Below are 57671 nucleotides of genomic sequence, written 5' to 3'. Positions count from 1 at the left end.
TTCGGCCCTTTGTGGGTCGGCGCCCTCTCCGATATTTTCGCCGCCAGCTATGGCGACGTGACGGGGCTCAGACTCGCCCTGACGACGCTTGGCGGGTCGAGCCTTCTCGCGGCCATCGCTTTTTTCTGGACGGCGCGCAAGCTGCCCGCCGACTGGGCGAAAGCCACTGGGGAGTCCGTTTCATGACGAGGAGAGCCGGGAAGCTCGATCATGGCGAAATCATACAAGGCCGCCAAGGTGAAATGGGGCTAGACGAGGCGCTTGTCAGCGGAGGAGCGCCATGAGCGAGTTTCTTTCAAGCGATATCGGCGCCGTCAGCCTCATCGCCGTTCCGGCCGCGCTCGCCGCGCTTGTCGCGCTTGGGGTGACGGCGAAGGGCCTGCGCGGCTCCGGCGGCGCGGCGTTCATGGCGTTGTTGCTGGCGCTGGTCATCGTGCTCGCGCTCGGCGCCGGGGCGGTGCTGGGGGTGAAGGAATATGCGCTCAGCGAAATGATCCCGAAATGCGAAGCCGAACAGCAGGCCGCTCATCAGCGCGGCGAGGCGCTGCTTCTCGATTGCGAATCGGAAGGGTTGATCGTCGCCTTTCCGGTTTTCAGCGCCGTCATCGCGCTTGGTCTTGTCTTCATCGGCGCCGCGTTTATTCGTTTAACGCGAAGAAGCTGAAAGCGGTTTCGCCTTCTACGCGAGGCCCGCGCAAATTCAGAATCATAACCGCAATTCCTTTGTGTCGTCCGTCACAGAGCGAGAGCCCGTGCGCACGCTAGTCTTCGGTCATCGGCATTCACGAAAGCGTGCGCCCCGCTTCGGCCCCAATTCGGCCACGCCAGGCGCGCTTTTTCGGAAAAAGATTGTGAAATCGGAGACATTTTCCGAGGCGAAGACAGGGGAGACTGAAAATGACCACAGCAATCAGAGGCGCGGGGGCGCGCTACGATGTCAGGCCGGCGCGAGCGAATGGGAGCCTTTACGGCGGTCCGCTCGGCGCGCTTGCCTGCATGGTCAAGGATTGCGCGCAAGGCGCCGGCGCGGGGTTTTTGTCCCTGACCGGCGCAACGTCCATCGCCAGCGGCCAGCCCATGACGGCGACCGGCGATTTCGGGCTTCTCGGCGCGGTGTTTCCGTCGCTGGCCTCGAGCGGGCTCACCGGCCCCTTGCAGCTTGTCGGCGGGGTGCTCTTGTTTCTGGCGGCGCGCCGCACGGTTTCGCGCACGACAGGCCTTCTCGCCTTTGTCGCGTTCCTTGCGGCTTACGCCAACGGCTTTACGCTCGCCGACATGCTGACGGCGGCTTCAAACGCGCTCGAGGGCGCCGCCGGCGCCCTCGATACGATTCCTGTTGCGGAAGCAGCCTGAGGTTAGGCTTTTTCGAAATGCAGGATGCCCCAGGCGAGGTAGCCATTGTCGGCGCCGTCGACCCAGTGTTTCAGTCCTGCAAGCATGTGGTCGATATAATCCGAGGAGATCTTGCCCTCGAGTTCGCCGCGCCGGTCGGCAAGCTCCTGGCGGACCGTTGCGTAATGGGTGCGCAGCTGATGGGTGAGATCTTCGACCGAGACTTCCTTGAAGCCGAGTTTTTTCAGCTCGTCGCGGTAAAAGCCGATGGAGCCGAGGCTTGACAGGTGAATGCGGTCGTAGACCGGCTGCAACACCGACGGATCTTTCAGGCCGTCCGCCTGCATCGGGTCGGTGAAGATAATCTCCCCGCCTTTTTTCAGCACCCGCGCAGCTTCCTCCAAGACCTTTGTCCGGTCCGCCGCGTGAAGAATTGCATCCTGCGACCAGACGATGTCGAACTCATTATCGTCGCAAGGAATGTCGTCGAATGACCCGTCGATGACCGAGACCTTGTCGTCAAGGCCCTGTTCCTTGTTCATGGCGCGGTTGCGGTCGTTCTCAACCGTGGAAAGATTGAGACAGGTGACATGGGCGCCGAACTCTCTTGCGAGCGTGCGCGCGCCGCCGCCATAGCCGGCGCCGATGTCGAGCACTTTCGCGCCGGGCTTCAGGTTCTTCAGCCGCTTCGCCATGTAAAGGACGGTCTGGTGGCTGGCTTCCTTGATCGAATTCGACCCGTCGTAAAGGCCGATATGGATGTCTTCGCCACCCCAGATTGCGTGGTAGAAATTGTCCGCGTCTTCACTATCGTAATAGTCGCGCGCCGTTTCGGTTATCTGTTCTGTCTGACTCATTTTTCCTCGATGTAGGTCTTGTCCGCGATGTGGACGAGAAAGTCCGGATCGTGATCGTCGAAAGTCTCCTGGAAGTCGCCATAGGTGTTGACCTTCTGGAAGCCGACTTCCTTCATGAGATTGCGCATATAGGCTCTGCGCAGCGGGAACATGTTGAGGTGATAAACCGACCCGTCCGGGAAGGTGTAGCGGAAGCGCGCCAACGAGTTGTCCATATGCTCCGGCTCCGCCGTCACCTGGTCGCCGCAATAATAATATTTGTGTTTCGAATCGAAGCCGACATCGAGAATGGCGTCGTAATTGCGCTGGTCGAGAATCAGAACGCCGTCATGTTTGAGCGCGGCGTAAAACTCCGCAAGCGCGCGCCGCCGGTCCGATTCCTTGAACAGGTGCGTGAATGAATTGCCGAGACAAATGATGGCGTCGAACTTGCCGTGAATGTCGCGGTTAAGCCAGCGCCAATCCGCATGCGCCGTCTTGAGAACAAGGCCGCGTTTGCGGGCGTTCTCGAACGCTTTGGTCACCATTTCCGCCGAGCCGTCGACGCTGGTGACGTCAAAACCGGCCTTGAGAAGCTGCACGGAATGAAAGCCGGTGCCGCAGGCGACGTCGAGCACGGTTTTCTTGCCGCGCGCTTTCAGCATGTCGATGAAGAACTGTCCTTCGCTCTGCGCGCGCGCGTCCCAGTCGATCAATTCGTCCCATTTGTCGACGAAACCGTGAACATATTCTTCCTGATAATGGTCGGTTTCGCGAACTTCGATCGGGTTGTCGCCGAAATCCTGAGTCGCGCCGTCTTTGCTCTCTTTTTCTGCAATTGCGGTAGTCTCTTGATTTGAGGCCATGAATTCCACTCGTTTGATGCTAAACAAAACCCTTCCCCGCGGATTGCTGGGGGCAATTCGGCAGGGCGAAGGCTGCGATTTCTGATTTCGCGCCTAATGTAACGCGATCATGCGCCGATTTAAACCACAGAAGGGGAATTTTTTGGTATTTTTCTTATTTTATGCGGTTTTCACTGCATTTTAAAAATCCGTGCAAAGACCAATAGATTCAAAGTTTTTTCTGTGGTGGGACAAGAATGGGACAAGTCTTGATGGTTTTATTGCGCGCCTGCGACATATTGTGCGAAATACCGGTTAATTCGATGCGAAATATGTGCGCATCCAGAATGCGCGACAGGCATCGACTGTAAGGCGATGAAAACTTGTATTGCATAACAAATCCGTAAACGGATGAATTAGCGCGTATCTGCGCCGGCATAAGAAACGAAAGCATGAATTTCACTGTAGCGCAACAACACGAAGACGACTGGCCGGAGGTCTGGCGTGTCCTTGAGCCGGCCTTTCGCGCGGGCGATAGTTATCCTTTGCCGAGAGACGTGACCGAGGCGTCCGCCAAACGCTATTGGATCAAACAGGACGGCTATAACGCCGTTGCGCGCGATGCGGGCGGCGCCGTCGTCGGAGTTTATTATTTAAGGCCCGACCAGGGCGGGCCGGGCGATCATATCTGCAACGCCGGCTACGTGGTCGCCGAGGCGGCGCGGGGGAAGGGGCTTGCAACGGCGCTCTGCCGCCAGTCGCAGGAGCAGGCGCGCGCCATGGGCTTTCGCGGCATGAAGTTCAATCTGGTCGTTTCCACAAACGCCGCGGCGATCAAGGCCTGGAAAAGAGCCGGCATGGAGATCATCGGCGCGGTCCCCGGGGCGTTCCGTCATCCGACGCGGGGGACGGTGGACGCGCATATCATGTTCAAGGCGCTGTAGGACGGAGCGCCAGGACCCGGCCTTGCGATGTGGAATTCGCCTCCGGGCAGCACCAGAAATGGCTCGTCGCCCTGAAAGACAAAGCCATGCTGGCGACGCTCAACCAGGCGCAGGCGATGATGCGCGCCGTCATGGCGGTGTTGCGCGCCAGCGTTTTCGATGAAGACGCCCTCGAGACCGCCAATGCCCTGCCGCCGGAGCCCGGCCGGGCCTTGGCGGCGAAGCCGCCTGCGGCCTTGAAGCCCCTCTGGCCCGCTTAAGGCGCGGGATTTCTTGTGGAGTCGGGGCGCATCCCGCTATAGACCGGGCCAGTCCCAAGGAAAGACCCCCGCATGGCCCGCATCCTGATCACCTCGGCGCTGCCCTATATCAATGGAATCAAACACTTGGGAAACCTTGTGGGGTCCATGCTGCCGGCCGACGTCTATGCCCGGTTCAAGCGCCAGCAGGGCCATGAGACGCTCTTCATCTGCGCCACGGACGAGCACGGCACGCCGGCGGAGCTCGCCGCCCGGGCCGCCGGCCAGGACGTCGCCGCCTATTGCCGCGAGCAGTATGAAATCCAGAAGGACGCCGGCGACCGCTTCGGCCTTTCCTTCGACCATTTCGGGCGCTCCTCGAACCCGCCCAACCATCGCCTGACCCAGCATTTCGCCCATGTGCTGGAGGAAAACGGGCTTATCGAAGAGCGCCTGGACCATCAGGTGTATTCCGTCGATGACGAACGCTTTCTGCCCGACCGTTATGTGGAAGGGACATGTCCCCATTGCGGTTATGAAAAGGCGCGCGGCGACCAGTGCGACAGTTGCGGGCGTCTGCTCGATCCGGTCGATCTGATTGATCCGTACTCGGCGATTTCCGGATCGAAGAATGTCGAGGTGCGCGAGACGAAGCATCTTTATCTTTTGCAGGCGCAGATGCAGGACCGCATCGCCGACTGGGTCGCCTCGAAAAAGGACTGGCCGCAGCTGACGAAATCCATTGCGGGCAAATGGCTGAAAGAAGGCTTGCGCGACCGCTCCATCACCCGCGATCTCAAATGGGGCATTCCCGTCGCCTATGAAGGCGAAGCCCGGCCGGGCTTTGAAAACAAGGTGTTTTACGTCTGGTTCGACGCGCCCATCGAATATATCGGCGCCACGGAAGAATGGGCGCAGAAAACAGGCGGCGATTGGGAAAGCTGGTGGCGCACGGACAAGGGCGCCGGCGATGTCTCCTATGTGCAATTCATGGGCAAGGACAATGTCGCCTTTCACACGGTGAGTTTTCCGGCGACCATTCTCGGCTCGGAAGAGCCGTGGAAGACGGTGGACGCCTTGAAGTCGCTCAACTGGCTCACCTGGTATGGCGGCAAGTTTTCGACCAGCCAGAACCGCGGGATCTTCATGGATCAGGCGCTGGAGCTGTTGCCCGCCGATTACTGGCGCTGGCACCTGATGGCGAATGCGCCGGAATCCGACGACGCCTCCTTCACGCTCGAACATTTCGCGAGCGTTGTGAACAAGGATCTCGCCGACGTTCTCGGCAATTTCGTCAACCGCATCACCCGCTTTTGCAAGGCGCGTTTCGGCGAGGAAGTTCCCGCCGAAGGCGCCTATGGAGAGGCCGAAGCCGCGCTCGAAAAGGAGCTCGACGCCAAGATTAAATCCTATACGGACAATCTCGAGCTGATGGAGTTCAGGAAGGCGTTTGTCGATTTGCGCGCGATCTGGGTGGCGGGCAACGAATATCTGCAGATCGCCGCGCCCTGGACGGCGATCAAGGAAGACCGCGAAAAGGCCGCCGCCTCCGTGCGTTGCGCGCTCAATCTCATCGTTCTCTTTGCGGCGCTGTCGCGCCCCGTCATTCCGTTCACGGCGGACAAGATGTTTGCTATTTTCGGCCTCGATCCGGAAGAGGCCTCGCGCTGGCCGTCTTCGGCGGGCGAGGCGCTTTCGCGCTTCAAGGGCGGGGAAAGCTTCACGCCGCCGGATGTTCTCTTCGCCAAGATCGAGGAAGACCAGGTGGCCGCATGGCGCGACCAATTCGGAGCGGAGTAGGGTGGGCGCGTCTCTTCACCTCCCCCCCCCTTGAGGGGAGGTCGAAATTGCGGCAGCAATTTCGGGTGGGGGAGAACGAAAAGAAAGAATGGGAAAGTTTTTCGGTGTCGCTAGTTAACCCCCTCCCGAAATCGAAGATTTCGGCCTCCCCTCAAGGGGGAGGCGGTTTTGTTGCGCTGTTGTCGCTGTTTTGCGCATGTCTTTTCTTCGCCGCCTGCTCGCCCGATGCGGAGCGTGCGGGCCCGCCGCCGGCGTCGGGCGACAATGTCGAGGTGGTGAACGGGCTGATGGCCGCCTTTAACGACCATGACGCCGACAAGATGCGCGAATTCTGGGCGCCCGACGTGACCTGGATCGAGCTTTCCGGCGAGCAGGCGAGCACGGTGACCACGAGCGCCGAGCAGCTGCACGACGAACTCGTCGCCTATTTCGAGGCCTATCCATCCGTCTCGTCGAGCCTTGAGCATATTTCGGTGAACGGTCATTTCGTCACCGCCATCGAGCGCCCCGTCTGGGAGGAGGGCGGCGAGCGCATGAGCCAGTCTTCCGTCGTTGTGTATGAAATCATTGACGGCAAGGTGAAACGCTTCTGGTATTATCCTCCGCAATAGGAGACTTCCTCGATGATGAAAGACCTTTTCTCGCTCGACGGGCGCACGGCGCTGGTGACCGGCGGCTCGCGCGGCATCGGCAAGATGATCGCGCAAGGGTTTCTTGAGCAGGGCGCGAAAGTCTACATCACCGCGCGCAAGGCGCCGCAATGCGATCAGGCGGCCGAAGAGCTCTCGCAATACGGCTCCTGCGTGTCGCTGCCGCACGATCTCTCGACGGTCGAAGGCTGCGAAGCGCTGGCGACGGAGCTGAAGACGCACGAGTTAAAGCTCGACATCCTGGTCAACAATGCGGGCGCGGCCTGGGGCGCGGAGTTCGACGAGTATCCCGAAAGCGGCTGGGACAAGACCATGGACCTCAATGTGAAGTCGCTGTTCTTCCTGACCCAGAAACTGCACGGCCTCATGAAAGCCGCGGCGAGCGAAGACAGGCCCGGCAAGGTGATCAACATCGCCTCCATCGACGGCATCAAGATCAACCCGTGGGAAACTTACGCTTACCAGGCCTCGAAAGCGGCGGTCATCCATCTGACGCGGCGCATGGCGGCCCGGCTTATCAATGACAATATCTGCGTCGCCGGCATCGCGCCGGGCGCGTTCGCCTCTGAGATGAACAAGGCGGCGAAGGATCATGGCGACGCCGTCGCCGATATGATCCCGGCCAAACGCATCGGCCGGCCGAGCGACATGGCGGGCGTTGCGGTGTTCCTCGCCTCGCGCGCCGGCGATTATGTGGTGGGCGACACCCTCGCCGTCGACGGCGGCGTCGCCTATTCGCAGATCGGCCAGGCTTGGGGATAGCATATTCGTTTGCGTAGGATTTCTTCCCCCGCTTGCGGGGGAGGAGAAACACGCCGAAGTTTATTTCTTCTTCGCCTCTTTCTCGGCTTTTTTCAGCTCTTGCTTCATCTTGGCGATGTGCTCCTTGCGGCGCTCAGCGTCCTCTTCCATAAGTTTGATCGTTTTGCGCAGCGCTTCGGCGCGTTTTTCCGGACCGGCCTCGCTGTCATCGAGACACAGGACCTCCCGGGTGATCGTCTCGTTTTCATCGCCTCCGTCTTCGTCTTTCCAGACAAAGACTGAAAGATTGTCGCCTTCGCTGTCGCAGCCTACCGCATGGAAGTCGTGCGGCATGGCGCCGTCTTTTCCTGATTTGGAGAAAAATACGACGTCCTTTTCCATGCCTTTCGTCAGCTGGTGAAATTCGCCGTCGATGTCGCCGCCGAGGATCATGTAATCGCCTTTGGCGCCGGCGATGCTGAGTTCCTTTTCGGTCCCGTCTTCATCCGTAATCCTTACGGTTTTGAAGGGAAAATCCGCACCCGGACCATAGATGTTCTCGGAAATCAGTTCGCCATCCTTGTCGTAGATGCGAACCGTCCGCGCGCCGTTTTCCTCCTCGATTTGGATCTTGCGCGCGCCGTCTACGCCTTCAACATTGAGCGTCTCATCGCCGTCGGCCGTGATGATGGTGGTTTTTATCGTTTTATTGGCGACGGCGCGCGCTTCCTGTTCGCCGGATTTTTCGTCGGCGAAACCGTAAGAGGCGGTTGCGGCGAGGCTTGCGGCTGTGAATACGGAGACGGCGGCCGCGCCAGCGAGAAGCCGCAAGCGGCTTTTTTTAGGGGACTTCAAGAGCATCAATCTCTCCTTTACGGGATGGGCGAGCGCAAGGGCGTGGGAAGGCGTTTTCACGCCCGTGCGGACGGATTTTAAGATGGCGGCGGCGTAATCGCCGGCGGCTTTGTTTCCTTTTGCACAGCGCGCGAGCACAAACGCGTCGCAGGCGGCTTCCTGGTCGGTGCGAAAAGCGCGGAACGACAGGTGTGCGAGCGGGTTTGGCCATTGCAAGGCTTGAAAAGCGAAGGCGGCCAGCATGACGGCCATGTCGCCGCGCGCCACATGGGCGATTTCATGGGCGAGGGCGAGGCGCTGTTCGCGGCTTGCGTAATTGTCTTCGAAACCGGCGGGCAGGAACACAACAGGGCGGAAAAGCCCGATGACGCAGGGCCCCGCCGCATCGTCCTTGCTGATGCGTATGACGGGCGTGCGGCGTAGACCGAGTTCGCGGGCGATGGCCTGCGCCATTTCCGCCAGCACGAGTGAAGGCGCCTTAGAAGCTGCCAAGCGTTCGCGCCGGTAGCGCGCCTGTAATTCCAGTTTGAGGCTGAACCAGGCGAAAGCGACGGTCGCCCACAGGATCAGACCGACAGCCGCGGCGAGCGACGCCCAGTCAAAGGCGGGTGCGGCGTCGGCGATAATGGTTGTTGTCGGATAAAAAACAGAAGCCGGCTCAAACACAGCCGTCGCCATCTCTACTGGCGCGGGCAGAAGCTTCAACTCAGGGAGAAAGAGCCGCGCCGCGGGGGCAAGCCAGAGCGCGTAAGCGGCGCGGGCGCCGAAGGCCTTAGCGAAGGGTTTCCTGATGATCAGCACCAGGAGGATAAGGATGCTGACCGCGAGCGAGGTTTCCGCCAGCCAGCGGACAAGATCAATCACTGTCACGTTTCAACTCCTTCACCAGCGCTTCAAGGTCCTGGATGTCGTCTTCGCAAAGGCCTTCTCCCTCAGCGAGGTGGGCGACGAGCGGCGCCGCGCGCCCGCCGAAAAGCTGGTCGGCGAGTTTTTTCGTTGCGCCGCGCGCATAGGACTGGCGGCTCACATTCGGGCGGTAGAGATAACGCCGCCCGTCCGGTTCATGGGCGACGGCGCCTTTTTCCACGAGCCGCGAGATCAGCGTCTTGACCGTCTTCAGGCTCCAGCCGGTGTCTTCGGCCAGCTTATCGGCGATATCGGCCGCCGCCATGGGGCTTTCGTCCCATAAGACATGCATGATCTCGAACTCGGCTTTGGTGATTTGGCCGGACATAGGGCTCTGGCGCTCCGCGTTAGCGATTACAGTTGTAGGCTATATAGGGACTACAAGTGTAGTCAATAGCGAAAGGGCGGCGGCTCAGATGAACAAGCGGAAAGATTCGCACTGTCCTAATTCCCGGGTGGTCACGGCTTTCGGCGCAGATTATGGTCCTTCGCCGCGGGGAGATCAGCAGCAGAAACGTCGCTTAGGAGCCGGACATGCCCGCCGAAAACCAGATTCCCTTAAAGACGGGCTTCGGCCCTCACACCGCCGCCAGCGAAGTGATGGAGGGGGTCGATCTTGCGGGCAAGACGGCGGTCGTCACCGGCGGCTATTCGGGGATCGGGCTTGAAGTCGTCAAGGCGCTGAGCGCGGCGGGCGCGGAAGTGATCGTGCCGGCGCGCAACAAATCGCGGGCCGACGAGGCGCTCGCCTCGAACGGCCTTGCGGCGGCGGCCGTCGACATGGATCTTGCGGATCTGACCAGCGTTTATGAATGCGCGGCGGAAATCGGCGACGCCCACAACGCCATCCATTTTCTCTTCAACAACGCCGGGATCATGGCTTGTCCGGAAGCCCGTGTTGGGCCGGGCTGGGAGAAGCAGTTCGCGGTCAACCATCTCGGCCATTTCGTGCTGGCGCGCGAGCTGATGCCCTATCTTCTGAACGCCGGCGGCGCGCGCATGGTGACGACCTCGTCGGTCGCTCATAAGCGCTCGAAGATTCATTGGGACGACGTCAATTTCGAAAAAGAGCCCTATGACAAATGGGTCGCTTACGGCCAGTCGAAGACCGCCAATGCGCTGTTTGCGCTCGAAGTGAACAACCGACGCAGCGGCGAAGGGGTCAAGTCCTTTTCCGTGCATCCGGGGCCCATCCTGACGCCGATCATGCGCCATATCACCAAGGAGGAACTGGTGCTCATGGGCTGGCTGACCGAGGACGGCGAGGTTTCCGAAGAGGCCAAGGGCTATATCAAGACGCCGGATCAGGGCGCGGCGTCGCTGCTCTGGGCGGCGACAAGCCCGCTGCTTGACGATCGCGGCGGCGAATATTGCGAGGATTGCGACATTGCGGCGATGTCGACGCCGGAAGAGCCGCGCTGGCGCAACGTCGCCGAATGGGCGGTCGACGACGCCGGGGCCGAGCGGCTCTGGGAATTGAGCGAAGCCATGATCCTGTCGGCGCAGGCTTAGGCGGCGGCAACCCCGAACAAGGATCCGATGAAATAGGTTGCGCCGCCGGCCAGCGCGCCGATGAGCAACATGCGCGCGCCGCCAGCCAGCGCGCCCTTGCCTGAAAACAAGCTCAGCGCTGCGCCAATCACGAAGAGGCTCGCGCCGGCAAGACCGGCGGCGACGGGAATAGCGGCCGCCTTCGCGCCAAGCAGGAACGGGAGCAGCGGGATGACGGCGCCGCCTGTAAAAGCGAGAAATGAGGACATCGCGGCGCCGAAAGGAGAGCCAAGATTGTCGGGGTCAAGGCCAAGTTCTTCCCGCGTCAGCGCGTCGAGCGCCGCTTCGGGATCCGCGATCAGATCGTTGGCGATGCTGCGGGCATCCTCAAGCGGCATCCCCCGGGCGTGATAGATGAGGGCGAGCTCCTCGGCTTCTTCTTCCGGATAGAGCTCCAGTTCCTCGCGCTCCTGGCTGATCTGGTATTCGTACATCTCGCGCTGCGAACGCACGGAGACATATTCGCCGGCGGCCATGGAAAACGCGCCGGCGAGCAGTCCGGCAACGCCGGTGAGAACGATTGCATCCGGCGCAAGCGCGGCGCCCGACACGCCCATGACCAGCGAGGTGTTGGAAATGAGGCCGTCATTGACGCCGAAGACCGCCGCGCGCAGCGAGCCGCCGCCGCCGCGATGGCGCTCTCCGATTTTCTCCACATCGGTCGGCATCGGGTGCCCGGGGCGCAGCACCGGACCGGAATAGAAAGAAACGCCCCTTACCTTTGTGGCGGCGAGGATGGCGCGCATCCGTCTCGGCCCGAAGGTCTTGATCATCTTTTTAATCAGGCGCGAGCGCAGCGACGGCCGGAAAACCGGTTTCGCCTGCATTTCTTCGGCGATGATGCCGGCCTGCTCTTCGGCGGCCCCGGCCATGTCGTTGAACAGTTTTTTGCCGGCAAGGGAGCGTTCGGCCGCGGCGACGGCGGCGCAGAGATAAGCGGCGGTCTTTTCCGAACGCCAGCGAGCGAAAAGCGGATCGGGCTTCATCATGCGGCTTTGAATGCGGGCTTTGCCTTTCCCGCGAATGGGTTAGACTGTGAGCAGAGTGATGACTGTAGGGGTGATTTCAGCGTGTCAGCAAGAATTATGGCGCTCGTCGCGGCGGTTTTCACGATGTGCGCCGCCGCAGGGGCGCAGTCCGTTCCGGCGCGAGCGCTGGGCGAGGGGCCGTATGACCGGCTGGTGATCCGCGGCGCCACGGTGATCGACGGCGCCGGCGCGCCGCCTTTCGGGCCGGCGGATATTGTGGTCGAGGACGGGCGCATCACCGAAATCGTTGCGGTCGGCGCGCCGGGCCTGCCGATGAAAGAAGACCGCCCCGCGCCGGGCGCGCGCGAGATCGACGCGGAAGGCATGTATGTCATGCCCGGCTTCATCAATCTCCACGGACATATCCATAACAAGGATACGGGGCAGGGCGTCCCGCCGGACTACATTTTCAAACTCTGGCTCGCCCACGGGATCACCTCGGTGCGCGAGCTTGGCAACGATGCGGGCGCCGCCTGGACGGCCGGCGTCGCGCGCCGCTCTGCGAAGAATGAAATCGACGCGCCGACGATTTATCCTTATCCGGTGTTTCGCGGCTGGACCGCCGGCGAGGTGGACTCAGCCGACGAGGCGCGCGACCGCATTCGCCAGTTGAAACGCGACGGCGCCGTGGGCGTCAAATTCTTCGGCGCGCCGGAAGAGATTTTATGGGCCGGGCTTGAGGAGGCCAAAAAACAGAACCTCAAAACCACCATGCACCATGCGCAGCTCGACGTCGCCCATGCCGATGTCATGGACACCTCGGCGCACGGGCTCGGCTCCATGGAGCACTGGTACGGGCTGCCCGAAGCGCTGTTCGACGACCGCACGCTGCAGGATTATCCGCTCGATTATAATTACAATGACGAGCAGCACCGTTTCGAAAACGCCGGTAAGCTCTGGAAACAGGCGGCGGGACCGGATTCGAAACGCTGGGAAGAGGTGATGTCGACGCTTTTAGAGCGCGGGTTTTCGATCGTCCCGACCTTTTCCATCTATTCCTCGAGCCGCGACTGGATGCGCAAGCGCCGCGCCGAATGGCATGACGAATACACCATGCCCTCGCTCTGGAAATTCTACGCGCCGGACCGCAACGCCCACGGCTCTTACTGGTTCGACTGGGGCACGGAGCAGGAAGCGGCCTGGAAAGAAAATTATCGGCTTTGGATGCGGTTCATCGAGGAATATAAGAACCGCGGCGGCAAGGTCGGCGTCGGCGAAGACGCCGGCTATATTTATTCGACCTACGGTTTCGGCTTTATCGAGGAAATGGAAATGCTGCGCGAGGCGGGGTTCCATCCGCTCGAAGTGATCAACGCCGCGACGCTGCAGGGCGCCAAAATTCTCGGCGTCGAAAGCGAAACCGGCTCGATCCAGGTGGGCAAGCGCGCCGACCTTGTCATCGTGAAAGAAAACCCGCTCGCCAATCTGAAGACGCTTTACGCCAGCGGCCACATCAAGCTCGATCCTGAGACCAATCGTCCCGTGCGGGTCGGCGGCGTTGACTATGTGGTGAAGAAGGGCGTCGTTTATGAGGGCGCGCGCCTGCGCGATGAGATCAAAACCATGGTCGCCGCCGAAAAACAAAGGCTCGGCGTTGCGCCGGGGCCCATGCCGATTGTCGATTTTGACCTGTCAGAAGACTGAAGACGAACTGAGGATTTCAATGAAAAAACTGTTGCTCGCCGCCGCCGCTTCGCTCGCCTTTCTCGGCTCCGGGGCCGCATATGCCGATGAACTGGCTGATGCAGTGGCTGAAGATTACGGCTACGTCTTCAATCTTTACAAGCACTTCCATAAAAATCCGGAGCTTTCGTTCAAGGAAAGCGAAAGCGCCAAACGCATGGCCGCCGAGCTTGAAGGGCTTGGCTTCACGGTGACCACGGGCGTCGGCGATAAATGGACGAAATCCAAGGCCAAAAAGGACGCCGGCGAAGTCGGGGACGGCGTCGCCGGCTATGGGCTGGTCGCGGTCATGGAGAACGGCGAAGGGCCGACGGTGATGCTGCGCGCCGATATGGACGCGCTGCCGCTCGAGGAGAAAACCGGGCTGCCTTACGCCTCGAAGGTCACGATGACCGATTATCTCGGCCAGGAGGCGCCGGTGATGCACGCCTGCGCCCATGACAGCCATATGGCGATCATGATCGGGACCGCGCGCCGCCTCGCCGCCATGAAAGACCAGTGGTCGGGCACGCTCGTCATCATCGGCCAGCCGGCGGAGGAAATCGGCCTCGGCGCCTTGGCGATGATCGAAGACGGGCTTTTCAAGAAATTTCCGAAACCGGACTACATTCTCGCGACGCATACGTCGGGCTGGGACGCGGCGGGCGACGTCACCTACACGCCGGGCTGGGCGCTCGCCAATGTGGACAGCGTCGACATCATCATTCACGGCGTCGGCGCGCATGGCTCCGCACCGCAAATGGGCAAGGACCCGATCGTCATCGGCGCGCAGATCGTCAATGCGCTGCAGACGCTTGTCAGCCGCGAGCTCGATCCGCAATCGGCCGGCGTCGTCACGGTCGGCGCTTTCCAGGCGGGCTATAAACACAACATCATTCCCGACGAGGCGCATCTGCAACTGACCGTGCGCTCTTACGAAGACGGCGTGCGCGAAAAACTGCTGACCGGGATCGAGCGCATCGCCGTCGCCCAGGCGAAGTCGGCCGGCCTGCCCGACGATCTCATGCCGGACGTGAAAATCGAAAGCGATTACACGCCGGCGACGTATAATGACGAGGCGATGACCGACCGCGTGATGACCGCCATCGCCGACAGCATCGGGGCGGAGCGCGTCTATGCCCGGCCGGCCAGCATGGGCGGCGAGGATTTCTCGCGCTTCGGCCGCACGCCTGAAGATATCCCGGCGCTCATCTTCTGGACCGGCGCGCAGGACCCGAAAGCCTTGAAAGCGGCTGCGGAAGGCAAGGCGCCGCCGCCGCCGGCGAACCATTCGCCCTTCTTCGCGCCGCAGCCCGAGCCCGCGCTCAAGACCGGCGTTCAGGCGATGACCGCCGGCGCGCTGGAGCTTCTCGGGAAGAACTGACCGGCGCATGGCTTGGGCCTTCGCGCCGGTTGTTCAGCGATTTAAAAAACCCAAGCGGCGGCGGGGAGGCCACCGCCCCGCCGCCGCATCAACCTCGTCAATCGGGCAAGTCGGTTGACGAGGTTATGCGCAAAGTCGTCTTGCCGCCCGGCGGCGTGGGGAGACCGTCCCGGCCGACCGGCTGGCCGCCGCCGACCCATATCTCGACCTTGCCTTTCGGTACGAACCGCGCGCCGTCTTCGCCGACGACGGAAAGCGCGCGGTCTTTCAGGGTGAAAGAAACGGTTTTGCTTTCGCCTTTTTTGAGATGGATGCGTTTGAAGCCCTGCAGCGCCCGGATCGGCGCGGGCGAGACGCCTTTATGCGTCACATAAAGCTGCGCGACTTCGTCGCTGTCCATGTCGCCCGTATTCGTCACCTCCACTGAGACGGTGACTTCGCCGTTCCCTTCGATCTTTTTCGCCGACAGTTTCGGCTTGCCGTAATCGAAGCTGGAATAGCTCAGTCCGTATCCGAAGGGATAAAGCACCTCGCCGTCGAAATAGCGGTAGGTGCGTCCTTCCATGGAATAATCGGTGAAGGCCGGAAGCTGATCGACGGAGCGATAAAACGTGACGGGCAGGCGCCCGGCCGGGCTGAAATCCCCGGCGATCAGGTTCGCCACCGCATCGCCGCCCTGTCCGCCCGGATACCAGGCTTCGATGATCGCGGGGATGTTCTCGTCGGCCCAGTTCACGGCGACCGCCGAGCCGTTCATCAGGACGAAGACGACGGGCTTGCCGGTTTCGTGCAGCGCTTTGAGGAGGGTCTGCTGCGGGGCGGGCAGGCCGATCGCGGTGCGGTCGCCGCCGGCGAACCCTTCCGTCTCAATCCGCATTTCCTCGCCCTCGACGCGCGCGGTCAGGCCGCCGACGAAGATCACGAGGTCGGCGTCGGTCGCCGCCGCCACAGCCGGTCCGGTGGCGTCGCTTGGCCGGCTCCAGACGAGTTTCTGTTCGCCTCTGAGGCCGCGCTGAAAGCCCTCGACTCGGATCGGGTAGATCTCGCCTTCTTCGAGGGAGATCGCGCCGGATGCGATGGACGGCGCGTCGCCGACGCCCCACTCGTCGATCACGGTCTTGCCGTCGACGAAGACGCGATAGCCGTTCTGGCTCGAAAAGCGGAAGCGGTATTCGCCGGATTCCGGCGCCTTCAGATAGCCCGTCCAGCGCACGGAAGTATGTCGTTCCGGGCTAAACCACTCAAAAGCCGCGTTGGATTCGACGCCGGTGGAAACCGGTTCGCCCTGAAGGTTTTCATTGTCGAAATGTTCGGCCTTGAGGCCTTTTTTCGCGCATGCCTTGTCCAGGCAAAGGACATCGTCCGGAACCGGCGTTTCAGCCGGGCCGATCAGCCCCGTGCCCTGAACATAGGTGATTTCGGAATCCGCGAAGCGCTTGCGCACGCCGTCGAGAATGGTGACGGGATGCGAGGGCGTGCCGTAATAATTGCCGATCAGCGCGTCGAGACTGTCGGCGTTCGGCCCGATGACGGCGATCTTGTCCGGCGCCTCCCGGATCGGCAGCAGCCCGTCATTCTTCAACAGCACCATGGACTTTTCCGCGACCGTCACGGATTTCGCGCGGTGTTCGGGCGTGTCGTTGTCTTCCGCCGTGACGTCCGCATAAGGAACATCGTCATCGTAATCCGGTTCATCGAAGAGACCGAGCCGGATGCGCGCCGTGAAGAGGCGCTCCAGCGACCGGTCGAGGACGGCTTCGTCCAGCATGTCGTTTTCGACCGCGGCGATGATGTGCTCGGTCTCCATGCTCCACTCATTGCGGAAATCGCCGCAGATGAGGTCCATGCCGGCGTTGAACGAAAGCGTGACGGCTTCCTCGCCGGTGTCGACGTAATTGAGGCTGTCCTCGCGATAGACATTCGCCGCGCCGCCGCAATCCGACAGCACATAGCCGTCGAAATCCCATTGATCGCGCAGGATCGTCTGCATCAGCTCTTCGCTGGCGCAGGCCGGCACGCCGTCGACGGCGTTATAGGCGCACATGATGGCGTCGACGCCGCCTTCGACCACCGCCGCGCGGAAAGCGGGGAGGTAGGTGTCTTCGAAATCGTAAGGCGAGGGATGAATGTCCTCGCGGTGACGGTTGGATTCAGGGCCGGAGTGGACGGCGTAATGTTTCGCCGTGGCGTTCACCCAGGGATGGTCGGGATCGTCGCCCTGCAGCGACTTGATGAACGCGATGGCGATTTCGCCGGTGAGGTAAGGATCCTCGCCATAGGTTTCCTGACCGCGCCCCCAGCGCGGATCGCGGAAGATATTGATGTTGGGCGACCAGACGGTGAGGCCGTGATAGCGTTCCGAAGCGCTCCCATCGGCGAGCGCCTGCAGGCGCTTGGCGCGGAACTCGACGCGGATGATCTCGCCCATCTCGGCGATCGTCTCGCGGTCCCAGGTGGCGGCGAGGCCGATCGCCTGCGGGAATACGGTGGCGAAGCCGGCGCGCGCGACGCCGTGAAGGCCTTCGTTCCACCAGTCATAGGCGGGGATATCGAGACGCGGGATCGCCGGCGCTGCGTTGCCCGTCTGCCAGGCTTTTTCCTCGAGCGTCATGTGCGAGACGAGATCGGCGGCGCGCTCTTCGGCGGAAAGCGACGCGTCGAGATAAGCTTCGCCGTCATCCTGGCCCCCACCCTGCGCACATGCGGATGATGCGGCGCAGGTCCCGGCCAGCGCCGTCAGCGCCAGACACACGGATCTCGTGAGATTGGTCATGCAGTTTGTCCTCCCTGGCCCGGCGGTGTTTTGTTTGTCCGGTTATTGTTATCGCTAACAGAACCCAGCGGGAGATGATTTTCAAGAGGGGAATCGTGAAAATCGGCGCCGAACGGTCGTTATGGCGCCGCTTGGATCGTGTCTCAGTTTGCCTTCGTCCTGAGGGGCCCCGCCCCTCCGTCCTTCGAGACGTAAGCCTGCGGCTTACTCCTCAGGATGAAGAGGCGGGGCTGTCTCGAAGGACGAAGGCAAACTGAGACACGACCGCCGCTTGCCTGGGGGGACGTGAAGGGGGCTATTTATGCTCGAGGAGGAGCTTGCCTTCTTTCTCGACCTTGCCGGCCACGGTTTCGGCGAGGGAGGCGAGCAGGCCGGGCAGGGTCGCGATGATGCGCACATGCTCCGGGAAGATGTCGATGGTTCCGGCGATCTCCTGGCCGAGCCCTTTCGCGGTGAAGGAAAGCGTGTCCTCGCTTGTCCATTCCTCGGAAAATTTGAACATCATGCCGCCGGTCATGGCGTTTTTGAGCTTGTCGAAACCTTCGCGCACGCGCGTTTTCGCCTCTTCCTTGCCGAGGTCGTGGGAAATCGTGACGGTGACCGGCCGGGCCATGGGCGGGGCTCCTTTGCTCGCTGAAGGCTTTAGATGAGCCTTGGCGGGCCCCAGTTCAACCGCCATGGAGGGACGCGCGGCGCGTCACGCGAGGGCGTCGGCGAGCAGCGTGAGGAGGTGCGACCAGGCGTGTTCGGCCTGATCGTGATTGTAAACGCGCGAATCCGGCGGGCACCAGCCATGCATCGCGCCCTCATAAACCTCGATTTTGGCGGCAAGGCCCGCCGCATCATAGGCTTCGCGCAGCTTCGTCTTCGCTTCCGGATCGTGTTCGTCGTCATTTTCGGCGATGGCGATGAGCGAGCGCGCTTTCATTTGCGGGATCAGCAGATGCGGGCTCGTCGCATCGTCCGTGACAAGGCCGCCGCCATGGAAGGAGCCGACCGCGCCGATCCGGTCTGGAACCGCCGCCGCACCGCGCATGGCGAAGGAGCCGGTCATGCAATAGCCGGTGACGCCCATTTTGCGTTTTGTGTCCACCGCGTCCTGGCTGTCGAGAAATTTTACAAAAGCCTTGGTGTCGGTGACTTGCGTCTCCGGCGACAGCGACCGCGCGTAAGGCATCAGACGCTCACGCACTTCCGGATCGGCGAAGCTTTCGCCTTTTTCGATTACATTGCCTTTCACCATGCGGTAATAGGGATTTACAACGAGTACGGAATAACCGGACTGGGCGAGGCGTTTGCCCATCTGCCGGAAAGCGGGACGAATGCCCATAATGTCCGGCCAGATGATGACGGCCGGATGTTTGCCCGACGCGGGATGAACGAAATAGGCGTCGGCCTCGCCGTCGGGCGTTGAAACCGTGACGTCGGCCTCGCTCACCGCCATGGCGTTCGCAGGTGCGGGAAGAATTATTGCAGCGCCCGCGCCGGCGGCGATCGCATTGAAATGGCGCCGGGAAAGCGCGCCTTTGTTTTTGAAAAAGGCTTCGTTCTCTGCTTCCGTCCGCTCGTCGCACATGGTTTCGCACTCCCTCTATCGGCGCATTCAAGCGCGGAAAACGCTAGAGGAAGGGTGCGGAACAGGCAATCGCGGTCGCGGAAACTTGAAACTGAAAGCATTGGGCGGGCCTTGTGGGCAGTGTCTCAGTTTGCCTTCATCCTTCGAGACAGCCCCGCTCCTTCATCCTGAGGAGCAAGCCGGAAGGCTTGCGTCTCGAAGGACGAAGGCAAACTGAGACACTACCGCCTTTGCGCCTCGTGCATTACGGCCGCGCTTGGGCTATGGTCCGGCGGGGCTGTAAGTATTGAGGGGTTGATCAATGCGAATTTTGACGACGCTTTTTGCGCTGGCGGCGCTGGCTTGCGCGGTTGCGATCGCGGCGGCCGGACCGGGCTCGCAAATAGGCTGGTGGTCATGGGGCGACGGGCTCACATTGATCCGCAAGGTGTCTGCGCCGGTTGAGCTGGGGCCAGTGGGCTTTTCTCCGATTTTTACAGCGGCTGTGCTGGCCGCGCTGACAGGCGTCGTCAGCTTTTTCATGGGCGCGCGCGGGACCGGCGCTTTCGCCGTCCTTGCGGCGGTCGCCGCAGGCGCGCTCGGCATGGTCCCGGTGCAGATGAAAGCGGATGTGGAGGCCAATCCCTTCATTCACGACATCACCACCGATTTCGACAATCCGCCGCCGATTATCGCCGGCGCGCCGGCGCGCGCGGGCGAAGGCTTCAATCCGCCGGACTATCTCGGCGACGAGCTCGTTCTCGATACGGGCAAGTCCGTAGAGGAATGGCAGAAAGAGGCGTTTCCCGACATCGAGCCGCAAACCGTCAATGCAGGGCTCGACGAAACCGCGGAAATCGCGCGGGTGATCCTCAAAGACATGAACATGACCATGATCGACGAAACCCTGACCGATGAGGGCTGGCTGCTTGAAGCGACCTACAAATCGCCATGGTTCGGTTTCATCGACGATTTCGTCGTGCGCCTGACGCCGGAAGGCTCCATGACCCGCGTCGACGTGCGCTCGAAATCGCGCGTCGGCCTTTCCGATCTCGGCGCCAACGCCAAGCGCGTGCGGGAATTTTTCGAAAAGCTCGAAGCGGCGACGCCGTCGTAAAAAACAGGCGTTACGAAACGGACGGAACGATCAGCGCGCCGTCGCCCTTGACGTTTTTGTCATAGGTGACGGCGCCGCCGGTAAGCCGCGCCTTGCCTTCAATGAGAAGTCTGAGACAGGCGGGGTAGAGCCGGTGTTCCTGTTCGAGGATGCGAGCGGCGAGACTGTCCGCGTCGTCGCCCGGCAGGACCGGCACCGCGGCCTGTCCGATGATCGGCCCGTTGTCGACCTCCGCCGAAACGAAATGAACCGTGCAGCCGGCGATTTTGACGCCCGCTTCGATCATCCGTTCATGCACATGCAGGCCTTCGAATGAGGGCAGGAGCGAGGGGTGGATGTTGAGCAGGCGCCCGCGCCAGTCGCTGGCGAAGCCGTTGGTCAGGACGCGCATGAAGCCGGCGAGACAGACATAATCGACTTTCGAGGTTTTCAGGGCGTCGTTGAGCGCCGCCTCGAAGTCTTCGCGGGTTTCGAAGTCCTTGTGATTGACGACCTCGCGCTTGATCCCCGCGTCGCCGGCGCGCTCCAGCCCTTGCGCTTTCGGTTTGTTGGAAACGACGAGCGCAATTTCGCCCGGATAATCGGGGTCGGCGCAGGCGTCGATCAGCGCCTGCAGATTGGTGCCCCGTCCGGAGATGAGAACGGCTATGCGCGCTTTCGCCATTATGCGGCGTCCTTGATGTCGCCGATCACACGGGGCGTTTCGCCCGAGGCGGCGAGCTTTTCCATGGCCGCGTCGGCGGCTTCGGGGGAACAGACGACGACGCCGCCGATCCCGCAATTGAACGTTCTGCGCATTTCCGCGTCCGAAAGACCGCCCGTTTCTTTCAGCCATTGAAAAAGCGGGGGCAGCGCGAGCGCGTCGTCGTCATAACGCGGCTCAAGCCCTTCCGGCAGGACGCGCGGCGTATTGTCGGCGAGCCCGCCGCCGGTGATGTGCGCGAAGGCTTTAACCCGTTCGTCGTCGAGAAGGGCGAGGACCGGCTTTACGTAAATCCGCGTCGGCGCGATCAGCGCTTCGCCGAGCGTTTTCGCCTTATCGAAGGGCGCCGGCGCGTCATATTTGACGCCAGCCTCGCCCGCGATCTTGCGGATCAGGGAATAGCCGTTGGAATGGGCGCCGGAAGAGGCGAGGCCGATCATCACGTCGCCGGCGTTGACGATGCGCGGCAGCAGCCGGGCGCGCTCCGCGGCGCCGACGCAGAACCCTGCGAGATCGTATTCGCCGGGCGCGTACATGCCGGGCATTTCCGCCGTCTCGCCGCCGATCAGCGCGCAGCCCGCTTCGGCGCAGGCTTTCGCGATCCCGGCGACGACCCGCGCCGCGGTCTCCTCGTCGAGCTTGCCGGTGGCGAAATAGTCGAGAAAGAAAAGCGGCTCCGCGCCCTGCGCCAGGACGTCATTGACGCACATGGCGACGAGATCGGACCCGATCGTGTCGTGAAGGCCTGTCTCAAAAGCGATCTTCAGCTTGGTGCCGACGCCGTCGGTTCCCGAAACCAGAATCGGGTCCTTGAAGCCGGCGGCTTTCAGGTCGAACAGCCCGCCGAACCCGCCGAGCGCCGCATCCGCGCCGGGCCGCGCCGTCGCCCTGGCCAGGGGGCCGATGGCGTCCACCAGCCGCTCGCCCGCGTCGATATCGACGCCCGCTTTTTTGTACGCTTCGCTCATGCCCGCGACATTCCTCCTGACCTTGCGCCGTCCTAGCGGCGGCAGGGGGCAGTGGGCAAGTGGAAAGCGGGGTCTCGCCGGCCCCGCAAGGCTTGTCTTCGCCATGCCGGGCCGGCGGCCCCCGGCTCCCCCTGCGGGCGTCGAGGATCTGTTTTAGGGGATAAATATTTCAGAAAGCAAGAAATACTGAATGCGGCATTGGTATTATAAGTAAAAATATTTAAAGATGATTTATGTTCATTAGTTTTATTTGAAAAAGGAGGGCCCGGTGGGGATGAGAGGGGCTGATTTCCTATTTTCGCGTTTGCTGACCGCCCATTTCAAAAAGGAAAACGATGAAGCGGGCGAGGGCGCGCGCAAGTCCGATGAGACGGTTCGGTTGAATATTCCCGTCGTGGAAGCGAAAAACCGCGAGGTTTTATACGCCCACGCAAAAAAACATATCGAAAGCCGGAAAATCGGCGAAGTCGAAATCTATGTCAGACCTTTCACGAAACAGGTCCGCTCGGATTTGCGGTTGTTGCATGGCGTATTGAAGCCGTTTTTCGATGAGGCTGACCGCACGAGCAAAGAGGTCGTTCGCACGGCGATGCGCCTGCGGGCGATCACGCTGCTGTTTTTCTGCATTTATGTCTTTTATGGATTTTTAGCGCTTCAAAAAATAGCGACGGCGAAGCCCGGGAGCGGGGCGGGCGCGTCGCCTGATAATCTGGCAAATCAGTTTGCGCACGTCCCAATTTTGTTCTGGCTGCCGCCGATCATCGCTTTTTTTGTGGTCGGGTTATTCCGGTATTCTCAAATCCGTGAAATCAAAACCAAGGCCGGCGATTTCGGCGGGACTTTTAACGGCAATCTGCAATTGTTGAACAATAAGGCCAGCTTCGCCCTAGAGCGCGTGTCCGACGACGAACCCACTGCGGAAGGCTGCGAGCAAAGGGCGGAAGAGTGGACGTCCGTGGCGCTCTGGCTTTTCGATTTATACGCTGTCTATGACCGCTATGTTACGACTGCGTCCTGGGTCGTGCAGACAAGTCTGATTTACATCACAAACGTTTTTCGCACAGTGAAAGGGCTGCTGCTTCTCGCCGCTTGCGGCCTATTCGTGTTCATGGGGCTGGGCAAAGATATGGCTATGGGGCCCGCTTTTTTCGTGCTGCTCGCATATTATGCGGCGGGACTTGTTATCTGGGATATTGCTCCCGGCCGGGGAGCGAGCAACAGCATCTTCTCAGACAGTTTTATCGGGTCGATTTCCGGGCGCAATCCGGAAGAGATTTTCGAAAACCACGTCAACACGAAAACCGCGCGCGTGGTGAAGAAACTGCGCGGTCTCTATTACAACGCGTTGAAAGCGCATTAAAAGGCGGCGAACCAGCCGAGGACGCGCTTGCCGTTCTGGTAACGGCTAATCCAGCGCATTGAGCAAAAGTTTTCAAAGGCTTAAGCCTGCTTTTTGTTGATGCTTGATCTATTGAAATAAAGAGGTATTTTATAAAGTAGTTATAAGTAAAATAATCATCAATACATGAAGTAAAAGAGGAGATGCAAGAATGTTCAAGATAGAATCAAAAAAAGCCTTCCTGTGCATTATCTTTATGGTTTTCAGCGCCTTTTCGATGCCTTCCTTTGCGCAGGCTGACGAGGAGACGGAGTGGAAATCTAGCCTCTCAGAAGATGAAATTCGCAATGCTGAGCTCGACACTGCCGTGCGCAGGTCATTTACGACGGGCGCGATCTCGAAATCCCGCAATGAGAATAATCATCGAACACTAGTCGTGCAGCTGCCTCGTGGCGCCGAAATTATTGACATTCGCGCTTATATGAAAAACGCTCCTTGGCCGAACAATTGCGACCTCGGCTCTGTCGATTTCAAGCGTTGTCCTGTCGGCAGCGGGGAATGTCCGATAAGTTGGTCGAAAGTCAGGAATTTAAGAGTTTCATCAAGCCGAATTGTTTCGGCTAATTTCCATAACTGGAGTGACTGCAATTTGCGCACTGGCATGCTTGAGGTGCTTTGGAGGTAAGCGAGCCGTCTGCGGCTTGGCAAATTCAAAAATATGAATCTCGCCAAGACGTCATAACCTTCCGCGCAGGCGACAGGTTATACAGATAACTCTGATAAGGCGTTGGCTGAGCGCCTATTGCAGGCCCGCCGCGCCGCCGCCTGTGGTTTCTTCAAGCGCCAGCCAGTCCTTTTGCGGCAGGCCGAGCGTCAGGTCGAGAAACATGGGCGCGATGCTCCACATTCTTTTGGTGCGCGCATTGGCGAGAACGACAATCCCGGCGTCGAGTTCGGGAATGAAGGCGATCTGCGCGCCATAGCCGTCGACGGAGCCGCCATGGGCGATCACGGTCTTGCCGCCGTAATCGTAAACGCGCCAGCCAAGGCCGTATTGCGAGGCGTTGAGATTCTCCATCACCCGGCGCATGCGGCGCGTCTCTGACCGGGTCGGCACCTGCGGCGCGTGAATGAGGTCGAGCACGGTGGCGTCCAAGACGTCGGGCCTGTCGCCGAGCTGGGCTTTCAGCCATTGCGCCATGTCGGAAATGCTGGCGTTGACGCCGCCGGCGGCGGGAATGTCGTAATAGGGCTTCTTGACCTCAATTTCATGCCAGGGGTTCGGCGCTGCATCCTCAGACTTGCGCCGGTCGCGCTTGTGCGGGCGCGCCCAGTCGGCGCTGGCGGTCAGCGCGTCGAAGCCGATGGAGGCGGTCTTCATGCCGAGCGGCGCGAACAGGCGGGTCTCGACCAGCTCGGCGTAAGGCTCGTGATAGGTTTCCGCGAGCGCCAGCCCGGCGATGTCATAGACGACATTCTGATAAGCGTAGCAATCGCCGACGCGGCAGATCGGTTTCACCTTGCGGTATCGCGGCAGGATTTTGGCGGGCGCGATTCCGGCTTCCAGAAGATTGTCATAGGCGTTCGGCGGCAGGCCGGTGCGATGGCTTAAGAGCTCGGCGAGGGTCAGCGCTTTTTCGGCGCCGCCAGCCAACTTGAGATCGGGCGCGAAGTCGATGGCGGGCGCGTCGAGCGAGAGCTTGCCTTCCTCGACGGCGAGCCCGGCGAGGCTCGAGGCGAAGCCTTTCGACAAAGACGCGATGCGGAAAAGGGTGTTCGGGGTGACGGCTGCGCCGCCGTCGATCTCGGTCACCCCGTAGGTTTTCAGGAATTTAGTTTCGCCGTCCCGCACCACGGCGACGGCAAGGCCGACGAAATCGCCGGTGGCCATGGCGCGCTCCAGGGTCTGGTCGATTTTTTGAAGCTGGCTTTCCTCAAGGCTGACCGGCCCGAGAAAGGGCGTCAGCGGGGTCGGGGCGTTGTCGGCTGCGGCGCCCGGGGTCAGGCAGGCGACGCCGGAAAGGATCAGTGAGACCAGCCATTTGCCCATGCGATAAACTCCATTGTCGGAACTTCGGCTTTTATGCTGGGCCCCGCGCCGCGCCGTCAAGCGCCGGCCGATGGGGAAACTGGGTCCTGAAATATAAGCAATTCCGGCGATTCGGGGTCGTTTCCCGTGTCGGGCCCGGCTATAAACGGCCGCATTCGGCCTCTATACTCGGCAAGCTGTGAAAACGGAGTTCTGGATGAGCATGATGCGGCAAGCGGCGGTTCTGGCGGCGATGCTGACGGCCGCCCTTCTGGCGGGCCTTTCGAGCGCGCTGGCGGCGGGCGACGACGTCTTCGTGGTGCCCCGCGTTTCGGTCCAGGCCGAGGCGAACAGCGCCACGGCGGCGAAAAACCTCGCCCAGACGGAAGGACGGCGCAAAGCCATTGAAATTCTCCTGCGCCGCCTGACGGTCGAGGAGGACTGGCCCTATCTGCCGAAAGTCGTCGCGGACATGGACGAGGCGGCGCCCGAAGCGGCGACCGCGATCCCCGACCGGCCTTCCGGCGAGCTGCCCCCCGATTTCAGCACTTTCGGCCCGGCGCCGCGCCCGGTGATCACGCTCACCGACGACACGCTCGAAGAGCTCGAATCCGGCTTCGAAGTCTATAACGAGAAAAGCTCGGCCAAGACCTACCGCGCCTATATCACCTACCGTTTCAAGCCGTCGGCGGTCCGCAAGCTCCTGCGCGACGCTGAGATTCCCTATTCCGAGGCCCAGACCCGCACGGCGCTGGTGCTGCCGGTCCTGCAGACCCAGAACGGGCTCTATCTGTGGGAAGAAAACAATCCGTGGATGGCGGCGTGGAAGGTTCGTCCGTACAACAACGAATTGACGCCGATGACGGCGCCGCTCGGCGACTTGGAAGATTCCGCCGCCATCGGCCCGCGCGAAGCGCTCAACATTAACGAAGAAGCGCTTGCGAATATCGCCGACCGCTACGCCGTAAGCCAGGTGATCGTCGCCCACGCTTATCTGCGTCAGGAGAACGGCGAATATGTTTTGCGCGTGCGCCTCATCAACGGCTATCGCGAAAGCGCCGACATCGCCGAAGAGCAGGAAGACATGATGGACGGTTTCGACCCCGGCGGTGAAATGTTCGCCGATCAGGGGGCGGGCGCGAAGACGGATTTCGGCATGCCGGCGCAAGGGCCGGGCAATAACAATTTCAATCTCGCCAAGCCCGGCGACGTCCTCGCCGAAGCCTGGTTCCGCCGCCCCGCCGGCAATTTTCCGGCGCTTGCCGAAGAGGCGATCGAGGTGGTGATCGCCAAGCACGCCAAGCCGTGGAAGAAGCAGACCCTGATCGACCACACCGAAGCCGCGCTTCTGGAAGCGAGCGCTTATTTCCGCTCTCTCGGCGAATGGGCGAAAATCCGCGCGGCGCTGATCTCGACGCCGCTGGTGGGCTCGGTGCAGGTGCGTTCGCTCTCGCGCACGGGCGCGGAAATGCTGGTGCGCGCTTATGGCGATCCGCAAAAGCTGATCGTCGCCATGGAGGCGCAGGGCCTCGTCCTGTGGACCGAAGACGGCGAGCGCTGGCTGGTGGCGACGCCGGGCACGGCGCAGGAGATGCGTCTTAGGGACCGCCGCAGCAAGCGCTTCGGCGGGGCCGGCGCCGCGTCGCCGGTTCAGCCCGCCAGTTACGGCGCCGGCGATGAAACCGGCGTTCAGCAATATTAAGGGCGGATCATCCGCTGATCTTTTATGTCCAGTCGTGATCAAGGCGCGCATGCTTTAAAACAGCCAGGCGTGCGCCAACTGCCGCTTGAATTGCCCAATGCGCCGCCGCGTTACGATCGCGGCGCGTTCGTGCGCGCCGATGCGAACGAAACGGCGTGGCGGACGGGGCAGGCGTGGCTCGCGTCGAATGAGCCGGCGCTGGTCGTCTGCGGACCGCAAGGCGCCGGCAAGACCCATTTCGCCCGCGCCCTGACCGAGGATCTCGGGCCGGCGCTGCTCCGCGCGGAAGAGTTTGCGGGCGCGCCGCCGGCGCCGCTCGCCATTGTCGACGACATGCCGGCGGCCGACCCGAGGGCCTTTCTTGACGCGTTCGAAACCGGCGCCGCCGCCGGCCGGCGTTTCATTCTCGTCGGGGAAGGTCATCCTTCGGCCTGGTCCATGGGGCTTAAAGATTTGAGGACGCGCATCGAGGCGGCGCCCCGGGCGGTGCTCGCCGACCCGGACGAGGCCCTGATCCGCGCGGTGATCGCCAAGGGCTTCCGCGACCGCCAGGTCGCCGTCTCGGCCCAGGTGATCGATTACGCCGTGCCGCGCCTCGCCCGCACCTTCGCCGCCGCGCGGGCCTTCGTCGCCCTCGCCGACCGCGCCGCCCTCGAGGAAAAGCGGAAAATCACCACGCCATTCGTCCAAAAACTTCTTGATAACCTTTCTGAAGGCGATCCGGCGCCATAAAAGACATTTGGCGCAGGAAAGAGGCGAAGGCGATGGCTGCCGATGACGGCGTAAGGCAGGGACTGGAAGGGGCCGCAATGATTGCGCCCGACTCTCCCGGGCGGTTCATCAACCGCGAAACTTCGTGGCTCGCCTTTAACGGCCGCGTCCTCGAAGAGGCGTTCAACGAACATCATCCGCTGCTTGAGCGCTTAAGATTTCTGTCGATTTCCGCCAGCAATCTCGACGAGTTTTTCATGGTCCGTGTCGCGGGGCTTCGCGGCCAGGTGCGCGAGGGCGTGCCCGCCGTCAGTCAGGAAGGCATGTCCGCGCAGGAACAGCTCGCCGTGATTTCCGACCAGGCGGCGGCGCTGATGGAAGAGCAGCAGCGCTGCTGGCGCGAGCTGCGGCCATTAATGCGCGAGGCGGGGGTGCTCGTCCTCGAAGACGACGAGCTGACCGAGGCCGATCTTGAATGGCTCGAGCAGGAATTTCAGGCGAACATCTTTCCGATCCTGACGCCGCTGGCGCTCGATCCGGCCCATCCTTTTCCCTTCGTGCCCAATCTCGGTTTTGTCCTGTGTTTCGAGCTGAAGCGCAGCGACGGCTCGCTGCTCGAAGCGCTGTTGCCGGTGCCGGTGAAGATCGGCCGCTTCATCCGCCTGCCGGACGCTCCCGGAACCGAGGAGGCGCGCGCGCCCGTGCGTTACGTCTCTCTCGAAAAAACCATCGTGCGGTTTATCCAGCATGTCTTTCCCGGTTTCGAGATCATGGCGCACGGCGCCTTCCGGGTCTTGCGCGACTCCGATGTGGAGATCGAGGAAGAAGCCGAAGACCTGGTGCGCGTCTTCGAGACCATGCTGAAGCGGCGCCGGCGCGGCGACGTCATTCGCGTCAAGATCGATTCGATTACGCCGGATCATCTGCGCGATCTCATTCGCGAGCGGTTGCAGGCGACGCCGCAGGACGTCATCGTCGTGGACGGCATTTTAGGGCTCGCCCAGACCAACGAGCTGATCCCCGCCGACCGCCCCGATCTCCAGTTCGCGCCGTTTGAGCCGCGCTTTCCCGAACGCATCCGCGAACATGGCGGCGATTGTTTCTCGGCGATCCGGGCGAAGGACATTCTCGTCCATCACCCTTACGAGTCGTTCGACGTGGTGGTGCAGTTCCTGAAACAGGCCGCCGCCGACCCGAAAGTCGTCGCCATCAAGCAGACGCTCTACCGCACCTCGAAACAATCGCCCATCGTCGAGGCGCTGATCGAGGCGGCGGAGGCCGGCAAGAACGTCACCGCGCTCGTGGAGCTGAAAGCCCGTTTCGACGAAGAGGCGAATATCCGCTGGGCGCGCGCCCTCGAGCGCGCCGGCGTCAATGTCGTCTACGGCTTTCTCGAATATAAGACCCACGCGAAATTGTCGCTTGTGGTCCGGCAGGAAGACACCGGCGCGCGCACCTATGCGCATGTGGGCACGGGCAATTACCACCCGATCACCGCGAAAATTTACACCGATTTGTCGCTTTTCACCTGCGATCCGGCGATCGGGCGCGATGCGGCGAAAGTGTTCAACTTCATCACCGGCTACGCCGCGCCGAAAGAGTTCGAGAAATTCGCCGTCGCGCCCTTAAACGCCCGCCAGCACATCGCCAAGCTCATCGACAAGGAGATCCGCAACGCCGGCAAAGGCAAACCGGCGGCGATCTGGATGAAGATGAACGCGCTTGTGGACGGCGCCGTCATCGACAAGCTTTACGAAGCCTCGAACGCCGGGGTGAAGATCGATCTCGTGGTGCGCGGCATTTGCTGTTTGCGCCCGGGCGTGCCGGGCCTGTCGGAAAACATTCGCGTCAAAAGCATTGTCGGGCGCTTCCTCGAACATGCGCGAATCTACTGTTTCGGTTCGGGCGACAGCCTGCCCAATCCGGGCGCTAAAGTGTTCGTTTCTTCCGCAGACTTGATGCCGCGCAATCTGAACCGCCGGGTCGAGGTCTTCTGTCCCATCGAGAATCCGACCGTGCACAGCCAGATTCTCGACTACATCATGGTCGCCAATCTCACCGACGAAGCGCAAAGCTGGATCCTGAAATATGACGGCTCTTATGAGCGCGTGAAGCCGGCCGGAGAGGGCGAGGCGTTCAACGTCCACACCTATATGATGACCAATCCGTCGCTGTCGGGCCGCGGCGGGGCCATCGAATATAATGCTCCGCGCGAGCTCAAGCGGCGGAAATGACGGCCGCCGGGCTTCGAATCGGGAAAGAGTGCTGAGTGCGCTTTTCGCAGTTGATGATGAAGCACGAATGACGAGATGGCGGCCCCGAAAACATCTTCACCCTTGAGCGACCGCCGGGCGGTCGTCGACATCGGTTCGAACTCGGTCCGCCTTGTGGTTTACGAAGGCCCGCCGCGCGCGCCGATTCCGATCTGCAACGAAAAGGCGCTGTGCGGCCTCGGCCGCGACATGACGGAGGATGGCGGACTCAATCCGGGCGCCGTCTCCGACGCGCTCGCAACGCTGACGCGCTTTCGCCATGTGCTCGACGATCTCGGCCGCCCGCCGGCGACGGCGATCGCCACGGCGGCGGTGCGCGTCTCGAAAGACGGCCCCCGTTTCGTCGAGGCGGCGCGCGCCCTCGGCTTCGATGTCGACGTGATCACCGGCGAAGAGGAAGGCAAGCTCGCCGCGCTCGGCGTCGTTCTGGTGGAGCCGGGCGCGACCGGCATTGTCGGCGATATGGGCGGCGGCAGTCTGGAGCTCGCCATGCTGTCTTCGGGCGAAGCCGCCGGCAGCGTCAGCCTGCCGATCGGGCCTTTGAACCTGATGCAGGCGTCGAAGGGCGATGCGAAACGCGCCTCGAAAATCATCGACGATCATCTTTCAGAAGTCCCGTTTTTAACAAAAGGCGCCTCGGACACGCTTTACACGGTGGGCGGCGCCTGGCGCGCCATCGCCCGCATTCACATGGGGCTGAAAGGCTATCCGCTCCCGGTCCTGCACCATTACGAGCTGACGGTGGGGCAGGTGATCGAGATTTGCGATCTCCTGGGCAAATTAAGCCGCAAATCGCTTGAAGAGATTCCCGGCATTCCGCGCCGGCGCATCGACACGCTGCCGCTCGCCTCGACGGTGTTGAAAGCCGTTCTGACCCGGATGAAAGCGAAAAAAGTCGTGGTCTCCACCGGCGGCGTTCGCGAGGGGCTCTTGTATTCGGGGCTTTCCCCGCAAGACAAAACGCTCGATCCGTTCCTCGAAGCCTGCCGGTTTTACGCCGACAGGCTGGCGCCGGACGCCGGCTTCGGGGAAGCGGCGTTCGACGCGATCGAACCGCTGTTCGCCCGTGACGATCCGGACGGCGCGCGCCTGCGCTACGGGACGGCGCTGCTCGCCGATATCGGCGCCTATTTCCATCCTGATTTGAGAGGACGCCATGCATTCGACACGGCGCTCCGGGCCCCGTTTTATGCGGTGAGCCATGAAGAGCGCTTGTGGATCGCGCTGGCGCTTTTCCGGCGCCATCAGGGGCGTTCGGCGCCGCCGCCCAATGAAGAGGCGATGGCGCTGCTTTCCGAAGAGGCGCGGCTGCAAGCGACGCGTTTCGGCCTCGCTTTGCGCTTTGCGGCGGCGATCGCGCCGAAGGCGCCTGCGGCGCTGAAAGGCTGCCGTCTCGAAAACCGGGACGGGGAGATCGTCTTCAATGCGCCTTCGGACCGTCAGGCCTTGATGGGCGAAACGCCGCGCCGGCGCTTCGTGTCGCTGGCCTCGGCGTTCGACGCCGGCGCCGGGGAAGTCTACGAAGATTAGGGAATAGCGTTGGCGGCGCTGGAAAGGCCGTGAAGTTTTACTCATTGCCCATAAATTCGGCGCCCCAATAAGTTGACCGCAGCGTCGAGGCTTCATCACCTGCGATGAATTCTTCGCTGAATCCCGCATTCGGTGCGTAGTTGTCCACGGATGTCGCGGCGGGCGTATAGTCTCTCAACTGTCATCCCGCACGCGCTGCAGCATGGGAATGCTGCTGCGCAGATGCAGGACCCATGGTCCGGCTCAAATGGAAGCTGCTGGGTCCCGTGTCTGCAGCGCGTCATTTCATGCCGTGCAGCGCACGGGATGACAGGCTGAACAGGAGAACCCGCCGTGAAACACGCCGTGGAACAATTTACGCAAATGGCGCCAAATCGGCCTGAAAGCCAGCAAAGACGGGAGAAAAAAGAAAAGAGTAATCCGTTTTACGCAAATTGTTCCACGGCGGGCGCGCCGCTATTTGCGGAACATGTCGAGGCCGTTCACCCGTTCGAGGATGCGGTCGGTGAGGGCCGACGGCAGCAGGTTCCGCAGCGCCAGCGCATAGGCCATTTTCGGCGGGGCGACATAGCGCGATTTCGGATGTTCGGCGGTCAGCGCATGATGCACCGCCTCGGCGACGACCGAAGGACCCGGCGCGGCCGGATGCTGGCGCTCGAACCAGGCCTTGAAGGTCGTCACCTGATCGCCGTAAGGCGCGTCGGTTTCATAACGCTCGAGCATCTCGGCCTCATGGGCGCCGAAAGGCGTGTTAATGGCGCCGGGGCGCACCACCGAAACCTTGACGCCGTAAGGAACGAGTTCGCGGCGCAGGGAATCCGACAGCCCCTCCACCGCATGTTTGGAGGCGGCGTAAACGCCCTGAAAGGGCGAGGCGATGCGGCCCGTCAGCGAGCCGATATTGACGATGCGCCCGCGCCCGGCCTCGCGCATTTGCGGCAGGACCGCTCTTGTCACGGCGGCGAGGCCGAAGACATTGGTTTCGAAGACCTGGCGCCATTCGTCGGCGGGCAGCTTTTCCAGGGGCCCCATGGAGGACGCGCCGGCATTGTTGACGAGACCGTAAAGCGGCGCGCCATCCTCGGCGATGGTCTTCATGGCGGCGGCGATGGACGCCTCGTCGGTGACGTCCATGGCGAGGGCCGTGATGCGCCCCGCGCCGACGGCGCCGGCGAGCTCCTTCAGCTTGTCGAGACGGCGCGCCGCGGCGAAGACGCGAAAGCCTTTATGGGCGAGAAACACGGCGCATTCCTCGCCAATGCCGCTCGACGCGCCGGTGATGAGAACGGATTGGTACAAGGCGGCCTCCTTCTTCAGCAGGCGCTAGACGAGCCGCGAACGCTTCACCGCCGCCTCAATAAAAGAGGCGAACAAGGGATGCGGGTCGAATGGCCGGGATTTCAGTTCCGGATGAAACTGAACGCCGATGAACCAGGGGTGCTCCGGGATCTCCATGATCTCCGGCAATTCGCCGTCGGGCGAGGTTCCCGAAAACACGACGCCATGGTCGGAAAGCCTTTCGGCCCAGCCCATGTCGACTTCGAAACGGTGACGGTGGCGTTCGCTGATCTCGGTCGTTTTGTAGATGTCCGCGACGCGGCTGCCGGGCTTCAGTTTCGCCGGATAGGCGCCGAGGCGCATGGTGCCGCCGAGATCGCCGTCTTCGCTACGCGTTTCTTTCTGGTTGCCGCGCACCCATTCGGTCATCAGGCCCACGATCGGCTTGCCGCAGGAAGAAAATTCCGACGAACTCGCCTGCTTTTCGCCGAGAAGGTTGCGCGCCGCCTCGATGATCGCCATCTGCATGCCGAAGCAAATGCCGAAATAGGGGATCTCTTTTTCGCGCGCGAAGGTCGCCGCCTTGATCTTGCCTTCCGCGCCGCGTTCGCCGAAGCCGCCGGGCACGAGAATGCCGTGCACGCCTTCAAGGGCGGAAATCGCTTCTTCTTCCTTTTCGAAGACGTCGCTTTCGATCCATTCGATATTGACGCGCACATTGTTGGCGATACCGCCATGGGCGATGGCTTCGATCAGCGATTTATAGGCGTCTTTCAGGACCGTGTATTTGCCGACGACGGCGATGGTGACTTCGCCGTCCGGCGCGGTGACGCGATGAACGATGTTCTCCCAGCCTTCGAGCTTCGGCTCGGGCGGGTTCTTCACGCCGAAGGCGTCGAGGACTTCGCTGTCGAAACGCTCGGCGTGATAGGTGAGGGGCACCTCGTAAATCGTGCGGCAGTCGAGGGCCTGCACCACCGCGGAGGGGCGCACATTGCAGAAAAGCGCGATCTTCTTGCGCTCGCTGCCGGGGATTTCCCGGTCGGCGCGCACCAGAAGGACGTCCGGCTGGATGCCGATGGCGCGCAGCTCGCGCACCGAATGCTGGGTCGGCTTGGTCTTGAGTTCGCCCGCAGACGGGATGAACGGCATCAAGGTGAGATGCACGTAAACCGCATCGCCGCGCGGCAATTCGTTGCCGAGCTGGCGGATCGCTTCGAAAAAGGGCAGCGCCTCGATGTCGCCCACCGTGCCGCCGATCTCGCACAAAACGAAATCGGCGCCGCCGGCGTCGGACAGAACGAACTGTTTGATGGCGTCGGTGACATGGGGAATGACCTGCACCGTGGCGCCGAGATAATCGCCGCGCCGCTCGCGCTCGAGAATGCGCGAATAGATCTGCCCCGTAGTGACGTTGTCGCTTTTCGAAGCGGACACGCCGGTGAAGCGTTCGTAATGACCGAGGTCGAGATCGGTCTCGGCCCCGTCATCGGTGACGAAGACTTCGCCATGCTGATAGGGCGACATGGTGCCGGGATCGACGTTCAGATAGGGGTCGAGCTTTCTCAGCCGGACCTTGTAGCCGCGCGCCTGAAGAAGCGCGCCCAACGCCGCCGAAGCAACACCTTTTCCGAGAGACGACACCACGCCGCCGGTAATGAATATGTACCGCGCCATGGAAGTCCGTCATAGAGCCAGAATCATGTGTTAGCAACACGCGTTTGGCGCGGATGAGCAGATGTTGGGCAGGGGTTTGCCGGCCGGACATCGGCGACGTTAAGACTCTCTTCCCGGATCGGGCTGCGGGCGAAAAGTCCGCGCGATCGAACGCGGAATCCGACAGCCGGCGAAACCGCCGGAACGCCGCTTAGCGGTTCGGCCCGTCGGTGGTCGTCTCGTCCGTTCCCGGCTGCGGTTCGCCGGCGTTTTCGGGCGCGTCGGCCGCGCCCGTCGGAGCTTCCTGCGCAGGCTCTGTATTGGCGGAGGGGGCGTCGACACCCTCCGCGTTCAGGAGGTCTTCCGTCGTTTCGGGCGCCGGAGCGGCTTCGTCTTCCGCGCCCAGAGAATTCAGGATGTCTTCGGTCGACATTTCGCCGCTGGATTGCGGCTCCTCTGCCGGGGCCTGGGTCTCCGCGCCGGTCAGTTCGTCGAGAACCGCATCGGAGTTGTCGCCGGTCCCGGCGCGAATCGCCAGAACCACCGAGGTGGCGAAAAACGCCGCCGCCAGAATCGCGGTCGTGCGGGTGAGCGCATTCGCCGCGCCGCGGCCGGTCATGAAACCGCCGCCGCCCCCGCCGCCGCCGAGACCGAGCGCGCCCCCGTCGGAACGCTGCAGCAGCACCACGCCGATCAGCGCCAGCACGATAAGGGAATGGATGGTCAGAATAACGACGGTCATGCGAAGGTCTCCGCCCTCAGGGCTGTCTCGCCCGGCGGGCTCTATTTAGGGGGCCGGACGCCGATGTCAAAGGCGGGCCCGTAAAAGGCGGGCCTTTGCCGGGACGGCCGGAGGGGGCCGGGACTTAAAGGAAACCCGGCGCCCCCGCAAGTCCGGAGATTGCAAGTCCGGAGACCGCAAGTCCGCAGGAGGCCGCCGCTCTAATGGGCGCGCAGGCGCCGGCGCACCTTGGCGATCTGGCGGTTGAGAATGGGCGGCAGGAAATCGCCGAGGATCTCGTTTGACCGCACCTGCCAGTCATAGCGGTCATGCGTGCCCGGCCGCGCAAAGAATTGCGTGGTCTTCGAGGCCTTCGCGGGGTCCCATGTCGGCGTGTAATAATAAAGCGCAATCGACCGCCGCGATTCGCCGTCCGGATGATTGATCGGCTGGGGGTGGCCGTGCATGGATTTGCCCGTGGTCGTGAACATCACGCAGCGATTGGCGATCGGCGCGATTTCCTGGACCTGTTCGGACATGTCCGTTTTCCAGAGCTCGAGCGCGCCGCCATATTCGACCTTCCAGTCGCGGTTGAGATAAATCAGGACATTGACGCGCCGTTCGAGATCGAGCGGTTTGTGATGGTTAAAATCGGCGTGCATGTCGAGATGCCCGCCCTGACGCGTCTCGTGAAAGCCGCCGCCGAGGAAATAAGGATCGGGCACAAGACCTTTGATGCCGGTGATGTTCTCCACGATCTTGATGAAAGGGCGCGAGTTCAGCGAATAGAACAGGTGTCGCAACGCCGGCTCCATATAGTCCGGATGATAGCTCGTCTTATAGCGTTCCTGGTCGCGGTCGAAGCTGACGCTCTCCGGGTCAGGGCCTTTCGGGAATTTCTCGATGCAAAGCTCGATCAGGTCGTTGGGGAGGAAATTGTCGATCGCGATATGAGGGAACGGATCGCCGGCCGCATAGGCCTCATGCAGCTCCTTGCCGAGATCCTTCACGGCGTCGTAGCTGAAAAGGGTCGGGTCCGACGGGTTGGATGGAAGATACGACATTTTACGCCTCACTCGCGCTGAACACACTATCTACTGCAGCGGATGCATAATCCAAGCCGGGCCCGGATTTTTGCTCTGCGTCAAACCGCCGGGATTTTCTATGGTTAAGGCGCGAATGCAACAGGATTTGGCCCGCCCGCCCGGCGCCGGTTTCCGGGCGCGGCGGGGCCCCAAAACCGCTATATTGCGTATAATATCTGGACCCAGCTGCGCAAATTCTCTCTTGTCCGCTTCCATGCCTTGCGGGTAGGAAGAGGCTGACTCAGCGCTCACACTCGGAAAGTCGAGACAAATCAATGCCAACGCCGATTCTCATGCCTGCGCTTTCTCCCACCATGGAAGAAGGCACCCTCTCCAAGTGGAACGTCAAGGAAGGGGATACGGTTTCATCGGGCGACGTCATCGCTGAAATTGAGACCGACAAGGCCACGATGGAGGTCGAGGCGGTGGACGAGGGCGTCGTCGGCAAGATCATCGTCCCCGAGGGCACGGAGAATGTGAAGGTTAACGACCCCATTGCCGTCCTCGTCGAGGAAGGCGAGAGCGCCGACGATATCGATATGTCCAAGCTGAACGGCGCCGCCGCTTCGGACGAGGGCAAGCAGGACGCGGCGCAGGACGACGCCGACGATGAGAGCGACGACAAGGAAGAAGAAGCCGCGACGCCGCAGCCGGCGGTGACGGCCGCCGCCGATCCCGAGCTTCCCGACGACGTTCAGATGGTCGAGACCACGATCCGCGACGCGCTGCGCGACGCCATGGCCGAGGAGATGCGTCGCGACGGCGACGTTTTCCTGATGGGCGAGGAAGTCGCGGAATATGAAGGCGCTTACAAAGTTTCGCGCGGGCTCCTCGATGAATTCGGGCCGAAGCGCGTGGTCGATACGCCGATTACGGAATATGGCTTCGCCGGTCTCGGCGTCGGCGCGGCTTTCGCGGGCCTCAAACCCATCGTTGAATTCATGACCTGGAACTTCGCCATGCAGGCGATCGATCACGTCATCAACTCCGCGGCGAAAACGCGCTATATGTCGGGCGGGCAGATGGGCTCGCCGATCGTCTTCCGCGGACCGAACGCCGCTGCGAGCCGCGTCGGCGCCCAGCACTCACAGGATTATGCGCCGTGGTATGCGCATGTGCCGGGCCTCATCGTGATCGCGCCTTATTCCGCGTCGGACGCGAAAGGCTTGCTGAAAGCAGCGATTCGCAACCCGAACCCGGTCGTCTTTCTCGAACATGAATTGCTTTACGGCGATGCGATGGACGTGCCCGATGTCGAAGACTGGGTGCTGCCCATCGGCAAGGCGAAAATCGCGCGCGAAGGATCGGACGTCACTATCGTCACTTATTCGCGCGGCGTGAAGTTCGCACTCGAAGCGGCGGAGAAACTTTCAGAAGAAGGGGTTTCGGCGGAGGTCGTGGATCTCAGGACGCTGCGGCCCATGGATATCGAGACGGTGCTGGAGTCCGTGAAGAAAACCAACCGCGTCGTCACCGTGGAGGAAGGCTGGGCCCCTTGCGGCGTCGGCGCGGAAGTCGGCTGGCAGGTCACGCAACATGCGTTCGATTATCTCGATGCGCCGCCCGCGCGCGTTTGCCAGGAAGACGCGCCGTTGGCTTACGCCGCCAATCTCGAAGTCATGAGCCTTCCGAATGCGGACAAAATCGTCAAGGCCGTCAAGGTCGTGATGTATAAGGACTGAATATAATGCCAACCCCGATCCTGATGCCCGCCCTGTCGCCGACCATGGAGGAAGGCACGCTTTCCAAATGGAACGTTAAGGAAGGCGATACGGTTTCGTCCGGCGACGTCATCGCCGAGATCGAGACCGACAAAGCCACGATGGAAGTGGAGGCGGTGGATGAAGGCACCGTTGGCAAGATCATCGTTTCCGAAGGCACGGAGAATGTGAAGGTCAACGCCCCGATCGCCGTGCTGCTCGAAGAGGGTGAAAGCGCCGACGATATTGATGTGAGCGCGCTGCAGAATGGCGGCGGCGCGGCTGAAACGTCGAAGCCGAACGGAGAATCCGCTCCCCCGCCTGCGGGGGAGCTGTCCGCGAAGCGGACTGAGGGGGTAAGCGACAAAACACCCCCTCCGTCGACTGCGTCGACACCTCCCCCGCGAGCGGGGGAGGAGAAGCCGGCGCAGAAATCGAACGGCCGCATTTTCGCGTCGCCCTTGGCCAAGCGCATCGCGGAGAATGAAGGGCTCGATTTATCAGCGCTGTCCGGCACGGGGCCCCATGGCCGCATCGTCAAGCGCGACGTGGAAAAAGCCCTGAAGGAAGGAACGGGCAAAGCCGCCGCCGCGCCGGCGCAGATCGCGCCGGCCTCGGTCGATGCGCGGCTCTATCCGGAAGACAGCTACACTGCGGTCAAGCTCGACGGCATGCGCAAGACCATCGCCAAGCGCCTGACCCAGAGCTTCAACCAGGAAGTCCCGCACTTCCCGCTCAATATCGACGTCGAGCTCGACCGGCTTCTGGAAGCGCGCGCGGCGCTCAATGCGACGTCGCCGAAGGAAGGCGAGGGGACGTTCAAGCTGTCGGTGAACGATTTCATCATCAAGGCCTCGGCCATGGCGCTGATGAAAGTGCCCCAGGCCAATGCGACTTATACGGACGAAGCGCTGCTCCTCCACAAGCACGCCGATATCGGCGTCGCCGTCGCCATCGAAGGCGGGCTGATCACGCCCATCGTCTGGAAGGCGGAAGAAAAGGGCCTGAAAGAGATTTCCACCGAGATCAAGGACATGGCGAGCCGCGCCCGCCAGAAGAAGCTGAAGCCCGAAGAATATCAGGGCGGCACCTTCTCGGTCTCCAATCTCGGCATGTTCGGGATCAAGAGCTTCGCCTCCATCGTGAACCAGCCTCACGGCGCGATCATGTCCGTGGGCGCCGGCGAGGAGCGTGCAGTCGTCCGCAATGGCGAGATGGTCATTCGCAATGTGATGACTGTGACGCTGACCTGCGACCACCGGGTCGTCGACGGCGCGGTTGGGGCCGAATTCCTCGCCGCCTTCAAGGCGTTCATCGAAGAGCCCACGGCGATGCTGCTTTAGGGCCCGGCGGGCCGAGAGGCAGCGGCGGCGAGTTTGTTACAAAAGCGGCTTCAGGGGCGGCGCGACGCGGGCTCGATAAACTTGAATAATATCAGTATCTTATCTGATGGACCCGAAAGCTGTGGTAGGAGAATATAACATTTCGTGATGCCGCGGCGCAAAAACGACACATTTTGGCCGCAACTTTTTGCCAATTGATTGCAATATTCTGCTCATCGCGAGGGCGTTGTGTTTACCGCGCGAAGGCGGGGCGGTCAGCGATCTCTCTCCCCCCGTGCTGATCCCGCCTCGCCGCCCCTTCATGCTTCCTCCCGCATGAGGGGCGCCCGGCGCGCCCTTGCATCTTTAAGTGTGTAAGTTTATAACATCACGAGAGTGCGGCGGACACCGCCAGTTTCTCTTCAGTACAGTTGCGTAGAGTATCAGTGGCGTATCGAAGGCGGGCGGCCTTACGTCCCCCATAAAGGCCGCCCGTTTTCTTTTGCTGTTTTCCCGACATTCCGGCGATTTCGCCCTTGCGAACGGGGCCCGGCTCCTCTAAGAGCCTGCGCCTTCGCGGGAGGTTTTGGGTGAAGTCCAGCCCAATCCGGACCGCGGCCCTTCAACGGGCGGAGGCTGTTAAATCGGTCCCGCCATCACAAACGAGAAGGCTATAAAATGGCGAAGAAAATCTCAGGCTACCTGAAGCTTCAGGTGCCGGCGGGAGCGGCCACGCCGTCCCCTCCGATCGGCCCGGCGCTTGGCCAGCGCGGTCTCAACATCATGGAATTCTGCAAGGCGTTCAACGCCAAGACGCAGGAAATGGAAAAGGGGATGCCGATCCCCACGATCATCACGATCTTTTCCGACAAGTCGTTCACTTTCGTGACGAAGACGCCGCCGGCGTCTTACTACCTCAAGAAAGCGGCGAAGCTGCAAAAGGGCGGTCAAACGCCCGGCAAAGCGGTCGCCGGCAAGGTCACCGCAGCGCAATGCCGCGAAATCGCCGAAGCGAAAATGGCCGATCTGAACGCCAACGATCTCGATGCGGCGACGAAGATCATTATGGGCTCGGCCAAGGCCATGGGCCTCGAGGTGCAGGGGTAACGATCATGGCGAAACCAGGAAAAAGAATCCGCAATGCGCGCGAAGGCCTCGACCGCGAGAAACTGCACACGGTTGAAGAAGCCGTTGCGCTCGTCAAATCGAAAGCCAGCGCCAAATTCGACGAAACGATCGAGATTGCGATGAATCTCGGCGTCGACCCCCGTCACGCCGACCAGATGGTGCGCGGCGTCGTCGCCCTGCCGAACGGCACGGGCCGCACGGTGCGCGTCGCTGTCTTTGCGAAAGACGCGAAAGCCGAAGAAGCCAAGGAAGCCGGCGCCGACATTGTCGGCGCGGAAGACCTCATGGAGAAAATCCAGGGCGGCTTCATGGATTTTGACCGCGTCATCGCAACGCCGGACATGATGGGCGTCGTCGGTCGTCTCGGCAAAGTCTTGGGCCCCCGCGGCCTGATGCCGAACCCGAAAGTCGGCACCGTGACCCCGAATGTGGCGCAAGCCGTAAAGGACTCCAAAGGCGGCGCGGTCGAGTTTCGCGTCGAAAAGGCGGGCATCGTTCACGCCGGCGTCGGCAAAGCGAGCTTCGACGAAAAAGCCATCGCCGAAAACGTGAAAGCGTTCATCGACGCGGTGACAAAAGCCAAGCCCGCAGGCGCCAAAGGCACGTATCTCAAAAGGATCGCGCTCTCCTCGACCATGGGGCCAGGCGTCAAGATCGAAACTGCAAGCGCTTAAGTCGTCGCCGAACAGTTTACAGGAAAACGGCCCTGAAAACGGGGCCGTTTTTTTATGGACGTCTCATAGTTTGACGCGCCTCAGGCGCAGCGCATTGCCGATCACCGACACGGATGAAAAGCTCATCGCCGCGGCGGCGATCATCGGACTTAAAAGAACGCCGAAAAAGGGATACAGAATCCCCGCCGCCACCGGCACGCCGGCGCTGTTGTAAATGAAAGCGAAAAACAGGTTCTGGCGGATATTGCGCATCGTCGCGCGGCTTAAGCGCAAAGCCCGCGAAACGCCGCGCAAATCGCCTTTGACGAGCGTGACGCCCGCGCTTTCCATGGCGACATCGGTTCCGGTGCCCATGGCGACGCCGACATCGGCCTGGGCGAGGGCGGGGGCGTCGTTGACGCCGTCGCCGGCCATGGCGACCCTTTCGCCCGCTTCCTGTAGTTCGCGGATGATGCGGTTCTTGTCTTCGGGCGAGACATTGGCGTGGATTTCGTCGATGCCGATTTTTTTCGCGACAGCCTCGGCGGTTTTCCGGTTGTCGCCGGTCAGCATAACTACGCGCACGCCTTCATGGTGGAGCGCGCGGATGGCTTCAGGCGTTGTTTCCTTGATGGGATCGGCGACGCCGACAAGGCCGGCAAGCGCGCCGTCAATGGCGACGAATATGACGGTTTGTCCCTCGGCCCGCGCTTCATCGGCTTTGTTCGAGAAAGCGGACGTATCGGCGCCGGCCCGCGCCATCATCTTGTCATTGCCGATGGCGACTTTGCGTCCATGCACCGTCGCTGTCGCGCCTTCGCCGGTGACGGAGTCAAAATCCTGGGCTTCGGGAATTTGAACGCCGCGCTCGCGCGCGCCGGCAACGACCGCCTGGGCCAGCGGGTGTTCGCTCGCCGCTTCGACGCCAGCCGCGGCGGAAAGCAACTGGTCTCCCGTCACCCCTTCGGCCGGTTCGACAAGAGTCAGTTTCGGCTTTCCTTCCGTCAGCGTGCCGGTCTTGTCGACGACGATGACGTCCACCTTCTCAAAAGTCTCGAGCGCTTCGGCGTTCTTGATGAGAATGCCCTCGCGCGCGCCCTTGCCGGTTCCGACCATGATCGACATGGGCGTGGCGAGCCCGAGCGCGCAGGGGCAGGCGATGATCAGCACTGAAACAGCGTTGACAAGGGCGAAAGCCATCGCGGGTTCGGGCCCGACGAAGCTCCAGACTACGAAAGTAATGACAGCGGCGAGAATGACCGCGGGCACGAACCAGCCGGCGACGATGTCCGCCAGGCGCTGGATCGGCGCGCGGCTGCGCTGGGCCTCGGCGACCATCTGCACGATCTGCGACAGGAGCGTGTCCTTGCCGACACGGGTTGCTTTCATAACGAAGCCGCCGGTTCCGTTGATCGTGCCGCCGGTGACAGTGTCGCCCGGCGTTTTTTCTACCGGCATGGGCTCGCCTGTGATCATCGATTCATCGACGGCGCTCCTGCCCTCGACGATGACGCCGTCCACGGGAATTCTCTCCCCGGGACGAACGCGCAGGCGGTCGTCTTCGGCGACATCGTCGACGGAAATTTCCTCTTCCTCGCCATTTTCATTAAGCCGCGTAGCTGTGGGCGGGGCCAGTTCCAGGAGCGCGCGGATAGCGCCGGAGGTCTGGCTACGCGCGCGCAGTTCGAGCACCTGACCGAGCAGCACCAGCGTCGTGATGACGGCGGCCGCTTCGAAATAGACCGGAACGTCGCCGCCGTGACCGCGAAACGCCGGCGGAAAGACCGACGGCGCGACGGTCGCGACCAGTGAAAACAGATAAGCGACGCTGACGCCAAGGCCGATCAGCGTGAACATGTTGAGGTTCATGGTGCGAACGGACTGAACGCCGCGCGCCAGAAACGGCCAGCCGCCCCACAGAACGACGGGCGTCGCCAGCGCGAGCTGTATCCATTGCGCCCAGCCCGGCGGCGCAATGTCCCGAAGCGGCGCGTTAGGCAACATTTCCGCCATGGCGTAGATGAAAAGCGGCAGGGTGAAGATGGCGCTCGCCCAGAAGCGCAGCGTCATGTCGTTGAGTTCGGACGTGTCTTCTTCCTGGCCGGCTTCGAAGCTTTCCGGCTCCAGCGCCATGCCGCAAAGCGGGCAGGAGCCGGGTTTTACTTGCCGCACCTCAGGATGCATGGGGCAGGTGTAGACGGTTCCGTGATAATCGGCCGGGACCGTATCGTATTTGCCGCCGGATTCGGCTGTACTTTCGCCGCCACTGCAACAAGCATCCGTCTGCTGATCTTTATGGGTATGCGCGTCGTGAGACATGCTTCATCCTCACTTTGCTTCTATGCCGGTTTTTAAAACCAGATCCGAACCCCTGCGAGAAAAGACACGCCGCCCGGATCCTCGCCGTCGGCGCGGGCGAAATCGGCCGTGTCGCCAAGGGCGCGCTCCCATGAAACACCGATATAAGGCGCGAATTCCCGCTTGATCTCATAGCGCAGGCGCGCGCCGACTTCCGCAGTCGACAGTCCCGAGCCGAGCCCGTATTCGGGAACGTCCTGAAATTCGAAATTGAGTTCCGTGCGTGGCTGAAGAATGAGGCGCTGGGTGATCAGCAATTCGTATTCCGCCTCGATGCGCGCCGAGACGTCTCCGTCATCGGAAACGAACAGCGCGGAATCCACTTCGAACAGATAGGGCGTCAGGCCCTGAAGCCCGACCACCGCGAAAGTGCGGTCGCCGCCCGGCGCGAAGTCGTGGCGCAGACCCGCCTGAGCGTCGAAAAAACCGCCAATGGCGCGGCTCCACAAGGCCTGGACTTCGGCCTCTTCGAATTCGTCGGCCTTGAAATCATATTCGCCTTCGGTCTTCACCCACAGCTTGTTGATGTCGCCGCCATACCAGCCCTGCGCGTCCCATAGGAAAACCGGATCGCCTTCATTGGAGCGGTATTCAAGCCGTTCACCCTCGACATAGCCGAGGGTCAGCCCGCCATGATGCTCACGCGTGTGTTCGCGCATCTCGCTGTTCGACGGGATGGTCTGCGCCGCTGCCGGCGCGGCGAGGAGGGAAGACGTCGCGAGAAGGGAAAGCCATTTCATTATGAGCGCTCCCCATGGCTTTTATGCATGTCATGCATGTCGTGATTGTCATGCTCCATCATTGCGTCGCGCGGGTGCACGGAGACGACGCGCATCATGCCGGCGGCCATGTGATAGAGCAGGTGACAATGGAAGGCCCAGTCGCCCACCGCGTCGGCCGTGACGTCCACCGAAACCTTTTCGCCGGGCTTGACGATGATCGTGTGTTTGCGCGGTTTGAAATGGCTCGACGGGTCGGTAACGACGTCGAAGAACATGCCGTGCAGATGGATCGGATGCGACATCATAGTGTCGTTGACGAGGGTGAGGCGCAGCCGCTCGCCTTCGTTGAAAACGATAGGTCCGTCGACTTCGGAGAATTTCCGGCCGTCGAAAGACCACATATAACGGTGCATGTTGCCGGTGAGATGCAGCTCCATCTCGCGTTCCGGGGCGCGCATGTCGGGGTTCATGTCGAGCGCCGCGAGCTGGCTGTAGGTGAGAACCCGGTGGCCGGCGTTTTCGAGGCCGAGTCCGGGCTCGTCGAGACGGCGCGAAGGAACCTCCGCGACCATGTCGACGCCGACGCCTGTCGGGTGATTGTGTTCCTGCAGCGCGGTTTCGCCGCCGGCGTCCATGGAATGGCCCGACATGTCTCCGGCCATGCCGTCATGATCCATATCACCGTGATCCATGCCTTCATGATTCATGTCGCCGTGATCCATGGACATTCCGTCATCGGAATCGTTTTTCATCCCGCCGCTCATATTCATGTCATGTCCGGCGTGCCCCGCCATGGCCATGTCGCGCATGGTGAGCGTCGGGCGCTCGCGCAAAGGCGGGACGGGCGCGCTCATGCCTTCGCGCGGGGCGAAGGTGGCGCGCGCATAGCCGGAGCGGTCGATGGACTCCGCCATCAGCGTGTAGGCTTTGTCTTCACGCGGCTGAATGACGACGTCATAGGTTTCCGCAACGCCGACCTGGATTTCATCCGTCTCGACAGGTTTGACGTTGAGGCCGTCCGCCTGAACCACCGTCATGGGCAATTCGGGAAAGCGCAGATTGAAGATGGTCATCGCCGAGGCGTTGATGATGCGCAGGCGCACCCGCTCGCCGGGATTGAAAAGGCCCGTCCAGTTGTCGCCCGGCCCGTGGCCGTTGATGAGATAAGTGTAGGTTTCGCCCGTGACGTCCGCGATGTCCGTGGGGCTCATGCGCATGGCGCCCCACATGGCGCGGTTGGAAAAAGCGGCGTCCAGCCCGTCTTCGTCCACATCGCGGAAGAAATCGACAAGCGTGCGCTTCTGGAAATTGTAACTTTCGGAATTCTTTTTCAGCTTCGCAAACACATGATCGGGGTTGGCGAAGGTCCAGTCGGAGAGGACAATCACATAATCCCGGTCATAAGCGACCGGGTCGGCGCCTTTCGGCTCGATAACAATCGGCCCGTAATGACCGGCCTGTTCCTGCAATCCCGAATGGGAGTGATACCAGTATGTGCCTGCCTGTTTGACCGGAAAGCGGTAGGTGAAGGTCTCGCCTGGCCTGACGCCGGGGAAGGAAACCCCCGGCACGCCGTCCATTTCCGGCGGCAGGAGGATGCCGTGCCAGTGGATGGAGGTGTCCTCGTCGAGGCTGTTGGTGAGATGCAGGGTCAACTCGTCGCCTTCCCGCCACCTGAGGAGCGGGGCGGGGAGCTGGCCGTTGATAGCAACAGCGCGGCCCGGCCTGCCGTCGATGGAGACCGGCGTGTGTGCGGCGCGCAGGTGAAATTCGGTTCCCGAGAGCGCCTTGAGGCCGGTCATGTCGTTCGCCGCGCCCGAGCGCGCCCAGGCGGGCAGGAGCGTCTGGGTGGCGGCTGAGCCGGTGAAGAAGGCGGCGGTTTCAAGGAACTTTCGGCGATTGAACATGGGCGTTCCCATCAGGGCTTTTCATTTGCGACCCGATCTATAATATACCCCTATAGGGTATTTCAAGTCACGGATCCGTCATGAGCCATTGCGACAAGTCATCGACCATCAAGCGCCTCAACCGCATCGAGGGCCAAGTGCGCGGCGTCGCCCGCATGATCGAGGAAGACCGCTATTGCATGGACGTCCTCCACCAGATCCAGGCGGTGAAGGCGGCGATTTCAAAGGTCGAGGATGCGGTTCTCTCCAGCCACGCCGCTTCCTGCGTCGAAGAAGCGATTGCGTCCGGGGATGCGGCGGACCAGCGCGAGAAGTTCAGCGAGCTCGTGGAGCTTTTCTCGAAGACGAAGCGCTAGCCCTCGTCTGAGATCGGGGGCTTGCGATCAGGCGCCGCCGATCAGGGGAATGAGAAGACCGCCCGCCAGCCACGCGAAAGCCAGAAACGCCAGCCAGCGCAGGATGCGTTCGCTCCACATATCTCCATCGCGCGCCATGAAGCCGGCGGTGCGCCATTTCCAGATCAGGAACGCCGCGCTGACGGCGGCGAACGCCAGATTGAAAAACAGCGTGTAATCGACCTTGAAGAATTCGCGGTCCGTCACCGATTGCGCGCTCGATGAATCGGGGAGCATGCCGAAGGCGGCGAAGCCGTAATGCATGATCACGGCGGCGCTCACAAGAATGAACAGGAAGACCGCCAGAATATATCCCGCCATGCGCCAGCCGTAATATTTCGCCTGAATGCGCAAGACCGGCAGCACGACAAGATCGCTGAAGATGAAGGCCATGACGCCGGCGAAGCTGACGCCATTGGAGAATAAGACCGCGGCGAGGGGGATGTTGCCCATGGAGCCGATGAACGTGAAGAACGCCGCCACGGGACCGATCAGGCTTTGCGCCAGCACTTCCCAGAAAGCCGGATTCTCCGCCCCGGAGCCGATAAAGAGCGCCTGAAAGAAGGCTTTCGGCACGAAGGCGGCGATAATGCCGGCGACGGTGAAGCCGACCGTCACGTCCTTCCAGACCATCCCCCATTCCATCACATAGCGGTTGGCGACTTTTCGCCAGCCTTCCCGGCTGCGGATCAGTTTCTTCCAGTCGGGAATATCTTCCGACTCTTCCTCGGCTTCCTGTTCGCGCGCATGTTCGCGCGCCTTCTCAATGAGTTTTTTTGGGCGCGTCAGGCGCACGACGAGCCACATCAGAAGGATCAGGAGAACGCCGCCGAGATATTCGCCGACGACGAATTGCCAGCCGAGGAATACGGCGATGACGATCCCCAGTTCGATGACGAGATTGGTCGAAGCGAGAAGAAAGGCGAGAGACGGGATGATCCCGGCGCCTTTGGCGAACAGCGACCGGGTGGTCGCCAGCGCCGCGAAGGAGCAAGAGCTCGAGATGAAGCCGAAGAGGCTTCCAAGCCCGACGCTCTTGGCGCCGGCCTCGCCCATGCTCTTTTTCATGCGCTCGCGCGTCACGAAAACCTGGATCATGCTGGAGATCAGATAGCCGAGGCCGAAGGCCCAGAAGGCCATCCAGAACAGGCCGAGGGTCGTCTGGGCGGCCTCGCGCCAGGTCGTGAGGAATTCGCCGGACATAGCGACACGCTAACACTGCGCGGGCGAATTCGTCCCCCGGAAGGCGGGAAGGGGCTTGCATTCGTCAAAAATGCCGCTAAGAAGCCGTCTTCTCTGGACGTCCTCGGACGTCAGGGGAAAACCTGTCCGAGACTGCGGGCGAGGGGCTTCTCCTCTTAATCTCCCGCATAGACAGAGGGAAATGGATCAGCCGGCTTTCTTGGCCGCGCTTTCCGTGAGGACCTTCTGGGGCAGGCTCTCGGCGTTCAATCGCGGGAGCCTTTTTGGTTTCCGCTTTTCAAACGCTGATTTTGAAGCCCCCCGCGGCAAGCGGGGACAGTTGGGGCCGGGGATTTCCGCGGCCTCGTATGAACCAAAGGACCTGCCTCATGGACAGAACCCAAAAGGCGGAAATGGTCGAATGGATCGGCGGCGTGTTCGATGCGAATACGGTTGTCGTGGTGGAAAATGGCGGCCTGACGGTCTCCGAATTCGAGACCTTGCGCGCTGATCTTCGCGAGGCCGGCGCCTCCATGAAAATCGTCAAGAATCGGCTCGCCAAGATCGCGATCTCCGGCAAGGCGGCGGAAAAACTTTCCGACCTCTTCCAGGGACCGACCGCTATTGCGTTCTCCGAAGATCCGGTCGCGGCGGCGAAAGCCGTCAAGAAGTTCGCCAAGGATAATGAGAGGCTCAAAATCCTCGGCGGCGCGATGGGCGAGGAAATCATGGACGAGAAGGGGGTGGACGCGCTGGCCTCCATGCCGTCTCGCGAAGAACTCATCGCCTCCATCGTTGCGGCCGTCACGTCTCCCGCGGCGGAGATCGCCGGCGCCCTCGGCGCGCCTGCGTCCAATATCGCCGGCATTCTGGAGACCCTGGAGACCCGCGAAGCGGCCTAACCATCGATCAATTTTTCTAACCCAATCAACGAACTAGGAACTTAAGACAATGGCTGATCTGAAAAAACTGGCTGAAGAGCTTGTGGGCCTGACGCTTCTCGAAGCGGCTGAGCTCAAAAACATCCTCAAAGACGAGTACGGCATCGAGCCGGCGGCGGGCGCGGTTGCGGTCGCGGCGGCCCCGGGCGCCGGCGGCGGTGAAGCGGCTGCTGAGGAAAAAGACGAATTCGACGTCATCCTGGTCGATGCCGGCGACAAAAAGATCAATGTGATCAAGGAAGTCCGCGCCATCACCGGTCTTGGCCTGAAAGAAGCCAAGGAACTCGTCGAAGCCGGCGGCAAGGCTGTCAAAGAAGCCGCGCCGAAGGCCGAAGCCGAGGAAATGAAGAAAAAGCTCGAAGAAGCCGGCGCGAAAGTCGACCTCAAATAGATTGGCGGAACCCGCCATCCGGGCGCGTTTTTCTCCTCAATTTCTTCCCCCACGGGGGTTGCGGAGGCGGGCGAGCGCGCCTATTACACCCATTCGCCGCCGACGGCAGTCCGTCGGCGGCTTCAGGCTTTGCGGCGACGTGCTTCGGTTAATCGAGAACAAAATTTAGGTCACCCGCGACCCGCGGTCGAACTTGGTCCGGCCGACGGGGCTTTTGCGCATGCGTTAACCCTGTTTGTCGCGACGGGTTTCGCGCGCTTTGGGACTGACTTCCGCTTGTGAGGATAATATGGCGCAATCCTTCGTAGAGAAGAAACGCATTAGAAAAAGCTTCGGCCGCATCGGAGACGCTGCGCCGATGCCGAACCTCATCCAGGTTCAAAAGGATTCCTACGAACAATTTCTGCAACGCTTTGCGAAGCCGGAGGACCGGGACATCGATGGCCTCGAGGCGGTGTTCCGCTCGGTCTTCCCGATCTCGGACTTCACCGAGACCGCAACCCTTGAATATGTCTCCTATGAGTTCGAGGAGCCGAAATACGACACTGAAGAGTGCCAGCAGCGCGACATGACCTACGCGGCGCCGCTGAAGGTGACGCTCCGCCTCATCGTCTTTGAGGTCGACGAGGAAACCGGCGCCAAATCCGTCAAGGACATCAAGGAGCAGGAAGTCTACATGGGCGACATGCCGCTCATGACCGACAACGGCACCTTCATCGTCAACGGCACCGAGCGCGTCATCGTCTCCCAGATGCACCGCTCGCCGGGCGTCTTCTTCGACCATGACAAGGGCAAGACCCACTCTTCGGGCAAGCTCCTCTTCGCCGCGCGGATCATTCCCTATCGCGGCTCCTGGCTCGATTTCGAATTCGACGCCAAAGACATCGTCAATGTCCGCATCGACCGGCGCCGCAAGCTGCCGGCGACGACGCTTCTTTATGCGCTGGGCATGGATCAGGAAGAGATCCTCGACGAGTTCTACGACCGCGTCTCGCACAAGAAGATCAAGACCGGCTGGACCATGCCGTATAATCCCGAGCGCTGGAAAGGCGTGAAGGTCGAGCGCGATCTCATCAACGCCAAGAACGGCGAAGTGGTGCTCGAAGCCGGCAAGAAGCTTTCGGCCCGCGCCGCCAAGAAGCTCGCGGAAGACGGTCTGAAAGACCTTCTGCTCTCCGATGAGGAGATGATCGGCCGCTTCTTCGCCTCCGACCTCGTCAATTTCGATTCAGGTGAGATCTACGCCGAAGCCGGCGAAGAGATCACCAAGGAGCATCTCGAAACCTTCGAGGAAATCGGGATCAATTCCTTCGACACGATCGACGTCGACCACATCAATATCGGCGCTTATGTCCGCAACTCGCTCAACGCGGACAAGAACCGCAATCGCGAGATGGCGCTGATCGACATTTACCGGGTCATGCGCCCGGGCGAACCGCCGACGCTGGAAACGGCGGAAGGTCTTTTCTATTCGCTGTTCTTCGATCCCGAACGCTACGACCTCTCTTCGGTCGGCCGGGTGAAAATGAACATCCGTCTCGGCTTCGAGACGGAAGACTCGCTTCGCACGCTGCGCAAGGAAGACATTATCGCTGTCTTGAAGACCCTTGTGCAGCTGCGCGACGGCAAGGGCGAGATCGACGACATCGACAATCTCGGCAACCGCCGGGTGCGTTCGGTCGGCGAGCTTATGGAGAACCAGTACCGCATCGGGCTTTTGCGCATGGAGCGCGCCATCAAAGAGCGCATGTCCTCGCAGGAACTCGACACGCTGATGCCGCACGATCTCATCAACGCAAAGCCGGCGGCGGCGGCGGTGCGAGAATTCTTCGGCTCCTCGCAGCTCTCGCAGTTCATGGACCAGACCAACCCGCTCTCGGAGATCACTCACAAGCGCCGCCTTTCGGCGCTTGGCCCGGGCGGCCTCACCCGCGAGCGCGCCGGCTTCGAAGTTCGCGACGTGCACCCGACCCATTACGGCCGGATCTGCCCGATCGAGACGCCGGAAGGGCCGAATATCGGCCTCATCAACTCCCTTGCGACCCACGCGCAGGTCAACAAATACGGCTTCATCGAAAGCCCCTACCGCAAGGTCGAGAACGGACGTCTGTCGGACGACGTCGTCTATCTCTCGGCGATGGAGGAGGCCCGCTACAACATCGCGCAGGCCAACGCCGAGGTCGACGAGAACGGCAATCTCGCCAATGAATTCGTCAACTGCCGCGCCGGCGCCTTCCGCGACGCCACGCTGATCCCGCGCGAGGAAGTGCATTATATCGACGTTTCGCCGAAGCAACTCGTTTCGGTCGCCGCGGCGCTCATTCCGTTTCTCGAAAATGACGACGCCAACCGTGCGCTCATGGGCTCGAACATGCAGCGCCAGGCCGTGCCGCTTCTCCAGGCCGAGGCGCCGTTCGTCGGCACCGGCATGGAAGCGATCGTGGCCCGGGATTCCGGCGCCGCCGTCTCCGCGCGCCGTCACGGCGTCGTCGAGCAGGTGGACGCCCAGCGCATCGTCATTCGCGCCACGGAAGAAAAAGACCCCACCAAACCGGGCGTCGACATTTACAACCTCCGCAAGTTCCAGCGCTCGAACCAGAACACCTGCATCAACCAGCGCCCGCTGGTGAAGATCGGCGACCAGGTCCGCGAAGGCGACATCATCGCCGACGGCCCCTCGACCGATCTCGGCGAACTGGCGCTCGGCAAGAACGTGCTCGTCGCGTTCATGCCGTGGAACGGCTACAACTTCGAGGACTCGATCCTCATTTCCGAGCGCATCGTGCGCGACGACGTGTTCACCTCCATCCACATCGAGGAATTCGAAGTGATGGCGCGGGACACGAAGCTCGGGCCCGAAGAGATCACCCGCGACATTCCGAACGTCTCGGAAGAGGCGCTCCGCAATCTCGACGAGGCGGGCATCGTCGCCATCGGCGCCGAAGTTCACCCGGGCGACATCCTTGTGGGCAAGATCACGCCCAAGGGTGAATCGCCAATGACGCCGGAGGAAAAACTCCTGCGCGCCATCTTCGGCGAGAAGGCCTCGGACGTGCGCGACACCTCCCTCAAACTGCCCCCGGGCGTTGCGGGCACGGTCGTCGAAGTCCGCGTCTTCAACCGTCACGGCGTCGACAAGGACGAGCGCGCGGTTTCTATCGAGCGTGAGGAAGTCGAACGTCTCGCCAAAGACCGCGACGACGAACTCGCGATCCTCGAGCGCAACGTCTATGGCCGCCTGAAGCCGCTCCTCATGGGCAAAGACGCCGTCTCGGGCCCGAAAGGCTTTGAGAAGGGCACGGTCACCGAGGAGGTGCTCGAAGAGCAGCTCACGCGCGGCCAGTGGTGGAAGATCGGCGTCGCCGACGATGCGGTGATGGCCGAAATCGAAGCCATGAAAAAGCAGTTCGACGAGTCGAAAGCGCGCCTTGAGGCCCGCTTTGAAGACAAGGTCGACAAGCTGAAGCGCGGCGACGAACTGCCGCCGGGCGTGATGAAGATGGTCAAGGTCTTCGTCGCCGTGAAGCGCAAGCTTCAGCCGGGCGACAAGATGGCCGGCCGTCACGGCAACAAGGGCGTCATCTCCAAGATCTCGCCCATGGAAGACATGCCGTTCCTCGAAGACGGAACGCCGGTCGATATCGTCCTCAATCCCTTGGGCGTGCCGTCGCGCATGAATGTGGGGCAGATTCTCGAGACCCATCTCGGCTGGGCCTGCCGCGGTCTCGGCCGCCAGATCGACAATATGCTCGAGCAATGGGAAGCGGGCGAAAAAACCCGCGAAGATCTCATCGCGCAGCTGAAAGACGTCTATGGCGAGGAGCAGGTGCTGCCGCGCTCCAATGAGGAGCTGAAAGAACTTGCGACGAACTTGAAGCGCGGCGTGCCGGCGGCGACTCCGGTCTTTGACGGCGCGCGCGAAGCCGAGATCGTCGACATGCTGACCAAAGCCGGGCTCGAAGAGTCAGGGCAGGTGACGCTGTTCGACGGACGCACCGGCGACACGTTCAAGCGCAAGGTGACCGTGGGCTACAAGTATCTCTTGAAGCTGCACCACCTGGTGGACGACAAGATTCACGCGCGCTCCATCGGCCCTTATTCGCTCGTCACGCAGCAGCCTCTGGGCGGCAAGGCCCAGTTCGGTGGTCAGCGCTTCGGGGAGATGGAGGTCTGGGCGCTCGAAGCTTACGGCGCGGCCTATACGCTGCAGGAAATGCTCACCGTGAAGTCGGACGACGTCGCCGGCCGCACGAAAGTCTATGAAGCGATCGTCCGCGGCGACGACAGCTTCGAGGCGGGCATTCCCGAAAGCTTCAACGTGCTCGTGAAAGAGATGCGGTCGCTCGGCCTTAATGTGGAATTGCAGAACGGGTGACGCGTCGGCGTTTCCCGTTCCACCCTTTGATTTTATTTGCGGACTGATCATCCGCCCCGAAAGTTAAGAGGCGCTCATGTCACAGGAACTGCTGAACGTATTCAATCCCACTGCGCCCGCGCAGACGTTCAACAAGATCCGCATTTCGCTCGCGAGTCCGGAGAAAATTCTCTCCTGGTCGTTCGGCGAGATCAAAAAGCCCGAAACCATCAACTACCGCACCTTCAAGCCGGAGCGGGACGGGCTGTTCTGCGCCCGCATCTTCGGCCCGACGAAGGATTACGAATGCTTGTGCGGCAAGTACAAGCGCATGAAATACAAAGGCATCGTCTGCGAGAAGTGCGGCGTCGAGGTGACGCTTACCAAGGTTCGCCGCGAGCGCATGGGCCATATCGAGCTCGCCGCGCCTTGCGCCCATATCTGGTTCCTGAAGTCGCTGCCGTCCCGCATTTCGCTGATGCTCGACATGACGCTGAAGGATGTGGAGCGCGTTCTCTATTTCGAACAGCATATCGTCATCGAGCCGGGCCTGACGAATCTCACGCCGAACCAGCTTCTGACTGAAGAAGAATATCTTCAGGCCCAGGAAGAGTTCGGCGAGGACTCGTTCACCGCCGGCATCGGCGCCGAGGCGATCCGCGAAATCCTCACCAACATCGATATGGAGGCTGAGGTTGAAAAGCTGCGTGTCGATATTTCCGAATCGACGTCCGAGCTCAAAACCAAAAAGCTCGCCAAGCGCCTGAAGCTGATCACGGCCTTCCTCGAATCCGGCAACCGCCCGGAATGGATGATCATGACGGTCGTGCCGGTGATCCCGCCGGAGCTGCGCCCGCTGGTTCCGCTCGACGGCGGCCGCTTCGCAACGTCCGACCTCAACGATCTCTATCGCCGGGTCATCAACCGCAACAACCGCCTGAAGCGCCTGATCGAGCTGCGCGCGCCGGACATCATCGTGCGCAACGAAAAGCGCATGCTCCAGGAGTCTGTCGACGCCCTCTTCGACAATGGCCGCCGCGGGCGCGTCATCACGGGCACCAACAAGCGCCCCTTGAAGTCGCTCTCCGACATGCTGAAAGGCAAACAGGGCCGTTTCCGCCAGAACCTGCTCGGCAAGCGCGTCGACTATTCCGGCCGTTCGGTGATCGTGGTCGGCCCGGAGCTCAAGCTTCACGAGTGCGGCCTGCCGAAGAAGATGGCGCTCGAGCTCTTCAAACCGTTCATCTATTCGCGCCTCGACGCCAAAGGTCTTTCCGCGACCGTCAAGCAGGCGAAAAAGCTCGTCGAAAAAGAACGCCCCGAAGTCTGGGACATTCTCGACGAGGTCATTCGCGAGCACCCGGTTCTTTTGAACCGCGCGCCGACGCTGCACCGTCTCGGCATTCAGGCGTTCGAGCCCAAACTCATCGAAGGCAAGGCGATCCAGCTTCACCCGCTGGTCTGCACCGCCTTCAACGCCGACTTCGACGGCGACCAGATGGCCGTGCACGTCCCCTTGTCGCTCGAAGCGCAGCTCGAAGCGCGCGTCCTGATGATGTCGACGAACAACATCCTGTCGCCCGCCAACGGCAAGCCGATCATCGTGCCGTCCCAGGACATCGTTCTCGGGCTTTATTACATCACCATGGAAATAGAGGGCGAGCCGGGCGAGGGCAAGGTCTTCGGCACGATCCAGGAAATCGAGCACGCGCTCGACGCCGGCGTCGTCACGCTGCACACCAAGATCAAAGCGCGCTGGGAAGGCGTTGACGAGAAAGGCGAGGAGATCTGCGAACTCGTCGAGACGACCCCCGGCCGCATGAAGGTGGCGCAGGTCCTGCCGATTAATTCCAACGTGCCGTTCTCGGTGATCAACCAGCTTCTGACGAAGAAGACGATTCAGGGCCTTATTGACATCGTCTACCGCCATTGCGGTCAGAAAAAGACGGTGATTTTCGCCGACCACATTATGGATCTCGGCTTCAAGGAAGCCTGCAAAGCGGGCATTTCCTTCGGCAAGGACGACGTCGTCATTCCGGCGGCGAAGAAGGGGCTGGTCGACGAAACCCGCTCGCAGGTTTCCGAATTTGAATCGCAATATGCGGAAGGCCTCATCACCCGCGGCGAGAAATACAACAAGGTTATCGACGCCTGGGCGAAGTGCACCGACAAAATCGCCGATGCGATGATGGAGGAGATTTCCGAGACCAAATACGATCCGGAATCGGGTCGCCAGCTCGAGCCGAACTCGATCTATATGATGTCGCATTCGGGCGCGCGCGGGTCGCCGACCCAGATGCGCCAGCTCGGCGCCATGCGCGGCCTGATGGCGAAACCGTCGGGCGAGATCATCGAAACGCCGATCACCTCGAACTTCAAGGAAGGCCTCACCGTGCTCGAGTACTTCAACTCGACCCACGGCGCCCGGAAGGGGCTTGCGGACACCGCCTTGAAAACGGCGAACTCTGGCTATCTCACCCGCCGCCTCGTCGACGTGGCGCAGGACTGCATCGTGCGCGAGATCGATTGCGGCACGGAAAACGGCATCACCATGGAAGCCGTCGTGCAGTCGGGCGAGATCGTCGTTCCCCTGTCGCAGATCATTCTCGGCCGCACATTGCTTGAAGATGTCGCGCATCCGGAAACGGGCGAGATTCTCGGCAAGGCCAATGACGAAGTCGACGAAGCGCAGGCCGAAGAGATCGAAGGCGCCGGGCTCCAGAAAATCCGTGTGCGCTCGGTTCTGACCTGCGATTCCAAAGTCGGCGTCTGCGCCAAGTGTTATGGCCGCGACCTGGCGCGCGGCTGTCCGGTGAATATCGGCGAGAGCGTCGGCGTCATCGCGGCGCAGTCCATCGGCGAGCCGGGCACGCAGCTCACCATGCGGACCTTCCACGTGGGCGGCACGGCGCAGGTTGGCGACACCTCGTTCATCGAGGCGAGCCATGAAGGCGTCATCAAGCTCGAAGGCGGCAGCGTCCTCAAAGACTCCCAGAACGACTTCGTCGTCATGGGCCGCAACACGCTGGTGAAGATACTCGACAGCGAGGGCAAGGAGCACGCCTCCTACAAGATTTCCTACGGCGCCAAGCTGCGCGTGGGCGATGGCGACAAGGTCACCCGCGGCCAGCGTCTCGCTGACTGGGATCCCTACACCATGCCGATCCTCACCGAGGTTGCGGGCAAGATTAAGTTCGAAGACCTGCAGGAAGGCTTTTCCATGCAGGTCGTCGCCGACGAGGCCACCGGCATCGCCAGCCGCGTCGTCACCGACTGGCGGGCGAACCCGCGCGCCGCCGACTTGAAGCCGGCGATCGTCATTGTCGACGACAAGGGCGAGCCCTTAAAGCTCTCCACCGGCGGCGAGGCGCGCTACATGCTGCCTGTGGACGCCATTCTCTCCGTCGAAGACGGCGAAGACATCAATCCGGGCGACGCGCTGGCGCGTATCCCGACCGAAGGCGCCAAAACGCGCGACATCACCGGCGGTCTGCCGCGGGTCGCGGAGCTCTTCGAAGCGCGCCGTCCGAAAGATCACGCGATCATCGCCGATGTCGACGGCCGCGTTGAGTTCGGCCGCGATTACAAGAACAAGCGCCGCATCCGGATCATTCCGACCGATGAGAGCCTTGAGCCCTCCGATTATCTCGTCCCGAAAGGCCGCCACATCGCGGTTCAGGACGGCGACTTCATCGCCAAGGGCGAATATCTTATGGACGGCAATCCGGCGCCGCACGACATTCTGGCGATCATGGGGATCGAGGCGCTCGCCGACTTCCTCATCGACGAAATCCAGGAAGTCTACCGTCTGCAGGGCGTGCCGATTAACGACAAGCATATCGAGGTGATCGTCCGCCAGATGCTGCAGAAGGTGGAAATCACCGATCCGGGCGAGTCGCTGTTCCTGAAAGAAGAGCAGGTCGACAAGCTCGAATTCGAGGAGACCAACGCCAAGCTTGAGGATCAGGGCAAGAAGCCGGCGCAGGCTGTGCCGGTCCTCCTCGGGATCACCAAGGCCTCGCTCCAGACCCGGTCCTTCATCTCGGCCGCCTCCTTCCAGGAGACGACCCGCGTCCTCACCGACGCCGCCGTCAACGGCAAGGTCGACACGCTTGAGGGCCTGAAAGAAAACGTCATTGTCGGCCGGCTGATCCCGGCGGGCACCGGCGGGGCCATGTCCAAGCATCAGGTCGAGGCCGAACGCCGCGACGAGGTGCTGCTCGAAGAACGCCAGAAACGCGCCGGGGTCTCGGATGCGCCGGCGCTCGAAGCGCCGTCGGTCGAAGCCGCTGAAGCGGAAGCTGAAGCCGAAGCCGAGCCGGCAAGTCAGGACGCAGCCGAGTAGGGCGCATTCTGCATGGCTTGAAATCGAAAAGGCTTTCCGGTCATCCGGAAAGCCTTTTCC

Annotated in this window: 46 protein-coding genes (1 of these 46 running past the window's edge); 27 read left to right on the top strand and 19 right to left on the bottom strand. The window is 61.6% G+C overall.

Going from position 1 to position 57671, the window contains the following annotated elements; all coding sequences use genetic code 11:
• The 3 genes from CW354_RS21310 to CW354_RS21300 all read left to right on the top strand — a co-directional run.
• On the top strand, positions 1-186 hold the 3' end of the coding sequence (locus CW354_RS21310; RefSeq protein WP_104832126.1) for a spinster family MFS transporter. Its footprint begins 1128 nt before the window's first position; the window shows 186 of its 1314 coding nt (coding positions 1129-1314); its start codon lies beyond the left edge, outside the window; it ends in the stop codon at positions 184-186.
• Between the two features lie 94 nt (positions 187-280).
• Positions 281-664 (top strand): hypothetical protein, encoded by a 384-nt coding sequence (locus tag CW354_RS21305; protein WP_104832125.1) that lies wholly within the window; start codon positions 281-283, stop codon positions 662-664.
• A 233-nt stretch (positions 665-897) separates the two neighbouring features.
• On the top strand, positions 898-1353 hold the full coding sequence (locus tag CW354_RS21300) for a hypothetical protein (RefSeq protein WP_104832124.1): 456 nt from the start codon (positions 898-900) through the stop codon (positions 1351-1353).
• Positions 1354-1355: 2 nt separating this feature from the next.
• Here the strand turns inward: CW354_RS21300 and CW354_RS21295 are convergent, their stop codons facing one another.
• Positions 1356-2189 carry an SAM-dependent methyltransferase gene (locus CW354_RS21295; protein ID WP_104832123.1) on the bottom strand — a complete coding sequence of 278 codons (834 nt, stop codon included), beginning with the start codon at positions 2187-2189 and terminating at the stop codon, positions 1356-1358.
• On the bottom strand, positions 2186-3034 hold the full coding sequence (locus tag CW354_RS21290; RefSeq protein ID WP_104832122.1) for a glycine/sarcosine N-methyltransferase: 849 nt from the start codon (positions 3032-3034) through the stop codon (positions 2186-2188). The genes CW354_RS21295 and CW354_RS21290 overlap by 4 nt, the downstream gene beginning before the upstream one ends.
• Before the next feature lie 431 nt (positions 3035-3465).
• Here CW354_RS21290 and CW354_RS21285 point away from each other — a divergent pair, with 431 nt between their 5' ends.
• From CW354_RS21285 to CW354_RS21265, 5 genes are all read left to right on the top strand, one after another.
• On the top strand, positions 3466-3957 hold the full coding sequence (locus CW354_RS21285) for a GNAT family N-acetyltransferase (RefSeq protein WP_104832121.1): 492 nt from the start codon (positions 3466-3468) through the stop codon (positions 3955-3957).
• Between the two features lie 29 nt (positions 3958-3986).
• Positions 3987-4217 carry a DUF2267 domain-containing protein gene (locus CW354_RS21280; protein ID WP_104832120.1) on the top strand — a complete coding sequence of 77 codons (231 nt, stop codon included), beginning with the start codon at positions 3987-3989 and terminating at the stop codon, positions 4215-4217.
• A 72-nt stretch (positions 4218-4289) separates the two neighbouring features.
• A complete protein-coding gene (gene metG, locus CW354_RS21275; RefSeq protein ID WP_104832119.1) occupies positions 4290-5996 on the top strand; it encodes a methionine--tRNA ligase in 1707 nt (568 codons plus the stop codon).
• 47 nt (positions 5997-6043) lie between these two features.
• Complete coding sequence (locus CW354_RS21270; protein WP_165793890.1) at positions 6044-6607, top strand: nuclear transport factor 2 family protein; 564 nt, start codon at positions 6044-6046, stop codon at positions 6605-6607.
• 12 nt (positions 6608-6619) lie between these two features.
• The gene (locus CW354_RS21265) at positions 6620-7408 is read left to right on the top strand and encodes an SDR family oxidoreductase (protein ID WP_104832117.1); all 789 of its coding nucleotides are present in this window, start codon (positions 6620-6622) and stop codon (positions 7406-7408) included.
• A 60-nt stretch (positions 7409-7468) separates the two neighbouring features.
• Here the strand turns inward: CW354_RS21265 and CW354_RS21260 are convergent, their stop codons facing one another.
• The gene (locus CW354_RS21260) at positions 7469-9112 is read right to left on the bottom strand and encodes a M56 family metallopeptidase (RefSeq protein ID WP_104832116.1); all 1644 of its coding nucleotides are present in this window, start codon (positions 9110-9112) and stop codon (positions 7469-7471) included.
• Positions 9099-9476: a BlaI/MecI/CopY family transcriptional regulator gene (locus CW354_RS21255; protein WP_104832115.1), complete on the bottom strand. Its 378-nt coding sequence runs from the start codon at positions 9474-9476 to the stop codon at positions 9099-9101. The genes CW354_RS21260 and CW354_RS21255 overlap by 14 nt, the downstream gene beginning before the upstream one ends.
• Before the next feature lie 206 nt (positions 9477-9682).
• Here CW354_RS21255 and CW354_RS21250 point away from each other — a divergent pair, with 206 nt between their 5' ends.
• On the top strand, positions 9683-10660 hold the full coding sequence (locus CW354_RS21250; protein WP_104832114.1) for an oxidoreductase: 978 nt from the start codon (positions 9683-9685) through the stop codon (positions 10658-10660).
• On the opposite strand, the gene CW354_RS21245 is transcribed toward CW354_RS21250, so the two are convergent.
• Positions 10657-11688, bottom strand: coding sequence for a VIT1/CCC1 transporter family protein (locus tag CW354_RS21245; protein WP_207764946.1), 1032 nt, complete (start codon positions 11686-11688; stop codon positions 10657-10659). The two genes, CW354_RS21250 and CW354_RS21245, sit on opposite strands and share 4 nt — an antisense overlap.
• Positions 11689-11769: 81 nt before the next feature.
• Here CW354_RS21245 and CW354_RS21240 point away from each other — a divergent pair, with 81 nt between their 5' ends.
• Both CW354_RS21240 and CW354_RS21235 read left to right on the top strand, forming a co-directional pair.
• Positions 11770-13371, top strand: a complete 1602-nt coding sequence (locus tag CW354_RS21240; protein ID WP_207764945.1) for an amidohydrolase family protein — start codon at positions 11770-11772, stop codon at positions 13369-13371.
• 19 nt (positions 13372-13390) lie between these two features.
• Positions 13391-14773, top strand: a complete 1383-nt coding sequence (locus CW354_RS21235; RefSeq protein ID WP_104832112.1) for an amidohydrolase — start codon at positions 13391-13393, stop codon at positions 14771-14773.
• A gap of 97 nt (positions 14774-14870) precedes the next feature.
• On the opposite strand, the gene CW354_RS21230 is transcribed toward CW354_RS21235, so the two are convergent.
• The 3 genes from CW354_RS21230 to CW354_RS21220 form a co-directional block, all read right to left on the bottom strand.
• Positions 14871-17546 carry a glycoside hydrolase family 3 protein gene (locus CW354_RS21230; protein WP_104832111.1) on the bottom strand — a complete coding sequence of 892 codons (2676 nt, stop codon included), beginning with the start codon at positions 17544-17546 and terminating at the stop codon, positions 14871-14873.
• A gap of 295 nt (positions 17547-17841) precedes the next feature.
• The gene (locus CW354_RS21225; protein ID WP_165793889.1) at positions 17842-18159 is read right to left on the bottom strand and encodes a polyhydroxyalkanoic acid system family protein; all 318 of its coding nucleotides are present in this window, start codon (positions 18157-18159) and stop codon (positions 17842-17844) included.
• A gap of 84 nt (positions 18160-18243) precedes the next feature.
• The gene (locus CW354_RS21220) at positions 18244-19122 is read right to left on the bottom strand and encodes a dienelactone hydrolase family protein (protein WP_104832109.1); all 879 of its coding nucleotides are present in this window, start codon (positions 19120-19122) and stop codon (positions 18244-18246) included.
• Positions 19123-19423: 301 nt separating this feature from the next.
• Here CW354_RS21220 and CW354_RS21215 point away from each other — a divergent pair, with 301 nt between their 5' ends.
• Positions 19424-20218 carry a DUF1499 domain-containing protein gene (locus CW354_RS21215; RefSeq protein ID WP_104832108.1) on the top strand — a complete coding sequence of 265 codons (795 nt, stop codon included), beginning with the start codon at positions 19424-19426 and terminating at the stop codon, positions 20216-20218.
• A gap of 10 nt (positions 20219-20228) precedes the next feature.
• On the opposite strand, the gene purN is transcribed toward CW354_RS21215, so the two are convergent.
• Both purN and purM read right to left on the bottom strand, forming a co-directional pair.
• Positions 20229-20882, bottom strand: coding sequence for a phosphoribosylglycinamide formyltransferase (gene purN / locus CW354_RS21210; RefSeq protein WP_104832107.1), 654 nt, complete (start codon positions 20880-20882; stop codon positions 20229-20231).
• Positions 20882-21889 (bottom strand): phosphoribosylformylglycinamidine cyclo-ligase, encoded by a 1008-nt coding sequence (gene purM / locus CW354_RS21205; protein WP_104832106.1) that lies wholly within the window; start codon positions 21887-21889, stop codon positions 20882-20884. The genes purN and purM overlap by 1 nt, the downstream gene beginning before the upstream one ends.
• 274 nt (positions 21890-22163) lie before the next feature.
• Here purM and CW354_RS21200 point away from each other — a divergent pair, with 274 nt between their 5' ends.
• Together CW354_RS21200 and CW354_RS21195 are read left to right on the top strand one after the other, a co-directional pair.
• Positions 22164-23249, top strand: coding sequence for a hypothetical protein (locus tag CW354_RS21200; protein WP_104832105.1), 1086 nt, complete (start codon positions 22164-22166; stop codon positions 23247-23249).
• Positions 23250-23439: 190 nt separating this feature from the next.
• Positions 23440-23913 (top strand): hypothetical protein, encoded by a 474-nt coding sequence (locus tag CW354_RS21195; RefSeq protein WP_104832104.1) that lies wholly within the window; start codon positions 23440-23442, stop codon positions 23911-23913.
• 114 nt (positions 23914-24027) lie between these two features.
• Here CW354_RS21195 and CW354_RS21190 read toward each other — a convergent pair whose 3' ends face one another.
• On the bottom strand, positions 24028-25278 hold the full coding sequence (locus CW354_RS21190; protein ID WP_104832103.1) for a serine hydrolase domain-containing protein: 1251 nt from the start codon (positions 25276-25278) through the stop codon (positions 24028-24030).
• 196 nt (positions 25279-25474) lie between these two features.
• Here CW354_RS21190 and CW354_RS21185 point away from each other — a divergent pair, with 196 nt between their 5' ends.
• The 4 genes from CW354_RS21185 to CW354_RS21170 all read left to right on the top strand — a co-directional run bounded on the left by CW354_RS21185 (position 25475) and on the right by CW354_RS21170 (position 31473).
• Positions 25475-26959, top strand: coding sequence for a DUF2066 domain-containing protein (locus CW354_RS21185; protein WP_104832102.1), 1485 nt, complete (start codon positions 25475-25477; stop codon positions 26957-26959).
• A gap of 69 nt (positions 26960-27028) precedes the next feature.
• Positions 27029-27691, top strand: coding sequence for an HdaA/DnaA family protein (locus CW354_RS21180; protein WP_104832101.1), 663 nt, complete (start codon positions 27029-27031; stop codon positions 27689-27691).
• A gap of 32 nt (positions 27692-27723) precedes the next feature.
• A complete protein-coding gene (locus CW354_RS21175; RefSeq protein ID WP_104832100.1) occupies positions 27724-29904 on the top strand; it encodes an RNA degradosome polyphosphate kinase in 2181 nt (726 codons plus the stop codon).
• A 75-nt stretch (positions 29905-29979) separates the two neighbouring features.
• The gene (locus CW354_RS21170) at positions 29980-31473 is read left to right on the top strand and encodes a Ppx/GppA family phosphatase (protein ID WP_104832099.1); all 1494 of its coding nucleotides are present in this window, start codon (positions 29980-29982) and stop codon (positions 31471-31473) included.
• Between the two features lie 456 nt (positions 31474-31929).
• Here the strand turns inward: CW354_RS21170 and CW354_RS21165 are convergent, their stop codons facing one another.
• The 4 genes from CW354_RS21165 to CW354_RS21150 all read right to left on the bottom strand — a co-directional run bounded on the left by CW354_RS21165 (position 31930) and on the right by CW354_RS21150 (position 36192).
• Positions 31930-32772, bottom strand: a complete 843-nt coding sequence (locus CW354_RS21165) for an SDR family oxidoreductase (RefSeq protein WP_165793888.1) — start codon at positions 32770-32772, stop codon at positions 31930-31932.
• A 24-nt stretch (positions 32773-32796) separates the two neighbouring features.
• A complete protein-coding gene (pyrG, locus tag CW354_RS21160; RefSeq protein ID WP_104832097.1) occupies positions 32797-34428 on the bottom strand; it encodes a CTP synthase in 1632 nt (543 codons plus the stop codon).
• 190 nt (positions 34429-34618) lie between these two features.
• Positions 34619-35149, bottom strand: coding sequence for a preprotein translocase subunit SecG (gene secG / locus CW354_RS21155; RefSeq protein ID WP_104832096.1), 531 nt, complete (start codon positions 35147-35149; stop codon positions 34619-34621).
• 200 nt (positions 35150-35349) lie between these two features.
• Positions 35350-36192: a 2OG-Fe(II) oxygenase gene (locus CW354_RS21150; RefSeq protein WP_104832095.1), complete on the bottom strand. Its 843-nt coding sequence runs from the start codon at positions 36190-36192 to the stop codon at positions 35350-35352.
• A 296-nt stretch (positions 36193-36488) separates the two neighbouring features.
• On the opposite strand from CW354_RS21150, the gene CW354_RS21140 reads away from it, so the two are divergent.
• The 4 genes from CW354_RS21140 to rplA all read left to right on the top strand — a co-directional run bounded on the left by CW354_RS21140 (position 36489) and on the right by rplA (position 41037).
• A complete protein-coding gene (locus tag CW354_RS21140; RefSeq protein ID WP_104832093.1) occupies positions 36489-37895 on the top strand; it encodes a pyruvate dehydrogenase complex E1 component subunit beta in 1407 nt (468 codons plus the stop codon).
• A gap of 5 nt (positions 37896-37900) precedes the next feature.
• Positions 37901-39256, top strand: a complete 1356-nt coding sequence (locus tag CW354_RS21135) for a pyruvate dehydrogenase complex dihydrolipoamide acetyltransferase (protein ID WP_104832092.1) — start codon at positions 37901-37903, stop codon at positions 39254-39256.
• 657 nt (positions 39257-39913) lie between these two features.
• Positions 39914-40342: a 50S ribosomal protein L11 gene (gene rplK, locus CW354_RS21130; protein WP_104832091.1), complete on the top strand. Its 429-nt coding sequence runs from the start codon at positions 39914-39916 to the stop codon at positions 40340-40342.
• Between the two features lie 5 nt (positions 40343-40347).
• Positions 40348-41037, top strand: coding sequence for a 50S ribosomal protein L1 (gene rplA / locus CW354_RS21125; protein WP_104832090.1), 690 nt, complete (start codon positions 40348-40350; stop codon positions 41035-41037).
• A gap of 63 nt (positions 41038-41100) precedes the next feature.
• Here rplA and CW354_RS21120 read toward each other — a convergent pair whose 3' ends face one another.
• From CW354_RS21120 to CW354_RS21110, 3 genes are read right to left on the bottom strand one after another with little or no spacing between them, the layout of a single operon-like run.
• Positions 41101-43335: a copper-transporting P-type ATPase gene (locus CW354_RS21120; protein ID WP_104832089.1), complete on the bottom strand. Its 2235-nt coding sequence runs from the start codon at positions 43333-43335 to the stop codon at positions 41101-41103.
• A gap of 32 nt (positions 43336-43367) precedes the next feature.
• Positions 43368-44114 carry a copper resistance protein B gene (locus tag CW354_RS21115; protein WP_104832088.1) on the bottom strand — a complete coding sequence of 249 codons (747 nt, stop codon included), beginning with the start codon at positions 44112-44114 and terminating at the stop codon, positions 43368-43370.
• On the bottom strand, positions 44114-46003 hold the full coding sequence (locus CW354_RS21110; RefSeq protein WP_104832397.1) for a copper resistance system multicopper oxidase: 1890 nt from the start codon (positions 46001-46003) through the stop codon (positions 44114-44116). The genes CW354_RS21115 and CW354_RS21110 overlap by 1 nt, the downstream gene beginning before the upstream one ends.
• An 80-nt stretch (positions 46004-46083) precedes the next feature.
• On the opposite strand from CW354_RS21110, the gene CW354_RS21105 reads away from it, so the two are divergent.
• A complete protein-coding gene (locus tag CW354_RS21105; RefSeq protein ID WP_104832087.1) occupies positions 46084-46359 on the top strand; it encodes a metal-sensitive transcriptional regulator in 276 nt (91 codons plus the stop codon).
• Between the two features lie 27 nt (positions 46360-46386).
• Here CW354_RS21105 and CW354_RS21100 read toward each other — a convergent pair whose 3' ends face one another.
• Positions 46387-47601 (bottom strand): permease, encoded by a 1215-nt coding sequence (locus CW354_RS21100; protein WP_104832086.1) that lies wholly within the window; start codon positions 47599-47601, stop codon positions 46387-46389.
• 368 nt (positions 47602-47969) lie between these two features.
• Between CW354_RS21100 and rplJ the strand changes: the two genes are divergently transcribed.
• The 4 genes from rplJ to rpoC all read left to right on the top strand — a co-directional run bounded on the left by rplJ (position 47970) and on the right by rpoC (position 57611).
• A complete protein-coding gene (gene rplJ / locus CW354_RS21095) occupies positions 47970-48482 on the top strand; it encodes a 50S ribosomal protein L10 (RefSeq protein ID WP_104832085.1) in 513 nt (170 codons plus the stop codon).
• A 49-nt stretch (positions 48483-48531) separates the two neighbouring features.
• Positions 48532-48912, top strand: coding sequence for a 50S ribosomal protein L7/L12 (gene rplL, locus CW354_RS21090; RefSeq protein ID WP_104832084.1), 381 nt, complete (start codon positions 48532-48534; stop codon positions 48910-48912).
• Between the two features lie 289 nt (positions 48913-49201).
• Positions 49202-53287: a DNA-directed RNA polymerase subunit beta gene (rpoB, locus tag CW354_RS21085; RefSeq protein ID WP_104832083.1), complete on the top strand. Its 4086-nt coding sequence runs from the start codon at positions 49202-49204 to the stop codon at positions 53285-53287.
• Between the two features lie 76 nt (positions 53288-53363).
• Positions 53364-57611 carry a DNA-directed RNA polymerase subunit beta' gene (gene rpoC, locus CW354_RS21080; RefSeq protein WP_104832082.1) on the top strand — a complete coding sequence of 1416 codons (4248 nt, stop codon included), beginning with the start codon at positions 53364-53366 and terminating at the stop codon, positions 57609-57611.
• Positions 57612-57671 lie beyond the last annotated feature (60 nt).

Origin of the sequence: Hyphococcus luteus (assembly GCF_002943565.1) — a bacterium.
Taxonomy (GTDB): domain Bacteria; phylum Pseudomonadota; class Alphaproteobacteria; order Caulobacterales; family Parvularculaceae; genus Hyphococcus; species Hyphococcus luteus.
The sequence above is the reverse complement of the archived record's forward strand: the minus strand, read 5'-3'. Positions and strand labels throughout refer to the sequence as shown.

What these genes read in the sequence shown, in the direction of transcription:
- CW354_RS21305 (WP_104832125.1), top strand. Translation starts at nt 281, where the DNA reads ATGAGCGAGTTTCTTTCAAGCGATATCGGCGCCGTCAGCCTCATCGCC.
- CW354_RS21300 (WP_104832124.1), top strand. Translation starts at nt 898, where the DNA reads ATGACCACAGCAATCAGAGGCGCGGGGGCGCGCTACGATGTCAGGCCG.
- CW354_RS21295 (WP_104832123.1), bottom strand. Translation starts at nt 2,189, where the DNA reads ATGAGTCAGACAGAACAGATAACCGAAACGGCGCGCGACTATTACGAT.
- CW354_RS21290 (WP_104832122.1), bottom strand. Translation starts at nt 3,034, where the DNA reads ATGGCCTCAAATCAAGAGACTACCGCAATTGCAGAAAAAGAGAGCAAA.
- CW354_RS21285 (WP_104832121.1), top strand. Translation starts at nt 3,466, where the DNA reads ATGAATTTCACTGTAGCGCAACAACACGAAGACGACTGGCCGGAGGTC.
- metG (WP_104832119.1), top strand. Translation starts at nt 4,290, where the DNA reads ATGGCCCGCATCCTGATCACCTCGGCGCTGCCCTATATCAATGGAATC.
- CW354_RS21265 (WP_104832117.1), top strand. Translation starts at nt 6,620, where the DNA reads ATGATGAAAGACCTTTTCTCGCTCGACGGGCGCACGGCGCTGGTGACC.
- CW354_RS21255 (WP_104832115.1), bottom strand. Translation starts at nt 9,476, where the DNA reads ATGTCCGGCCAAATCACCAAAGCCGAGTTCGAGATCATGCATGTCTTA.
- CW354_RS21250 (WP_104832114.1), top strand. Translation starts at nt 9,683, where the DNA reads ATGCCCGCCGAAAACCAGATTCCCTTAAAGACGGGCTTCGGCCCTCAC.
- CW354_RS21245 (WP_207764946.1), bottom strand. Translation starts at nt 11,688, where the DNA reads ATGATGAAGCCCGATCCGCTTTTCGCTCGCTGGCGTTCGGAAAAGACC.
- CW354_RS21235 (WP_104832112.1), top strand. Translation starts at nt 13,391, where the DNA reads ATGAAAAAACTGTTGCTCGCCGCCGCCGCTTCGCTCGCCTTTCTCGGC.
- CW354_RS21230 (WP_104832111.1), bottom strand. Translation starts at nt 17,546, where the DNA reads ATGACCAATCTCACGAGATCCGTGTGTCTGGCGCTGACGGCGCTGGCC.
- CW354_RS21225 (WP_165793889.1), bottom strand. Translation starts at nt 18,159, where the DNA reads ATGGCCCGGCCGGTCACCGTCACGATTTCCCACGACCTCGGCAAGGAA.
- CW354_RS21220 (WP_104832109.1), bottom strand. Translation starts at nt 19,122, where the DNA reads ATGTGCGACGAGCGGACGGAAGCAGAGAACGAAGCCTTTTTCAAAAAC.
- CW354_RS21215 (WP_104832108.1), top strand. Translation starts at nt 19,424, where the DNA reads ATGCGAATTTTGACGACGCTTTTTGCGCTGGCGGCGCTGGCTTGCGCG.
- purN (WP_104832107.1), bottom strand. Translation starts at nt 20,882, where the DNA reads ATGGCGAAAGCGCGCATAGCCGTTCTCATCTCCGGACGGGGCACCAAT.
- purM (WP_104832106.1), bottom strand. Translation starts at nt 21,889, where the DNA reads ATGAGCGAAGCGTACAAAAAAGCGGGCGTCGATATCGACGCGGGCGAG.
- CW354_RS21200 (WP_104832105.1), top strand. Translation starts at nt 22,164, where the DNA reads ATGAGAGGGGCTGATTTCCTATTTTCGCGTTTGCTGACCGCCCATTTC.
- CW354_RS21195 (WP_104832104.1), top strand. Translation starts at nt 23,440, where the DNA reads ATGTTCAAGATAGAATCAAAAAAAGCCTTCCTGTGCATTATCTTTATG.
- CW354_RS21190 (WP_104832103.1), bottom strand. Translation starts at nt 25,278, where the DNA reads ATGGGCAAATGGCTGGTCTCACTGATCCTTTCCGGCGTCGCCTGCCTG.
- CW354_RS21185 (WP_104832102.1), top strand. Translation starts at nt 25,475, where the DNA reads ATGAGCATGATGCGGCAAGCGGCGGTTCTGGCGGCGATGCTGACGGCC.
- CW354_RS21175 (WP_104832100.1), top strand. Translation starts at nt 27,724, where the DNA reads ATGGCTGCCGATGACGGCGTAAGGCAGGGACTGGAAGGGGCCGCAATG.
- CW354_RS21170 (WP_104832099.1), top strand. Translation starts at nt 29,980, where the DNA reads ATGGCGGCCCCGAAAACATCTTCACCCTTGAGCGACCGCCGGGCGGTC.
- pyrG (WP_104832097.1), bottom strand. Translation starts at nt 34,428, where the DNA reads ATGGCGCGGTACATATTCATTACCGGCGGCGTGGTGTCGTCTCTCGGA.
- secG (WP_104832096.1), bottom strand. Translation starts at nt 35,149, where the DNA reads ATGACCGTCGTTATTCTGACCATCCATTCCCTTATCGTGCTGGCGCTG.
- CW354_RS21150 (WP_104832095.1), bottom strand. Translation starts at nt 36,192, where the DNA reads ATGTCGTATCTTCCATCCAACCCGTCGGACCCGACCCTTTTCAGCTAC.
- CW354_RS21140 (WP_104832093.1), top strand. Translation starts at nt 36,489, where the DNA reads ATGCCAACGCCGATTCTCATGCCTGCGCTTTCTCCCACCATGGAAGAA.
- CW354_RS21135 (WP_104832092.1), top strand. Translation starts at nt 37,901, where the DNA reads ATGCCAACCCCGATCCTGATGCCCGCCCTGTCGCCGACCATGGAGGAA.
- rplK (WP_104832091.1), top strand. Translation starts at nt 39,914, where the DNA reads ATGGCGAAGAAAATCTCAGGCTACCTGAAGCTTCAGGTGCCGGCGGGA.
- rplA (WP_104832090.1), top strand. Translation starts at nt 40,348, where the DNA reads ATGGCGAAACCAGGAAAAAGAATCCGCAATGCGCGCGAAGGCCTCGAC.
- CW354_RS21120 (WP_104832089.1), bottom strand. Translation starts at nt 43,335, where the DNA reads ATGTCTCACGACGCGCATACCCATAAAGATCAGCAGACGGATGCTTGT.
- CW354_RS21115 (WP_104832088.1), bottom strand. Translation starts at nt 44,114, where the DNA reads ATGAAATGGCTTTCCCTTCTCGCGACGTCTTCCCTCCTCGCCGCGCCG.
- CW354_RS21110 (WP_104832397.1), bottom strand. Translation starts at nt 46,003, where the DNA reads ATGTTCAATCGCCGAAAGTTCCTTGAAACCGCCGCCTTCTTCACCGGC.
- CW354_RS21105 (WP_104832087.1), top strand. Translation starts at nt 46,084, where the DNA reads ATGAGCCATTGCGACAAGTCATCGACCATCAAGCGCCTCAACCGCATC.
- CW354_RS21100 (WP_104832086.1), bottom strand. Translation starts at nt 47,601, where the DNA reads ATGTCCGGCGAATTCCTCACGACCTGGCGCGAGGCCGCCCAGACGACC.
- rplJ (WP_104832085.1), top strand. Translation starts at nt 47,970, where the DNA reads ATGGACAGAACCCAAAAGGCGGAAATGGTCGAATGGATCGGCGGCGTG.
- rplL (WP_104832084.1), top strand. Translation starts at nt 48,532, where the DNA reads ATGGCTGATCTGAAAAAACTGGCTGAAGAGCTTGTGGGCCTGACGCTT.
- rpoB (WP_104832083.1), top strand. Translation starts at nt 49,202, where the DNA reads ATGGCGCAATCCTTCGTAGAGAAGAAACGCATTAGAAAAAGCTTCGGC.
- rpoC (WP_104832082.1), top strand. Translation starts at nt 53,364, where the DNA reads ATGTCACAGGAACTGCTGAACGTATTCAATCCCACTGCGCCCGCGCAG.